This is a genomic window from Microbacterium sp. lyk4-40-TSB-66, from assembly GCF_030209475.1.
Lineage (GTDB): Bacteria > Actinomycetota > Actinomycetes > Actinomycetales > Microbacteriaceae > Microbacterium.
On sequence record NZ_JARVRW010000008.1, the window covers coordinates 1 to 56,797 of the forward strand.

52 protein-coding genes and 4 tRNA genes (1 of these 56 cut by a window edge) are annotated in these 56,797 nt (G+C 68.4%); 33 read left to right on the forward strand and 23 right to left on the reverse strand.

Features of this window, described 5'->3' with window-relative positions; all coding sequences use genetic code 11:
* Positions 1-444 precede the first annotated feature (444 nt).
* The 6 genes from QRO03_RS11745 to QRO03_RS11770 form a co-directional block, all read right to left on the reverse strand.
* On the reverse strand, positions 445-2,193 hold the full coding sequence (locus QRO03_RS11745) for a cation:proton antiporter (RefSeq protein WP_285137688.1): 1,749 nt from the start codon (positions 2,191-2,193) through the stop codon (positions 445-447).
* A gap of 274 nt (positions 2,194-2,467) precedes the next feature.
* Complete coding sequence (locus tag QRO03_RS11750; protein WP_285137797.1) at positions 2,468-3,712, reverse strand: kynureninase; 1,245 nt, start codon at positions 3,710-3,712, stop codon at positions 2,468-2,470.
* Positions 3,713-3,743: 31 nt separating this feature from the next.
* A complete protein-coding gene (locus tag QRO03_RS11755; RefSeq protein ID WP_285137689.1) occupies positions 3,744-4,682 on the reverse strand; it encodes an amidohydrolase family protein in 939 nt (312 codons plus the stop codon).
* Positions 4,683-4,692: 10 nt separating this feature from the next.
* Entirely contained in the window at positions 4,693-4,950 is a 258-nt protein-coding gene (locus tag QRO03_RS11760; RefSeq protein WP_055959528.1) for a glutaredoxin family protein, read from the reverse strand.
* Positions 4,951-5,113: 163 nt separating this feature from the next.
* Entirely contained in the window at positions 5,114-6,241 is a 1,128-nt protein-coding gene (locus tag QRO03_RS11765) for a glycosyltransferase (RefSeq protein ID WP_285137690.1), read from the reverse strand.
* Positions 6,242-6,397: 156 nt separating this feature from the next.
* Positions 6,398-7,549 carry a polysaccharide deacetylase family protein gene (locus QRO03_RS11770; protein ID WP_285137691.1) on the reverse strand — a complete coding sequence of 384 codons (1,152 nt, stop codon included), beginning with the start codon at positions 7,547-7,549 and terminating at the stop codon, positions 6,398-6,400.
* A gap of 103 nt (positions 7,550-7,652) precedes the next feature.
* On the opposite strand from QRO03_RS11770, the gene QRO03_RS11775 reads away from it, so the two are divergent.
* The 3 genes from QRO03_RS11775 to QRO03_RS11785 all read left to right on the forward strand — a co-directional run bounded on the left by QRO03_RS11775 (position 7,653) and on the right by QRO03_RS11785 (position 11,553).
* The gene (locus tag QRO03_RS11775; protein ID WP_285137692.1) at positions 7,653-8,609 is read left to right on the forward strand and encodes a Gfo/Idh/MocA family protein; all 957 of its coding nucleotides are present in this window, start codon (positions 7,653-7,655) and stop codon (positions 8,607-8,609) included.
* Positions 8,610-8,649: 40 nt separating this feature from the next.
* A complete protein-coding gene (chrA, locus tag QRO03_RS11780) occupies positions 8,650-9,843 on the forward strand; it encodes a chromate efflux transporter (RefSeq protein WP_285137693.1) in 1,194 nt (397 codons plus the stop codon).
* 126 nt (positions 9,844-9,969) lie between these two features.
* On the forward strand, positions 9,970-11,553 hold the full coding sequence (locus QRO03_RS11785; protein WP_285137694.1) for an AMP-binding protein: 1,584 nt from the start codon (positions 9,970-9,972) through the stop codon (positions 11,551-11,553).
* A gap of 303 nt (positions 11,554-11,856) precedes the next feature.
* Here QRO03_RS11785 and QRO03_RS11790 read toward each other — a convergent pair whose 3' ends face one another.
* A complete protein-coding gene (locus QRO03_RS11790) occupies positions 11,857-13,917 on the reverse strand; it encodes an MDR family MFS transporter (RefSeq protein WP_285137695.1) in 2,061 nt (686 codons plus the stop codon).
* An 804-nt stretch (positions 13,918-14,721) separates the two neighbouring features.
* Here QRO03_RS11790 and QRO03_RS11795 point away from each other — a divergent pair.
* Together QRO03_RS11795 and QRO03_RS11800 are read left to right on the forward strand one after the other, a co-directional pair.
* Positions 14,722-15,774, forward strand: a complete 1,053-nt coding sequence (locus QRO03_RS11795) for a protein kinase domain-containing protein (RefSeq protein ID WP_285137798.1) — start codon at positions 14,722-14,724, stop codon at positions 15,772-15,774.
* A gap of 809 nt (positions 15,775-16,583) precedes the next feature.
* The gene (locus tag QRO03_RS11800) at positions 16,584-17,261 is read left to right on the forward strand and encodes a hypothetical protein (RefSeq protein ID WP_285137696.1); all 678 of its coding nucleotides are present in this window, start codon (positions 16,584-16,586) and stop codon (positions 17,259-17,261) included.
* A gap of 585 nt (positions 17,262-17,846) precedes the next feature.
* On the opposite strand, the gene QRO03_RS11805 is transcribed toward QRO03_RS11800, so the two are convergent.
* From QRO03_RS11805 to QRO03_RS11820, 4 genes are read right to left on the reverse strand one after another with little or no spacing between them, the layout of a single operon-like run.
* The gene (locus tag QRO03_RS11805; protein ID WP_285137697.1) at positions 17,847-19,310 is read right to left on the reverse strand and encodes an ATP-dependent nuclease; all 1,464 of its coding nucleotides are present in this window, start codon (positions 19,308-19,310) and stop codon (positions 17,847-17,849) included.
* A gap of 48 nt (positions 19,311-19,358) precedes the next feature.
* Entirely contained in the window at positions 19,359-20,207 is an 849-nt protein-coding gene (locus tag QRO03_RS11810; protein WP_285137698.1) for a hypothetical protein, read from the reverse strand.
* 10 nt (positions 20,208-20,217) lie between these two features.
* Positions 20,218-20,661, reverse strand: a complete 444-nt coding sequence (locus QRO03_RS11815) for a very short patch repair endonuclease (RefSeq protein WP_285137699.1) — start codon at positions 20,659-20,661, stop codon at positions 20,218-20,220.
* 15 nt (positions 20,662-20,676) lie between these two features.
* Entirely contained in the window at positions 20,677-21,891 is a 1,215-nt protein-coding gene (locus tag QRO03_RS11820; RefSeq protein WP_285137700.1) for a DNA cytosine methyltransferase, read from the reverse strand.
* A gap of 470 nt (positions 21,892-22,361) precedes the next feature.
* Between QRO03_RS11820 and QRO03_RS11825 the strand changes: the two genes are divergently transcribed.
* From QRO03_RS11825 to QRO03_RS11840, 4 genes are all read left to right on the forward strand, one after another.
* The gene (locus QRO03_RS11825; RefSeq protein ID WP_285137701.1) at positions 22,362-22,604 is read left to right on the forward strand and encodes a helix-turn-helix transcriptional regulator; all 243 of its coding nucleotides are present in this window, start codon (positions 22,362-22,364) and stop codon (positions 22,602-22,604) included.
* On the forward strand, positions 22,594-23,706 hold the full coding sequence (locus QRO03_RS11830; RefSeq protein WP_285137702.1) for a tyrosine-type recombinase/integrase: 1,113 nt from the start codon (positions 22,594-22,596) through the stop codon (positions 23,704-23,706). Before QRO03_RS11825 ends, QRO03_RS11830 begins: the two co-directional genes overlap by 11 nt.
* A 187-nt stretch (positions 23,707-23,893) precedes the next feature.
* On the forward strand, positions 23,894-24,589 hold the full coding sequence (locus QRO03_RS11835) for a hypothetical protein (protein WP_285137703.1): 696 nt from the start codon (positions 23,894-23,896) through the stop codon (positions 24,587-24,589).
* A gap of 17 nt (positions 24,590-24,606) precedes the next feature.
* Positions 24,607-24,855, forward strand: coding sequence for a hypothetical protein (locus QRO03_RS11840; protein WP_285137704.1), 249 nt, complete (start codon positions 24,607-24,609; stop codon positions 24,853-24,855).
* A 35-nt stretch (positions 24,856-24,890) separates the two neighbouring features.
* Here QRO03_RS11840 and QRO03_RS11845 read toward each other — a convergent pair whose 3' ends face one another.
* Positions 24,891-25,331, reverse strand: a complete 441-nt coding sequence (locus tag QRO03_RS11845; protein WP_285137705.1) for a zinc ABC transporter ATPase — start codon at positions 25,329-25,331, stop codon at positions 24,891-24,893.
* Positions 25,332-25,515: 184 nt separating this feature from the next.
* Between QRO03_RS11845 and QRO03_RS11850 the strand changes: the two genes are divergently transcribed.
* Both QRO03_RS11850 and QRO03_RS11855 read left to right on the forward strand, forming a co-directional pair.
* Entirely contained in the window at positions 25,516-26,325 is an 810-nt protein-coding gene (locus QRO03_RS11850; RefSeq protein WP_285137706.1) for a TIGR02391 family protein, read from the forward strand.
* A gap of 95 nt (positions 26,326-26,420) precedes the next feature.
* On the forward strand, positions 26,421-27,416 hold the full coding sequence (locus QRO03_RS11855; protein WP_285137707.1) for a DUF4365 domain-containing protein: 996 nt from the start codon (positions 26,421-26,423) through the stop codon (positions 27,414-27,416).
* Positions 27,417-27,881: 465 nt separating this feature from the next.
* On the opposite strand, the gene QRO03_RS11860 is transcribed toward QRO03_RS11855, so the two are convergent.
* The 3 genes from QRO03_RS11860 to QRO03_RS11870 form a co-directional block, all read right to left on the reverse strand.
* Positions 27,882-27,954, reverse strand: a tRNA-Phe gene (locus tag QRO03_RS11860).
* Between the two features lie 64 nt (positions 27,955-28,018).
* Positions 28,019-28,092 (reverse strand) — tRNA-Asp (locus QRO03_RS11865).
* Positions 28,093-28,120: 28 nt separating this feature from the next.
* Positions 28,121-28,193 (reverse strand) — tRNA-Glu (locus QRO03_RS11870).
* Between the two features lie 213 nt (positions 28,194-28,406).
* Between QRO03_RS11870 and QRO03_RS11875 the strand changes: the two genes are divergently transcribed.
* Complete coding sequence (locus tag QRO03_RS11875; protein WP_285137708.1) at positions 28,407-29,870, forward strand: peptidoglycan DD-metalloendopeptidase family protein; 1,464 nt, start codon at positions 28,407-28,409, stop codon at positions 29,868-29,870.
* A gap of 59 nt (positions 29,871-29,929) precedes the next feature.
* On the opposite strand, the gene QRO03_RS11880 is transcribed toward QRO03_RS11875, so the two are convergent.
* Entirely contained in the window at positions 29,930-30,463 is a 534-nt protein-coding gene (locus QRO03_RS11880; protein ID WP_285137709.1) for an inorganic diphosphatase, read from the reverse strand.
* Positions 30,464-30,662: 199 nt separating this feature from the next.
* Here QRO03_RS11880 and tilS point away from each other — a divergent pair, with 199 nt between their 5' ends.
* From tilS to lysS, 13 genes are all read left to right on the forward strand, one after another.
* Positions 30,663-31,661 (forward strand): tRNA lysidine(34) synthetase TilS, encoded by a 999-nt coding sequence (tilS, locus tag QRO03_RS11885; RefSeq protein ID WP_285137710.1) that lies wholly within the window; start codon positions 30,663-30,665, stop codon positions 31,659-31,661.
* A 131-nt stretch (positions 31,662-31,792) separates the two neighbouring features.
* On the forward strand, positions 31,793-32,344 hold the full coding sequence (gene hpt / locus QRO03_RS11890) for a hypoxanthine phosphoribosyltransferase (RefSeq protein ID WP_055959510.1): 552 nt from the start codon (positions 31,793-31,795) through the stop codon (positions 32,342-32,344).
* A gap of 144 nt (positions 32,345-32,488) precedes the next feature.
* Positions 32,489-34,495, forward strand: a complete 2,007-nt coding sequence (ftsH, locus tag QRO03_RS11895; protein ID WP_285137711.1) for an ATP-dependent zinc metalloprotease FtsH — start codon at positions 32,489-32,491, stop codon at positions 34,493-34,495.
* Between the two features lie 6 nt (positions 34,496-34,501).
* Positions 34,502-35,089: a GTP cyclohydrolase I gene (gene folE / locus QRO03_RS11900; protein ID WP_285137712.1), complete on the forward strand. Its 588-nt coding sequence runs from the start codon at positions 34,502-34,504 to the stop codon at positions 35,087-35,089.
* Positions 35,086-35,877 carry a dihydropteroate synthase gene (gene folP, locus QRO03_RS11905; RefSeq protein ID WP_285137713.1) on the forward strand — a complete coding sequence of 264 codons (792 nt, stop codon included), beginning with the start codon at positions 35,086-35,088 and terminating at the stop codon, positions 35,875-35,877. Before folE ends, folP begins: the two co-directional genes overlap by 4 nt.
* Positions 35,877-36,245, forward strand: coding sequence for a dihydroneopterin aldolase (gene folB, locus QRO03_RS11910; protein WP_285137714.1), 369 nt, complete (start codon positions 35,877-35,879; stop codon positions 36,243-36,245). The genes folP and folB overlap by 1 nt, the downstream gene beginning before the upstream one ends.
* On the forward strand, positions 36,242-36,760 hold the full coding sequence (gene folK, locus QRO03_RS11915; protein ID WP_285137715.1) for a 2-amino-4-hydroxy-6-hydroxymethyldihydropteridine diphosphokinase: 519 nt from the start codon (positions 36,242-36,244) through the stop codon (positions 36,758-36,760). The genes folB and folK overlap by 4 nt, the downstream gene beginning before the upstream one ends.
* Positions 36,757-37,242 carry a DUF3180 domain-containing protein gene (locus QRO03_RS11920; protein ID WP_285137716.1) on the forward strand — a complete coding sequence of 162 codons (486 nt, stop codon included), beginning with the start codon at positions 36,757-36,759 and terminating at the stop codon, positions 37,240-37,242. The genes folK and QRO03_RS11920 overlap by 4 nt, the downstream gene beginning before the upstream one ends.
* Before the next feature lie 283 nt (positions 37,243-37,525).
* Entirely contained in the window at positions 37,526-38,089 is a 564-nt protein-coding gene (locus QRO03_RS11925; protein ID WP_285137717.1) for a PH domain-containing protein, read from the forward strand.
* Between the two features lie 212 nt (positions 38,090-38,301).
* The gene (locus QRO03_RS11930) at positions 38,302-39,825 is read left to right on the forward strand and encodes a PH domain-containing protein (RefSeq protein WP_285137718.1); all 1,524 of its coding nucleotides are present in this window, start codon (positions 38,302-38,304) and stop codon (positions 39,823-39,825) included.
* Positions 39,822-40,541 carry a DUF2520 domain-containing protein gene (locus tag QRO03_RS11935; RefSeq protein ID WP_285137719.1) on the forward strand — a complete coding sequence of 240 codons (720 nt, stop codon included), beginning with the start codon at positions 39,822-39,824 and terminating at the stop codon, positions 40,539-40,541. Before QRO03_RS11930 ends, QRO03_RS11935 begins: the two co-directional genes overlap by 4 nt.
* Positions 40,538-41,392, forward strand: coding sequence for a pantoate--beta-alanine ligase (gene panC, locus QRO03_RS11940; RefSeq protein ID WP_285137720.1), 855 nt, complete (start codon positions 40,538-40,540; stop codon positions 41,390-41,392). The genes QRO03_RS11935 and panC overlap by 4 nt, the downstream gene beginning before the upstream one ends.
* Positions 41,393-41,611: 219 nt before the next feature.
* Entirely contained in the window at positions 41,612-43,132 is a 1,521-nt protein-coding gene (gene lysS, locus QRO03_RS11945) for a lysine--tRNA ligase (RefSeq protein WP_285137721.1), read from the forward strand.
* Here lysS and QRO03_RS11950 read toward each other — a convergent pair.
* Complete coding sequence (locus QRO03_RS11950) at positions 43,083-44,240, reverse strand: DUF4192 family protein (RefSeq protein WP_285137722.1); 1,158 nt, start codon at positions 44,238-44,240, stop codon at positions 43,083-43,085. The two genes, lysS and QRO03_RS11950, sit on opposite strands and share 50 nt — an antisense overlap.
* A 133-nt stretch (positions 44,241-44,373) precedes the next feature.
* Between QRO03_RS11950 and QRO03_RS11955 the strand changes: the two genes are divergently transcribed.
* The 3 genes from QRO03_RS11955 to QRO03_RS11965 all read left to right on the forward strand — a co-directional run bounded on the left by QRO03_RS11955 (position 44,374) and on the right by QRO03_RS11965 (position 46,899).
* Positions 44,374-44,571: a hypothetical protein gene (locus QRO03_RS11955; protein ID WP_285137723.1), complete on the forward strand. Its 198-nt coding sequence runs from the start codon at positions 44,374-44,376 to the stop codon at positions 44,569-44,571.
* Positions 44,572-44,635: 64 nt separating this feature from the next.
* A complete protein-coding gene (gene cls / locus QRO03_RS11960; protein ID WP_285137724.1) occupies positions 44,636-46,102 on the forward strand; it encodes a cardiolipin synthase in 1,467 nt (488 codons plus the stop codon).
* 74 nt (positions 46,103-46,176) lie between these two features.
* A complete protein-coding gene (locus tag QRO03_RS11965) occupies positions 46,177-46,899 on the forward strand; it encodes a hypothetical protein (RefSeq protein WP_285137725.1) in 723 nt (240 codons plus the stop codon).
* Positions 46,900-46,954: 55 nt separating this feature from the next.
* On the opposite strand, the gene QRO03_RS11970 is transcribed toward QRO03_RS11965, so the two are convergent.
* The gene (locus tag QRO03_RS11970; RefSeq protein WP_285137726.1) at positions 46,955-47,188 is read right to left on the reverse strand and encodes a helix-turn-helix domain-containing protein; all 234 of its coding nucleotides are present in this window, start codon (positions 47,186-47,188) and stop codon (positions 46,955-46,957) included.
* Positions 47,185-47,811, reverse strand: coding sequence for a hypothetical protein (locus tag QRO03_RS11975; protein ID WP_285137727.1), 627 nt, complete (start codon positions 47,809-47,811; stop codon positions 47,185-47,187). The genes QRO03_RS11970 and QRO03_RS11975 overlap by 4 nt, the downstream gene beginning before the upstream one ends.
* A gap of 188 nt (positions 47,812-47,999) precedes the next feature.
* Between QRO03_RS11975 and QRO03_RS11980 the strand changes: the two genes are divergently transcribed.
* The 4 genes from QRO03_RS11980 (at position 48,000) to QRO03_RS11995 (ending at position 52,570) form a co-directional block, all read left to right on the forward strand.
* Positions 48,000-50,525 (forward strand): ATP-dependent Clp protease ATP-binding subunit, encoded by a 2,526-nt coding sequence (locus QRO03_RS11980; protein ID WP_285137728.1) that lies wholly within the window; start codon positions 48,000-48,002, stop codon positions 50,523-50,525.
* A gap of 71 nt (positions 50,526-50,596) precedes the next feature.
* Positions 50,597-51,106 carry an amino-acid N-acetyltransferase gene (locus QRO03_RS11985; RefSeq protein ID WP_285137729.1) on the forward strand — a complete coding sequence of 170 codons (510 nt, stop codon included), beginning with the start codon at positions 50,597-50,599 and terminating at the stop codon, positions 51,104-51,106.
* Positions 51,107-51,197: 91 nt separating this feature from the next.
* The gene (locus tag QRO03_RS11990; protein WP_285137730.1) at positions 51,198-51,878 is read left to right on the forward strand and encodes a hypothetical protein; all 681 of its coding nucleotides are present in this window, start codon (positions 51,198-51,200) and stop codon (positions 51,876-51,878) included.
* A 281-nt stretch (positions 51,879-52,159) separates the two neighbouring features.
* Positions 52,160-52,570, forward strand: a complete 411-nt coding sequence (locus QRO03_RS11995; protein ID WP_285137731.1) for a dehydrogenase — start codon at positions 52,160-52,162, stop codon at positions 52,568-52,570.
* A 501-nt stretch (positions 52,571-53,071) separates the two neighbouring features.
* On the opposite strand, the gene radA is transcribed toward QRO03_RS11995, so the two are convergent.
* Both radA and QRO03_RS12005 read right to left on the reverse strand, forming a co-directional pair.
* Positions 53,072-54,439 (reverse strand): DNA repair protein RadA, encoded by a 1,368-nt coding sequence (gene radA, locus QRO03_RS12000; RefSeq protein WP_285137732.1) that lies wholly within the window; start codon positions 54,437-54,439, stop codon positions 53,072-53,074.
* Between the two features lie 256 nt (positions 54,440-54,695).
* The gene (locus tag QRO03_RS12005) at positions 54,696-55,649 is read right to left on the reverse strand and encodes an L-lactate dehydrogenase (RefSeq protein ID WP_285137733.1); all 954 of its coding nucleotides are present in this window, start codon (positions 55,647-55,649) and stop codon (positions 54,696-54,698) included.
* 241 nt (positions 55,650-55,890) lie between these two features.
* Here QRO03_RS12005 and QRO03_RS12010 point away from each other — a divergent pair.
* Positions 55,891-55,980: transfer RNA gene (locus QRO03_RS12010), tRNA-Ser, on the forward strand.
* 54 nt (positions 55,981-56,034) lie between these two features.
* Here QRO03_RS12010 and QRO03_RS12015 read toward each other — a convergent pair.
* Both QRO03_RS12015 and QRO03_RS12020 read right to left on the reverse strand, forming a co-directional pair.
* On the reverse strand, positions 56,035-56,412 hold the full coding sequence (locus QRO03_RS12015) for a PH domain-containing protein (RefSeq protein ID WP_285137734.1): 378 nt from the start codon (positions 56,410-56,412) through the stop codon (positions 56,035-56,037).
* Positions 56,413-56,507: 95 nt separating this feature from the next.
* Positions 56,508-56,797, reverse strand: the final stretch of a protein-coding gene (locus QRO03_RS12020) for a hypothetical protein (RefSeq protein ID WP_285137735.1). The gene runs 328 nt beyond the window's last position; 290 of the gene's 618 nt are visible here — the last part of the coding sequence; its start codon lies off the right edge, out of view — the gene reads right to left on this strand; it ends in the stop codon at positions 56,508-56,510.

The window sequence follows — 56,797 nt, forward strand, 5'->3', positions numbered from 1 at the left end:
CCCCGTGAGGCTCGCGCTGGCGCCGTTCGCGGGTGAGCGCCGTGCCGGGGCACCCCGCGTGCACTGGGGCGGGCGGGGGACGCTCCGCAGCCCATTCGGCGCCCCGTGAGGCTCGCGGCCGTGCCTACGACCGCCGCCGCAGCGGTCGAGCGCCGTGCTGGGGCGCTCCATGTGCACGGGGGCGGGCGGGGGACGCCCCGCTGCACATTCGGCGCCCCCGTGAGGCTCGCGCTGGCGCCGTTCGCGGGTGAGCGCCGTGCCGGGGCACCCTATGTGCACAGGGGCGGGCGGGGGACGCCCCGCTGCACATTCGACGCCCCGGCCCACACCGCCCCGTCACGCCCCGGCCCACACCGCCCCGTCACGCCCCCGCCCGCACCGCCCCGTCACGCACGCGCCCGCACCGCCCCGTCACGCACGCGCCCGCATCGGGCCCGCGCCTCGCTACTCATCCTCGCCGTCGTCGATGCGCAGTTCCAGGCTCAGCTGGTCGGCGTCGAGCTCGGCGAGGGCGTGACGAAGGGCGGCGGTGCTGTAGCGGCCGTCACGTCCCGCGTCGTGCAGGCGTCGGCGCATGGCCTCGATCGAGGCGAGGCGGAGCTCGAGGAAGTCGCGGACGCGGGTCGAGGCGTCTTCGTCGGGCGGCTGGACGATCCGCGCGCCCGCGCGCTCGAGGAGCTCAGGGGGGAATGCCGCCCCGTCGCGCCGCCGGAGCGTCCCCGCGCCGAGCGCGTCGCTGGCGGCCTCACGGAGCTCCGCGTCGAGGGCGCGCTGCTCCTCCCGCGTCGGTCCTTCTCCGCCCGCGCCGGCGAGACCGACCGACCGCACGACGGCCGGCAGCGTCAGCCCCTGCAGCACGAGGCTGAACAGCGCCACCAGGAAGGCGACGAAGATGAGCAGAGGTCGCTGGGGGGTGTCCGCCGGCAGGGTCTGCGCGGCCGCGAGGGTGACCACTCCGCGCATGCCCGCCCACACGATGACGGTGCCGTGGCGCGCGCCGAGCGGGGTGTCGCGGTAGTAGTCGAGGTCTGCCATCGTGCGGGCGATGCGGGTGCGCATCCACCCGATGCGCCGCTCCGTGCGCACCGGATCCGCGCCGCGGACACCGAACTGCTCAGGCGTCTCGCGGTAAGCCGCTTCGAACCTGTCGAGGCGATCCTGCGCGCCCTCGATGCGACCCTGATCCCGCTCGTGGCGGTGGCTGCGGCGCCCCTGCACCCAGATCAACCCGGCCACCCACAGGCCGCGCACGACGAGCACGATCCCGAGGGCGCTGAGCGCCAACCATGTGCCGTGCCAGAGGCCCTCGTGCTCGCGGAGGTTCGCACCCACGATGTCCTTCAGCTCGAGGCCGAAGACGAGGAACACGCCGCCCTCGAGCACGAGTTCGATGGTGCGCCAATTGAGACGGTCGCTGATGCGCTGCTCGGGGGTGAAGCGACGTGCGGCGCCTTGGCCGGTGACGATCCCCGCGACCACGGCGGCGACCAGGCCCGATCCGCCGAGGTGCTCGGTGGGCAGGTACGCGACGAAGGGGATCGTGAAGCTCAGCGCCGTGTTGGCTGCGGGATTCGCCAATCGCTCGCGCACGCGCAGGTTCACCCACCCGATGACCGCGCCGAGGACGAGCGCGACCGCGACAGCCCACGCGAAGTCGGCCACGGCGTCACCGAACGCGAATCCGGATGCCACGGCGGCCACCGCCGTGCGCAGCAGCACGAGCGCGGTGGCGTCGTTCAGCAGGCTCTCGCCCTCCAGCATCGTGACCACGCGCGGCGAGATCCCCAAGCGCTTGGCGATGGAGGTGGCCACGGCATCCGTGGGGCTCAGGATCGCCCCCAGCGCGATCGCGAGTGCGAGGCCGAGACCGGGGATCACGGCCCAGAAGAACAGGCCCAGCAGCACGGAGCTGAGGACGACCAGCACGACCGAGAGGCCCGCGATGGGTGCGAAGTCGCGGCGGAACTCGATGGCCGGCAATTGCACGGCCGCGGAGTACAGCAACGGCGGCAGCACGCCGACGAGGATGATCTCGGGGTCGACGGCGACCGGCGGCACGAACGGCAGCAGGCTCACGCCCGCGCCCACGGCGAGCAGCACGAGGGGCCCCGCGACGTTGAAGCGCGGCCCGATGACGGTGGCGAGGGCGACCACCACGACGCCGGCGAGGACGACGAGGAGGGGATCGATCATGCTCCGAGGCTAGTCCGGCATCGCGGTCGCCCCGTGGGGTCTCGTCTCCGCGCCGTCCGAGCCTCCGCAGGATCGTGCCGACCGAGCCTGCCGCAGGATCACGTCGACCGAGCCGGCTCCAGGATCGCGCCGACCGGGCCGGCCGCAGGATCGTCCCGACCGAGCCGGCTCCAGGATCGCGCCGACCGAGCCCGCCGCAGGATCGTCCCGACCGAGCCCGCCGCCGACCGGGCGACCGAGACCGCCGCCGCCCTCACGCGCACGGCGGAGCGGTTCAGCTCTCGGCGCGCACCGCGTCGGCGACCGCGCGCAGACCGGTGAGCGTCTCGGCGAAGCTCGTCGACAGCGGCGAAAGGCCGATGCGGAGGCCGTGCGGGTCGCGGTAGTCGGGGATGACGTCGCCCTGCCACAGGCGGGCGGTCACGGCCCGCATGGCGGGGTGCGAGAGCGTCACGTGGCCGCCGCGTTCGGCGGCGTCGCGCGGCGAGGCGAACGTCACGCCGAGGGGGCTCAGGATGCCGTCGGCCACCCGCACCGCGAACTCGGTCAGTGCCACGGACTTCGCCCGGACCGCGTCGATCCCGGCTTCCTCCAGCAGGTCGAGGGTGTCCTGCATCGCGATCATCGCCAGTACCGGCGGAGTGCCGGAGAGGAAGCGGCGCATCCCGTCGGCGGGGCGGTAGACCGGCCCCATCGAGAAGACGTCGGCGGCCCCCATCCAGCCCTGCACGGGCTGGGTCAGTGCGTGCTGGTGGCGCGCGGCGACGTAGGCGAAAGCGGGAGAGCCCGGGCCGCCGTTGAGGTACTTGTAGGTGCAGCCCACGGCCAGGTCGGCGCCCCACGCGTCGAGTTCGATCGGCACGGATCCGGCGGAGTGGCAGAGGTCCCACAGCACGAGCGCCCCGGCGTCGTGGGCGATGCGCGTCAGACCGGCGCCGTCGGCGAGGTACCCCGAGCGGTACGACACGTGGCTCAGCAGCACCACCGCGGTGCGATCGCCGACAGCGGCGCGGAGCAGGTCGGCATCCACCCCGCGGGAGGTGTCGACGTCGACCCACACCACGCGGGCGCCGCGCTCGGCCGCGATGCCCTCGACGAGGTAGCGGTCGGTGGGGAAGTCGTCGCGGCCCACGACGATCTCCACGCGCTGCGGGTCGAGGTTCATCTGCGCGTCGAGCGCCGCGCGCAGCAGCTTGTAGAGCAGGACGGTCGTGGAGTCGCCGATGACGGTCTGGCCGGATGCCGCGCCGAGCGTGAGAGCTGCGATCCGGTCACCGATGGCGAAGGGGAGCTGCATCCACTGCTCGTCCCATCCGCGGATGAGGCGGCCGCCCCACTCCTCGGTGACGAAGCGGGCGAGGCGATCGGCCGTCGCACGAGGTGGGCGCCCGAGGGAGTTGCCGTCGAAGTAGACCAGCGCCGTCTCGGCGCCGACGAAGGCGGAGCGGTGGTGGGCGAGTGGGTCGTCGGCGTCGAGGGCCGACGCCTGCGCCTCGAAGGAGGCGCGCGGCACCTGCAGTGCGTCGACGGATCCGAAATCGGGGGTGGGGTCAGTCGACACGCGTCAACTCCTCGGTGCTGGCGACGGTGCCGCGGCTGAGCCAGGTCGGCAGGTCGTCGGGATCGGTGGGCGAAGGCCCCGGCACGAAGGTCGAAACCGCGCTCGTCGTCTCGACGTGCGGCCAGGGGTCGGTCAGTGCGGCCACGAGCGCGTCGCCGCGCACGCCGGCGTCGTGCAGTCCCAGGAGTTCGCGGCGGTTAAGCCCGACCGGGAGGGCGCCGTTGCCGAGATCGGTTCCGTAGAGCACCCGCCCACCGCGCACGGCGAAGGCGCGCAGATTCGCCATCGCCTGGTCGCGGGCGGCTCCGCGGTGGATGTCGAGCGTCGAGATCCACGCCTGGCCCGCCGCGACCGCGCGCGAGAGCGTGCGCCGGGAGAGAGGTGCGTCGAAGGGCGTGTGCGCCAGTGCGGCGACGCCCGCCTCGATCGCGCGCTCCACCTGCCCTGTGCCCTGGGCATGGGCGACGACCGGCAGCCCCCGTTCTCCGGCGGCCGCGACGATCGCCGCGAGCACCTCGTCGGACACCACGGGTCCGGCGTCGGCGTGCAGCGCGACTTTGATGACCGAGGCCCCGGCATCCGCCTGCGCGTCGACGGCGGTTCGCGCGCCCCCCGTGACCCCCGGATGCCGCGACGCATCGGTGACGAGGCGCACGGTGGCCTCCGGGGCCCACGACCGCCCCTGCGGGTACCCACCGGGTGCGGTCAGGAACGCCCCCGCGTACGAGACGCGGGGGAGTCCCTGCGCGCGCCGGGCGAGGCTGACGGGATCGCCACCCAGATCGACCACCGCCGCGATGCCGCGCGCGGCCAGCGTGGAGGGGTCGACCAGGTGCAGATGCACGTGGTGGTCGACGAACGCCGGCAGCGCTGTGCCGTGTTCGGCGGTGAGTGCGCGCCGGACGGGCCAGGCGGCGGAGAGGGTCACGCCGACCCGATCAGATCAGCGACAGCTCGCGGAGCTTGGCCTCGACGTCGGCGTTCGAGGGCTCGACGTGGTGGCTGGAGTCGGGGTAGACGACCACGGGGATGCTGGTGCGACCCGAGATCTCCTTCGCGACGTCGGCCGCGGCGGGATCGGCGACCAGGTCGACGTACTCGTAGTCGATACCCAGCTCGTCGAGCTGCTTCTTCGTGCGGATGCAATCGCGGCACCAGTCGGCGCCGAACATACGGATGGATGCGTCGGAGGACATGACTCCAGCGTACGCCGGTGCGCCGACACCGGTCGCGGTCGAGGCCCGGCGGCGGGGCGCTGCGACAGCGCTCGCGGGCGTGTACCCACCCGGTCGGACCCCGTGGAACGTAATCGCAGGGCGTACGGGCGGAGGATCGCCCGACCCCGCCGCGAGGGAAGCGTCAGGCGGTGACTTCGTCTTCGAGGGGCTCGATGGCGCGCGCGGCCTTGCCGATGCGGCTCTTCTTGGGCGCGTACACGACGAGGGCGTGGAAGACGAAACGCACGACGAAGGCGGCGATGAGGGTGAGTCCCGCGGCGACGACGCTCTGGATGTGCGCCTGACTCACGAGCACCCAGATCACCGGGATGCGCACGATCGCCTCGACGCCGTTGAAGGTGAACGACTTGATGAAGCGGTGGCGCATGAGGCCGGACTCGGCGCGCATGTCGGCGAAGACCAGGTATTCGAGCGCCAGGAAGTTGGCGACGATCGTGACGACGCTCGCGATCACCGCGGCGATGATGTACTGCACGCCGACGGTCTGCAGCCCCCACATGATCGCCAGGTTGGCGACGGCACCGAGCCCACCGACGAGCGCGAAGGCCGACATGCGGCCGAACCGCAGCATCGTCAGCTGCAGCAGGAACCGCATGCCCTGGCTGAACGACGCCTTCGACTCGCCCGCGAAGCGCGGTGCGAACGAGAACGGCACCTCGGCGATGCGCATCTGCTTGCGCGCGAGGATCTCGAGCAGGATCTTGAATCCCCGCGGCTGCAGCGTCTCGACCTCGAGGGCGCTGCGGTCGACGAGGAAGAAGCCGGTCATCGGGTCGGAGCAGTTGTGGAGCTTCTTCGGGAACATCGACTTGGTGAGGAGGGTCGATGCGCGAGACACCATGGTGCGCACCGCGTTGGCGAGGCCGTCGGAGGTGCCGCCGGCGACGTAGCGGGATGCCACGACCACGTCGACGTCGCCCAGCTCGGCGCGCGCGAGCAGGTCGGCGATGACCTCGGGCGGGTGCTGAAGGTCGCCGTCCATGACGACGCATCGATCGGATGCCGCAGCCTTGATGCCCTCGACTACGGCACCGCCGAGACCGCCCACGGGATCGTCGCGGTGGATCAGGCGCACGGGGATGCGTGCGCCCGCCGCGACCGCCCGGATGATGTCAGGGGTGTCGTCGGTGGAGTCGTCGACGAAGATCACTTCGACCGCGCGGTCCGCCAGGGCATCCGTCGTGCGGCGCACGAGTTCGGCGACGTTCGGACCCTCGTTGAAGGTCGGAACGATGACGGAAAGATCCATGGGTACTCGCGTTTTCGTGATGAGTCAGGGGATGCACAGCGTAGTGAGACCGACGCGTGCCTCCACAGGATTGTGGCGGACGTTCCTGTGAGCTAGCGGTTGCCCACCCCAGCATCGGATGCGCAACGGAAGCGCGGGATGTCGATGGGGGCGGGATCAACCGATCTTGGCCTGGAGGTCTTCGACGGTCATGCCGTAGTCGATACGGACGACGGGCAGCGCCAGCTTATCGGTCCCGATGCGCACGTACCCGGGTTCGATCCCGCGGCCGAGGTCGAAGCCCGCTCGGCGCACTCCCTCTTTGGTCGTGTCGTTGTAGTGGCCGAAGGGATACGCGACGACCTCTTTGACTCCCAGGATCTGGGCCGAGGTCTCGAGGTCGGCCGCGATCGTGTCGGCGTCGTCGTTGACCATGCGGCCCTTGCCGTTGGCGCCGGCGCGGTGCATGTCGTGCGTGTGCGATCGCTGCATCACGAAGCGGTTCGGGGTGGGTTCGGTGCGCGCGGAGGTGATGACGAACGACGTGGTCAGCAGGTGGCGCGCGTCGACGATCGGTGCGGCCATCTCGAGCCAGGTGCTGTCGGCGTCGTCGTCGGTGATGACGACGGAGCGCTTCGGCAGGTAGAGGGCGCCGTCGATGAAGGCGCTGACCTCGTCCCAGGTGGGCAGATAGAACGCGCCGTTCTGGATGTGGGCCATCTGCGCGTCGAAGTCGCCGATGTAGGCGTAGTTGCCGCGGAGCCAGTTGTCCTCGCCCTCGGGGTTCCGCGTGAACTGGTGGTACATGAGGATCGGCAGCTCGGTGCCCTCGGCGCTGTTGGCCTCGGGCGTCGTCCAGGCCGCGTAAAGGGTGCGCTCGCGGTCGGTGCAGGCGACGAGGTCGGCGCCGTTCACCCGCTCGGCGGCGTTGAGCGACGTCGCGTCCGCAGCCGTGGGATACCACCCGGCGAAGACGCGCCCGTCGGCGCGCGGGATCGGGAGCTCGTCGTAGCGGACGTCTTCGGACTGCAGTTGCGGATCGAGGGCGATTCCGTCGCCGCTGAACGAGACCGCGCACGACTTCGGGTCGGTCGAGCCCGCCAGGAGCTGCTGGGCGGCGCTCAGCGGAGGGGGCGTCGGAGTCGGGGTCGACGTCGGTTCGCTCGAGGGCACCGTTTCGGCGACGGGCGCGGTGGCCGGCCCGCGCGTCAGCGCGAACACGGTGACACCGCCGGCGATCAGGGCGACGGCGGCGGTGGCGACGAGGGTGCGGCGCAGGCGCACGCGTCGAGAGGTGCGGCGACGGTGCTCGGCTCGGGTGACGGTCATGATGCCTCGGGTCGGCGGTCAGGTCGCCGCGATCATATCGGGACCGCGAACGCCGTCCGGGGACACTCCGCGACACGCCGAGGCGACAGGGCAGGATGAAGGGATGATCCGTATCGGCATCGTCGGCACCAGCTCCATCTCCGAGCGCTTCGCGGAAGCGGTCGCCATCGTCGAGGGGATCGGGGTGTCGCGCATCGCCTCGCGCGACGCGGAACGGGCGCGGTCGTTCGCCGATCGCGTGGGAGCGCCCGGGGTCGCCGTCGGGCTCGACGATCTGCTCGCCGCGCCCGACGTCGACGCCGTCTACCTGGCCAGCCCGAACGCCGTGCACGCCGCACAGATCGCGTCGGCGGTGGATGCCGGCATCCCGGTGCTCGTGGAGAAGCCCGCGGTGCTGACCGCGGGGGAGTGGGATGCGGCTGTGGCGCACGCACGCCGTCGCGGTGTCGTGCTGCTGGAGGCCATGCGCACGGCGTACGACCCGGGTCTGGCCGCCGTTCAGGCGGCTCTGCCCGACCTCGGAACCGTCCGGCGCGTCTCGCTGCGCTACGAGAAGCGATCGGCGCGCTACGACGAGGTGCTCGCCGGTCGGCAGACGAACATCTTCGACCCCGAATTGGGCGGGAGCGCGCTCCGCGATCTGGGCGTGTATCCGCTGCACGCCCTCGTGCGTCTCTTCGGTGAGCCTCGAGCCGTGCAGGGCGTCCGGGTCGGGATCGCGTCGGGGACGGACGGGGTGGGCAGTGCCCTCGCCGCCTACGACGGCTTCGTCGCCGACGTGGCGTGGTCGAAGATCACTGATACGAGCCTCCAGAGCGAGATCCAGGGGGAGGACGCGTCGTTGCTCATCGATGCGATCGACGCGCCGCGACGGCTCGTCCTCACTCCGCGCGGCGGCGTTCCGAGCGTGATCACGGTGCCGGCCGACGACAACCCGATGGTCGGGGAGGTGCGGCGCTTCGCCGACGCCGTCGCGGGAGCCGACATCGCGGACGATCAAGAGTGCACCGCGACCACGCTGCGACTGGTCGACGGTCTGCTCGCGCGGCCCCTCGTCTGAGGTTCACCCGTTGTTTCCCCCGCGGAGGGAGGATGCCCGGATGCAGACAGCGGCCCGCGCGGGAGAGGTGTTCCTCGCGTTCCTCCGACTGGGGCTGACCTCGTTCGGCGGGCCCATCGCGCACCTCGGGTACTTCCGGGACGACCTCGTCGTGCGTCGGCGGTGGATGGACGACCGCGCGTACGCCGATCTGGTGGCGCTGTGCCAATTCCTGCCCGGGCCGGCGTCGAGTCAGGTCGGCTTCGCGATGGGGCTCCAGCGAGCAGGGGTGCTCGGTGCGCTCGCCGCCTTCGCGGCCTTCACCCTTCCCTCGGCGGTTCTGCTCGTGGCTTTCGCGAGCGGTGCGGCCGCGATCGGCGGCACCGTGGGCGAGGGCGTGCTCACCGGGCTGAAGGTCGTGGCCGTCGCGATCGTCGCGCACGCCGTGTGGGGCATGGCGAAGACGCTCACTCCCGATGCGCCGCGCGCGGGCATCGCGGTCGCGGCCCTCGCCCTCGCGCTGCTCCTGCCCGCAGCCCCGGGCCAGCTTGCCGCCCTCGCGGTCGGGGCGGTGGCGGGGCTCGCCCTGCGGGGTGGCGCCGACCCCACCGCCGCGGCCACGCTGCCGTCGTTCGGCGTGCGCCGGGGTGCCGCGATCGCCTGCCTCGTGTTGTTCGCGGGGGGACTGGTCGCGCTGCCGCTGCTCGCGGCACTCACGGGGTCGGGAGCGGTGTCTCTGGTCGACGCGTTCTACCGCGCCGGGGCGCTGGTCTTCGGCGGCGGGCACGTCGCCCTCCCCCTGCTGCAGGCCGGTGTCGTGGACACCGGGTGGGTCTCGCCCGAGTCGTTCCTGGCGGGCTACGGCGCCGCCCAGGCGGTCCCCGGACCGCTCTTCACCTTCGCGGCGTACCTCGGGACCGTCTCGACGGTCGGGCCGGGCGGCATCTTGGGCGCGGCCCTCGCTCTCGGGGCGATCTTCCTCCCCGGCTTCCTCCTCCTCGTCGGCGTGCTGCCGTTCTGGGATGCCGTGCGCACACGTCCGCGCGTGCGGTCGGCGATGCGCGGGGCGAACGCCGCCGTCGTCGGCATCCTCGCCGGGGCGCTGTACTCGCCCGTCTTCACCACGGCGATCACGGGACCCGGTCCTCTCGTGCTCGCGGCGGTGGGCTTCGTGCTGCTGACCGCATTCAAGGTCCCGGCGTGGGCGGTCGTGCTCGTGGGCGCCGCGGGCGGGGTCGTCCTGGCGTTCGTGTGACCGCCGCCCGCGCGCAGCACCTTCCGGCATCCTGAGACTCGTCTCCACGACGCGTGACACCGGGTACCGGCGGTGCCAGGATGAGCGAACGGCGACGACGCCGCCGGTGTTTCGAGGGAGAGAACCGTGTTCCATAGCCCCCACCCGTCCGTCGAGGTCCCCGACCAGAGCATCTACGACTACCTGTTCGGCTCACTCGACGACGGCGACCTCGATCGCGTGGCACTGGTGGACCCGGCCAGTGGCGCCGAGACCACCTATCGCGCCCTGCGCGCCCAGGTCGACGCCTTCGCGGGCGCGCTCGCCGCGCGTGGCGTCGGCACCGACACCGTCGTGGCGATGCTCTGCCCGAACGTGCCCGCCTTCGCAACGGTGTTCCACGGCATCCTGAGGCTCGGGGCCCCCATCACCACCATCAACTCCCTCTACACCGCGCACGAGATCGAGAACCAGCTGCGCGATGCCGAGGCGACCTGGCTCGTGACCGTGTCGCCGCTGCTGCCGCCGGCGTTGGAGGCGGCGCGCGCGGTCGGCATCCCCCATGACCGGATCATCGTGCTCGACGGCGCCGAGGGCCACCCCGATCTGCGTGCGCTACTGAGCGAGCAGCGGACGCCGCCCGAGGTCACCATCGACCCCGCCACGCACGTCGCGGTGCTTCCCTATTCGTCGGGCACGACCGGAGTGCCCAAGGGCGTGATGCTCTCGCACCGTAATCTCGTCGCGAACGTCCACCAGTGCCGTCCGGTCATCGAGATCGACGCCGACGACCGGGTGCTGGCCGTGCTGCCGTTCTTCCACATCTACGGAATGACGGTGCTGCTGAACCTGGCGCTGCGCCAACGCGCGACCCTCGTCACGATGCCGCGGTTCGACCTCATGGAGTTCCTCCGCGTCATCCAGGACCACCGCTGCACGTTCCTCTTCATCGCCCCGCCCATCGCCGTGGCCCTCGCGAAGCACCCGGCCGTCGAGCAGTTCGACCTCTCGAGCGTGCACAGCGTCTTCTCGGGCGCGGCTCCCCTCGACGGCGAAACGGCCGAGACCGCGGGGCGGCGCATCGGCGCGCGTTTCTTCCAGGGCTACGGCATGAGCGAGCTCAGCCCGGTGTCGCACGCCATCCCGCCGGAGGGAGGGATGCCGGTCAGCTCGGTCGGCGTGCTCATCCCGAACTGCGACGCCAAGCTCGTAGACCCCGACACCGGTGCCGAGATCGAGGAGCACGGCGACGACGGCCTGACCGCACCGGGCGAGATCTGGGTGCGCGGACCGAATGTCATGCTCGGCTACCTGAACCGGCCCGACGCGACCGCCGAGACCCTCGACGCCGACGGGTTCCTGCACACCGGCGACATCGGCGTGCACCACGTCGACGGGTACTTCACCATCGTCGACCGGCTCAAAGAACTGATCAAGTACCACGGCTACCAGATCGCCCCGGCTGAGCTGGAGGCCCTGTTGCTCTCGCATCCGAAGATCCAGGATGCCGCCGTCATCGGCGTCCACGGCGACGACGGCGAGGAGATCCCGAAGGCATTCGTCGTGACCGCACCGGATGCCGGCCTGTCGGCCGAGGAAGTCATGACGTTCGTGTCGGGGCAGGTGGCGCCGCACAAGAAGGTGCGCCGCGTGGAGTTCATCGACATGATTCCCAAGTCCACCTCGGGCAAGATCCTGCGGAAGGACCTGCGCGCCCGCGAGGCCGCCTGACGACGGGGCGGCGCCCGCGGCGGGGTGGACGCCCGCGGCGGGGCGACGCAGCGCGGGTGCGGCGCCGTGTCAGCATCCCTCCGTCCTCCTCGTCCCACTTATAGCGGTGCATGTCCCACTTGTGGCGGGTGGCGGCGGCGCTGACCCACCAGAAGTGGGACATGGATGCCGGGTCAGGGGCGTCTCGTGCGAGCGCGGTGACTTCGAGGTTGCTGCGGGAGCCGGTGCGAGCCGCGACCACGTCCAGAAGACGCCGAAGGGCGGGGGCGTCTCGCGACACCCCCGCCCTTCGTTCGCATCGCGTCAGGGGGTCAGCAGTGCGCCCGTGTGCGTCGCGGCCTCGGCGGCGCGCTTCTCCTCGTCCTCCTTGCCGCGGCGCTCGTCGGCGGCTTCCTGCAGCGCGGACTTGGCCCGCAGCGGCGGGGTGCGGAAGAACAGCGACAGCACGAAGGCGAGCAGCACGACACCCATCGCCACCCAGTAGACGCTCGTCGCGGAGGAGTTGAAGCCCACGAGGAAGGGCTTGGTCAGTCGCGCGTCGGCGCCCACCAGGAACGACGTGTCATCCAGCGTCGATCCGCCGATCGAGGTGTCCTGGTCTCCCGAGGTGAACTGGTCGGTCAGGGTGGTGGCCACGTTGTCGACGAACGCCGTCCGGTCTGCGGCGTCGGAGAAGTCGAGGCTGACCGAGCCGTCGGAGCCGATGCGCGCGACCGGCACCTGCTGCTGGATCTGCACCGTCGCGGCCGAGATCGCCTGCGCGACCGCGGCCTGCGTCGCCTGCGCCTGAGCCGCGGCGGGGATCTGACCCGCCGCCACCTGCTGCGCCACGGCCTGGGTCGCCGCCTGCGTCGCCTGCTGCACGCCCTGCTGCACCTGCTGGGTCACGGCATCCGTCGTCTGGGTCACGATCGGGGTGTAGATCGACGACATGATCTTCTCGTTCGCGGGCGCGGAGGCCGTCGCGGGGTCGAAGGCGGCGTCGAGAGCGTCGGTCAGGGTCGCGCGGTCGCCGAACGAACCGATGATGTTCGAGGGCATCAGCGTGAACAGCAGCGACAGCAGCACGGCGGTACCGAGGGTTCCACCGATCTGACGGAAGAAGGTCGAGCCGCTGGTGGCCACACCCATGTCGCGCACGCCGACGGAGTTCTGGCTGGCGATCGTCAGCGTCTGCATGAGCTGGCCGAGGCCGAGACCGATGACGAGCATCGCGATCGCGACGTGCCAGTACGGGCTGTCGTACTTCAGGAACGTCAGCAGGAAGAAGCCGAGCGACATCAACGCCGTGCCCAGGATCGGGAACATGCGGTACCGCCCGGTGCGCGCGATGATCTGACCGCTCGCGATGGAGGCGATCATGAGTCCGAGGATCATCGGCAGCATCTCGAAGCCGCTCTGGGTGGGCGTCGATCCGAGCACGAGCTGCAGGTAGAGCGGCAGCGTCAGCATCGCGCCGAACATGCCGAAGCCGACCAGCACGCCGATGACGGTGGCCATCGAGAACGTCGGCGAGCGGAAGAGCTTCAGCGGGATGAGCGCGTCGTCCTTCATCTTGGTTTCGGCGATGACGAAGGCCAGGATGCCGAGGGCTCCCACGACGTAGCAGGCGAGGGCGATGGGCGATCCCCAGCCCCACTCGCGGCCCTGCTCGGCGACGAGGAGCAGCGGGACGAGCGCGACGATGACCGTCGTGGCGCCCCACCAGTCGATGCGCACCGAGTGACGGGGCTGCTTGGGGATGTGCAGGAACCGCCATACGATGGCCAGCGCCACGATGCCGATCGGCACGTTGATGAGGAAGACCCAGCGCCATCCGGTGATGAAGAGGATCTCGTTGGCGCCCGCGAACAGGCCGCCGACGAGCGGGCCGATCACGCTGGAGATGCCGAAGACGGCGAGGAAGTAGCCCTGGTACTTCGCGCGTTCGCGCGGGGCGAGGATGTCGCCCATGATCGCGAGCGGCATCGACATGAGGCCACCGGCGCCCAGGCCCTGAATGGCGCGGAACGCGGCGAGCTCGACCATCGAGGTGGAGAAGCTGGCGAGCACCGAGCCGATGATGAAGATGAGGATGGCGATGAGGAACAGCGGGCGCCGACCGAAGATGTCGGAGAGCTTGCCGTAGATCGGCGTCGAGATGGTCGACACGATGAGGTACGCCGTGGTGACCCACGCCTGCAAGCTCAGGCCCTGCAGGTCATCGCCGATCGTGCGGATCGAGGTGCCCACCACGGTCTGGTCGAGGGCGGACAAGAACATGCCGGCCATGAGGCCGAAGATCACGAACATGATCATGCGGTGGGTCATGACCGTGTCGGTGGCGGCGGTGTGCGCGCGCCTGCTGGTGGTGATGTCTGACATCGGGTCCTCTTCACGAGAAGGCCTGGCGGACGGCAGGAAGGCTCGGTCGGGCGCCAGGTGTTTGCTAAAAGTCAAGCAAATAGTAGCGCGGTCCGGCGTCGGCGGAAACCATCGGTCCTGTGCGCGGGCGATGAACCCGCACAGCGGCCAGTGCGATGCGGGCCGCCGGGGAGTGGGCGGACGGTCAGCGAAGTGCGCCGACTCCGCTGAACTGCCTCGATCGCGGCTGACGTTGTGCACATCGCTGAGGTCGTGAGCCGAGCCGGCTCCGACAGGCGCCGGGAAGTGGGGTGCGGGGCGTGCGGCGTGGTGCCGGGGGAGCGGGGCCGGGGGAGTGCACGGTGCCGGGCTGACCCATCCTCAGTGATGTGCGCAAAGTACGCCGGATGGCGTCAATCGCAGCTGAACTTGTGCACGTTGCTGAGGTTGTGAGCGAGGCAGGCGCGGGAGGGCGGCCGTTCAGCGGCATCCGGAAGCAAAAGTCCCCAATGAAGAGAAGCCTCACGAGGGACCGTGGGCCCCGACGGGCTTCGATCCCGCGACCTCGCGATCTTCAGTTGGATGCGGTGGGGCAGCGGGTGCTCTTTGGTCGCCGTCTGCCGCGTAAGTCTGCGGCAGTTGCCTTGGTTGGTCGCGGCCGGTTGAGGGTGTCGTCAGGGGACGTGTCGGCACCGAACCGCCGCCGCCCCCAGCGGTCACTCGGATCCGTGCTGAGAGCGGATACGATCCTACGGAATCCGCGTCTTCGCGCGGCGGCATCAATCGTTCGCACGCGAACTTTCGAGGATGGACCACGGCGTGACTATGAACGCGGCGCTTGCCCTGGAAGGGCGTATTCTGCCAAACGGATGGCTGGTAGGTCCAGTGCGAGTTCCGGCGAGTGACGCCACGGGGGGAGTCTTCAGCGTCTCATATCCCGTTTCGAAGGACGACGGCACGCAGGGGTTCTTGAAAGTACTCAACCTCGGGTTGGCGATGCAACAGCAAGACGTCGTGGGCACGCTGCTGTGGATGACATCCCAGTTCTCTGCTGAACGTGACCTCTGCGTCATGTGCGGGGAACGCCGTCTGTCCAAGATCGTGACGGCGATCGATCACGGCTCATTACAGCTCGCGGAGTACGCGCCCCTTTCATCGGTGTCATACATCGTCTTTGAGATGGCGACCCACGATGTGCGACGGGCGATGTCGCTGCACGCGGAACTTGACGAGGTAATCAGGCTTGAGTACCTGCACAGTATTGCGATGGGCTTGCGTCAGCTACACGGGATCAAGGTCGCGCATCAGGACCTAAAGCCTTCGAACTTCCTGGTCTTTCCCCCGGGAACGGACGGTCGCGCCACCGGGAAGATCGCGGACCTGGGGAGGGCTTATCGTGCGGACCAACCGAACTCTCTCGACTCCGAGACAATCCCGGGCGATCGGAACTACGCTCCGCCTGAGCAGCTTTACCGATATTCGGTTCCTGACGAGCGGGGCCGCCGCTACGGCGCTGATCTTTTCCAGTTGGGCAACATGGTCTGCTTTTTGTTCACGGGCCGCACCATGAACGCGATGCTCGGTCGTGTGCTCGATCCACAGTTGCACTGGCGCAAGTACGGGGACAGCTATCAGACCGTGCTTCCCTATCTGGAAGAGGCGTACTCCCGTATCGTCGCAAAACTGGAGGAGAAGCTGACGTCTAGTGCAGGTCGTGACGTCGTGCGAATAGTAGCTTACTTGTGTGAACCTGACTATGAAAAGCGGGGGCATCCAGGCGCGCGTAAGCAGGCGTATGGATCGCCGTATGGCCTGGAGCGCGTTATATCTGACTTCGATCTGGCAGCACGCCGTGCGGCCGCACGAGTCAATAGATGAGCCTGCAACCCGCGGACCCGGAGCGGCAGCTCGTACCGAGATGGCGGTCGTTTCGGCGCTCCACCAGAGCCGCTGAGCTTGACTCGATCTCGGCAGCAGAGGCACAGGCGAATGAGGGGCTCGATCGTCTGCGTGACGAAGTAAAGGCAGACCCCGAAGATGTTTGGATTCGTGCTGACTTGCTCAGCGCGCTCTTGGCTGAACAAGAACCTCGTGCAGAAGTTCTCGAGGTCGCTGAGAGCCTCCTGGACCGGGCGGAGGAATCATCACTCCGAGAATTTGCCGAGTCAGTACTTGCGACGCCGCGGGATGACCAGGCTGAGCTAAATTCCGGTCTGGTCGAGGACGCACGAGCGCGCGCCATCCGAACAGTGCGTCGTTCGCGAACACTATTGATGCTTCGTCCACGCGACGGGGTCACACGCGTTGATCTCGCGCTCGCACATACCGTTCTCGGCAATCGAGCCACAGCTAGGCGGGAAATGCTGATTGCCCTATCCGTCAGCCCCGATAGCCGATTTGTGCTTCGCAGCGCTGCCGCGTTCTTTGCATCGACTGATGAGCCTGAAATTGCGTATGCGGCACTGATTAGGAGTGCTGGGAGGCGACACGACCCCTGGTTGGCGTCCGCCGCGCTTGCCGTCGGTGATCTCGCAGACGTTCGAGTTGATGTGAGGAGTGCGCGAGAACTACTTGAGCCCGGCCGTTTCCACGAGAGAGCAGTCTCGGAGTTAGCAGGACAACTTGGCACCCTCGAAGCCGCAGCGGGACGTCTTCGACCCAGTCGTTTGTTGTTCGAGCGTTCAGTGGTGGATCCAAACGAGAACGCGCTTGCTCAGGCTGAATGGGCAGTTGAGGCGGTAAATCTCCGGCTGGAGCCAGTGGCGCTGAATGGAGCTGACGAGGCGCGCTTCCGGGAGGCGTCGAGAGATGGTTCGTGGGATGCTGCTCTCACCGCGAGCATTGCTTGGCAACAGGATCAGCCGTTCTCGAAGGACGCTGCGCTCGCTGCGTCCTACGTCGCGGAGATGGGCGTGGGAGACCATGGGGCGGCACTCAGTTCCGCGAAGTTGGGGCTGATGTCCAATCCGGGTGACGCGATGTTGAGCAACAATGCTGCTTACGCTGCGATCGCGCTCGGAATGTTCGATGATGCAGAGCATTTCCTACGCGTAGATACTGGGGGTCTCGACGTCGAGGAATTCAACGTTCTTGTCGCCACGCGGGGATTCCTCGCTTTCCGTCGCGACCACGCCGAGGAAGGCCGAAGGCTCTACTCGGATGCTATTGAGGGCTTTGTCTCCGAACGCCTCGCTCAGCACACCGCATTGGCTGTGTGTCTGTGGGGGATTGAGGAGGCTCGGATCGGTTCAGTAGTCGCAGCTCAGCTGCTGAGTGTCGCGCAGAAGGCTGTAGAGCGGGCTCCATCACCCGACACCGCGGAACAACTTGCACGATTCGAACGCGTAATGCTCGGCAAAGGATAGTTGTCGCCGGTTCGGTTTGCCGCGAGCGAGGACCGGAGACACCGCAGCTGGCGGCAAGATATCGGTCGCCGTCAATGAGATGTCCAGCTGGCGCGCTGAGCCTGGTGACTCGCGCGAAGCTGCGGCCAGCGCACGTGCAGATCACCACGCAGGTTCGGTGGATAGTTGCCGCGCGGCAAGTCGAACCGGGCGCGAAGTTGCCTGTCGAGTCTGAACTTGTCGAGAGATTCGGCGTCTAGCGGATGACCGTGGACGAGGGTCTACGGGTGCTAGGTCGGAGCGCTCATACGATTGCGGAGCCGGAGCATCCGATTCGCGTGCAGAAACTGCCCCTCAACAGGGCAAAGCAAAACCCCCGCGGATAAAAGCTCCGCGAGGGTTTCTGGGGTGACGTAATGATCACCCGTGTGGCTCCGACGGGCGTCGATCCCGTGACCTCACGATTTTCAGTTGTATGCGCCGGGTTTGTGGGCGCTCGCGAGTGCTCGTTTGCCGCGTGATTCCGGGGAAGCTGTGATCGTTGGTGGTGGCTGGTTCTGGGTAGTTTCAGCCGAGCTCCCGGCCCGGGACCGGCCCGGTTGATGGCTAGTTCGCAAGTGAGGCCAGGACTGGCTCGCTCCATTCCTTCGCGGCCTGCTCGCCGAGGATATCCCGCGTCCAGACGTCCACTACAGCCTCCCAAACCTTGGACGGTCGCATAGTCCCTCCGATTCGGCGGGCGATTTCTCCCGCCCAGGCGTGATGGTTTTCAATCTGGAGGGCTGCGTCCTTCGCATCGAGGAGCTCACCGACGGGCTGCCCGAGGCGCTCGGCCACCGCTTGCCAATGCGAATCGTCTAGTGACTGAAACACGACACGCTCGGGCCGCTCCCCGCCAGGTAGCCGAAGATATGTCTCCCCCGCGGGCTGCTCGCCATCGACAATGCACAGACTCGCACGAGGGAGTTTTGCCTTAGTTGCGACTGTAGAGAGAGCGACCACGGTGCTCGCCGGTCCGACGCTTGTGATGCGCGCGCGCTTCAGCACCTCGGGGGCTCCGAGTGCAATGATGCGCTCGATGAGATAGACGGCTTGGTCGTCCTCGCAATAGATGTCGAGCTCGTAGTGCCGTTCGTCGTCCATCAAGTTGAGGGCGAAGTCAGCAGTCACGCCGTACAACACCTGGCGCTCCGAGTCGCGATCCACGGAGATAAAGATCCGCGCGACATCGGGCAACTGTTCGAGGATGAACTGCGAGTGCGTCGACAGGATTACTTGCAACTTCTTGTCGAAGGGGAGTCGGAGAATCTCCGTCATCAGTCCTCGCTGCGCCTGAGGATGCAGGGAAGCCTCTACCTCGTCGATAATCACGAGTGAATGGTTGGGCACCTCGTTCAGGAGAGCGATCAAGTCCAGGACTGAGTCTTCACCGGCGCCTTGGTGGAAGTTGGAGTAGCGAACGCCCCCTTGAGTTAGGACTCCGACTTGCTTGCCCTGATTCTCATCAATCCTCGCGTAATCATAGGTGCGCCCGAGAGTGCGGTTCAGCTGGGCGACCTCTGCATCTGTTAAGGGCTTCTCAGTTCCCTGACTGATTACCTCTTGTGCTGTACGGCCGTAACCGATCAGTGTGTTCGCGGGCTGTATTCTTGAGATGTCAAGGAAGTACACGGGTCGACGCTTACGCTCTGGCGCACCGCGCCAACGCGACGTCGGCTTTCTGACCGTGTAAGAACTGGTCTCATCGCCCTGTCGAACGGCGTAGGCGAGCACGACTCCACTTACCTGTTCCCAGGGCGTGCTTGGGAAGAAGTCGTCGGCGTAGTACGTCATGGTAGGAGAGTTTGTCTGCGCCTGATATGCAGCGGCAGCAGCCTTCAGCACCGTGCTCTTCCCGGCGCCGTTCATCCCGGCCACCGCAACCACGGGATATCGGAACTCAACGGCTTGACCCGCCCACCCGCGCAATCCATCAATCTTGAGGGAGGTCAGGAACAGCGGCCAGCCGGACTGCGCGTGACGCGCCGTGTCCCAGGCGCTGCTCAATTTGGATGCAGTCGGCGCGACCATTCATGCTCCTGACGTGTGGTGGCTAGCTGCGCAACTTCAAAATCTTACTCAGATCCCCACAAATCGCGTGTCGTACTCAGTTGCCATCCGTTCGATCATGCGGGCGTAATTGTCGGAATCGCTTGCGCCTGGCGCGGGTGGGCCATTCACAATCGATACCGGACCTCCGTCGTTAGCGAAGTCGAGCACTGTGATACCGATGCCATCGAAGCCGTTCTCTGACTGACGTGTACGGCGAGGCAGCTCACGGATCTTCGAGACGACCCGAGCGGTGTCCCCCGGCTGCTTGTGCTTGCTGTAGCGGGCCGGGAACTCTGTGAGCGCGTAATTGTTGGTGACCGAGGACATGAATTCCTCGGCGGCATTCACCTGGACGTACGCGATGGCGAGCGCCTGGGCTGACGCGCCGTGTACGCAGACGTGCGATGAGTTGAGTTCGTCGTACAGCCGCGGGAGCGCTTTGATGTGCGCGGTCATTGCGGCCTTGGCCTCCAGTGCAACCAGGACCGCTCCGACGGGAGAAACGGGGAACTCGGGGAGGCCATTCAGAGTTTCAAGTTCGGCGGGCGTTAGTGGCACACCGTAATCGAGGGCGAGGCTATGGAGACTCCGATGCGGGGTGGGCACGGCTCCCGCCGGTCGGGCGATGACGAGGTCCAGATCCTTCTTGCGTCCCGTTGCAAAGTCGCGCATCTCATGATTCACGCCCAGTACGACCTTGCCATCCTCTACATGGCGCCGAAGCAAGCTCGATGTGAGGAGCAGGTCGAACGCGACGCCCCAACACCCGACCTTGGAGTGACGATCCGAGCGAGAGTTGTACTGCCAGACGTTGCCGTGGCTATCGGGCGGTCCCGGGGTCGACAAGAATCGCGCCAGTAGCTCGGGTCCATGCATGTTGCCGAGGCTATCGGCTCGATGCGGCTCCGATGTCATTGACGCGGCGCGCGACGATCCGCTCAATCTCTGCTGCTGCCTCGACTGGGCTCTGATGTTCCCAGATTCTGATCACGAGCCAGCTCCCCTCGGTCAGGGCGCGATTGGTATCTGCGTCGCGCTGACGGTTCGCCTCGATCTTCGATCGCCACCAGTCCGCGTTCGTCTTGGACTGTGTCGCGTGAAGGGGACAGCCGTGCCAGTAGCACCCGTCGACGAACACGGCAACGCGAAGTCTGGTGAACGCCACATCGATCGTTCTCCGTGGGCGTCCAGGCACAGGAAACTGGACGCGGTAACGAAGCCCCGCGGCGTGAAGAAGTCTCCTTATCGCCATCTCGGCGGCGGTATCGCGTCGGCCTATGCGGGCCATTCGGCGCGACGTCTCATTGGAGGCCGCTTGGAGCTCAGTCATGCTGTTCCTGCGGCCTCAACGAAAGAGCGGCTCGCTCCCAGACTGGGTGCGCTCAAGCGCATCGATATGCTCCTGTACATCGGCGCGAAAGCCTGGGTAGCGGCCGAGATTGCCTTGTTGCAGGCGGTTCCAGAAGCCTTTGGCGCCTCGGAGACTCAGTGCTTCTGCAGCGGATACGTCGATCATCTGCGCAAGGTGGCTGTACCCCACGTGCGTGGGGAACTCGGAAAGGTCGACGGGAATTTGGATGCGTCCTGCCGATCCGGCAGCGGCGGCGGGCCATGCGCCTCGGCCGGGCTCCCAATCCCGAAGCTCGACGATGGGGTCGCCTGGGGCGAGGAGTCGGCTTCCTACCCATCGGGAGACTCCGACGGTCACAGCATTGCCGACGAGTTTCCATCGGGGGCCGTTCCGCTTCGATGACAGATGTTCGACGTTGGTCCACCCTCGGTCGAAGCCCTGCATGGCCTCGGCGTCCTCGACGGACGGCTTCACGAGCCGTCGACCGAGCTGGGCTCCTCGTACCCACACGGCAGGCGGTGACGGGATTCCGATCGTCGACCCACCCTTGAGTGTAGGCACTGCGTCCTGTGCCCAACCGAGGCCGCCGCGCCCCTCGGTCCAGTAGAAGCCGAACATGTCGTCATGAAAGTCGTCGGATCGATCGCCCGCGTCGTCTGCGAAGAGGATCGACTTGGGATCAAAATCGACCGACGCGATCAGGATCACGCGTCGACGTCGCTGCGGAACGCCCGTGAAGCGTGAGTCGACGACGCGGTAGGCCCACGTGTACCCCAGCCGCTCGATCTCGGAGATGAGATAACTCATCGCCTTGCCACGATCGAGGGCAAGCATGTTCGGGACGTTCTCAATCAGAAGCGTCGGCAGATGCCCGGTGCGATCTTGCGCATCCTCAAGCAGCCGGAAGACGTTCACGACGAGACCGGAGCTCTCGCCTGCGATGCCAGCGGTCCTGCCTGCTTGCGACAGGTCAGTGCACGGAAAACCCGCAGTGACGAGGTTCGTCTCATCGGGGAGTCTTCTCATGTTGCGAACGTCTGTGTCGATCGGCACGCCTTCGAATCGCGCTCGGAGGACTGCTTGAGCAGGTTCCCACCATTCGCAGAACGTCAGCGTCTCGATCTGGTTGCCGAGAGCGCGTTCCAGCCCGAGCTCGACGCCGCCGATACCAGCGAAGAGCCCGGCCACCTTCCATGATGCGTTAGACATGTTTGCGCTCCTAGGTCACGTCAAACCGTACTCGAGATTCCGTCAGAACTCGAGTCGACGGGCTGACCGCGAAGATACGTGGGACCTCTGACATCAAGAGCTCCGCGTGAAGTGACGGTGCTAAGCCGAGGCGCGCCCGGACCGCAGCGGAGCGAGGACCGGACTCACCGCAGTGCGTGGCACCGCCACCTGCCGGCCGGAGGCCGGCCTTGAACGAGTAAAGAAAGTTCTCACAGCTCGTCGTTGCCGAGGTCCTCGTGGCGTCTGCGGCACCTTCTTGCGAAGACGAAGCCGTCTGATGACATCAATCCCACCGAAGTGCTGGTCATCGGCTCTTGGGCATACGCGGGCATGGGCTGGCTCACCGACGGTGACAAAGCGCTCGCGAGAGAGGCTGCCGACGCCGCCCGCCAATGGCGCCAGGACCGCGCGCGAGATCGCAACAACCCACCCGCCGAAAGGAGCACGTCATGACCACTCACGCCATTGCCGACGACCCGGAGATCGATGTCCTCGATCGTGTCGATCCCAACGGATACCTGACTCAACGGGAGGCCGCTGCTCTCTGCAGGGTTCCCCTTTCGACCTTCGACTCGCTGCGGCGGCAGAACCGTTTCCCGTTCCCGGACGCGCACATGGGCAAGCACATGCTGTGGCGCGCGTCGACGGTCGCCGCATTCCTCAAGGCTGGCGGTACCCGCGGTGTCGGCTGAACGGGGCGAACGGATCGACCCGAAGACGCGGCGTCAGCTGCCGGAGGGCATCCGCTTTCGCAAGGACCGCGGCAAGTACCAGGTGCGCGTCTGGGCGATCGGCCTGAATGGTGAGCAGCGTGAACGATCCTTCTATGTGGAGACACTCGCGGAGGCGAAGAAGCTGCGCGCCGAGACGCTCACTCGCCGATACCCCGATGGCGGCATGACGCTTGCGCAGTGGCATTCGCGTCACTGGCCGGTCATCGCGGGGAGTGTGCGCGCGTCGACTGCACGGGCCTACGAACGCGGCTGGCGACTGCGAGTGAAGCCCTGGCTCGGCCACATGAAGCTTGAGAAGCTTACGGCGGGCGTCATCGAAGAGGCGATTGCAAGCTGGGAGGGGAGCACCTCGACGCGGATCGATGCCCTCGCCGTGCTGAGCCGACTGCTTGACGGTGCCGTGCGTGCGCACCTCGTGCCGCTGAACCAGGCACGCCTTGCTCGTCGCCCGAGGTCCGAGTCGACGACAAGCCTGCGTTCGCGCGCGCTGACGGCTGCTGAGGTGCCAATACTTCTCGCGGCGATCGCTGATGCGCACTATCGGCGCTACATCGCCGCTCTCGTCTACACCGGTATGCGGGCCAATGAAGCGACCGCATTGCGCATCGAGGACGTCGATGTTGCGCAGCGGACGATCCACGTGCGCCGAGCGTTCAGCATTGGGGCGGACGGTCGCGGAGTCGAGCTGACTCCGAAAAGCCACAAGGAGCGCGATGTGCCGATCCCCACGCCGCTCGTCGCTCCGCTGACCGACGCGATGGCCGGCAAGCACCGCGGCGACCTCGTGTTCACGGGCCCTCGCGGTGGACGAATCAATCCCTCGAACCTACGTCGCGCGATCGACTGGAAGACGCTCCGCGCGACCTTGCACCGCGAGGACCTCCGCATCCACGACCTGCGTCACACGCTCGCGACGATGCTGTTCGACGCCGGCGCTTCGGCAAACGACGTGCAGGCGGTGCTAGGCCACTCGAGCATGCAGATGACCGAGCGCTACAGCCGCGCTCGCTCTGACGTCGCCCGCCGCGCTGCGACCGCCATCGACTCGCTTTTTGAATGAAAGTCCGATCCCGTGTCGGCGAACACCGCGACTGGCGGCCTATATGAGTAACGCCGCAGCCCGTGGTTCGAAGGAGCAAAAAATGAAATGAAATCTAGGCAAGACGTGGAGCCTGCCGGGCTGGACGCCTGCGATCGAGCACGAGAACAAGCTGCAGTACTCCTTTGGGCGCTTGTCCTCTCCCTTCATGGGGTCCGAGGTGTACCGCGGGCTCGCGGAGCCCCACATCATTTACATCATCCACTTCGAGGAGACTCGGACCTTCAAAGTAGGCGTCACTCGGCACGACGGGTCGCGCTTGACGCAGCACGTGCGTCGGCAGGGCGCGAAGCAGGTGGCTGGCGTCGACGCTCCGAACAAGTACGCGGCCCAGATCGTTGAGGGATTGGTGCTCCGCGAGGTGCGCGTTGCCCAGGTCTTCGTAGAAGACCCGCTCAACGGTGGCACGGAGCATTGGGATGACCGCCTTAATCCGCCTTCTCTTGATCTATTGCTCGCGTCCCAGGCGGGGGAACACCGCGACTCCGAATGGTCGCGGACAGTTTGGCGATTGGAGTCTGGCCCGGGAGAGAAGTTTCGCGCGTTGCAGACGATCGCGCAGCGGGTCGAGGCCAGTAGCGACGCCGCCGTCAGGGAGCGCATCCAGAGAATAGAAGGCGCCACCAACTCATGGGAGTACGCGGTAGCTAGTGCCATCGACGACAGTCGTGAGATGGCGGGCCGTGCTCTGGTCCGGCTCGCCGACGAGGGGGCCACAGGGCCCGGCAGCGAAGCCGAGACTCTGGCTGAGCAGGTCGGCCAACACTCTGCCATCGCCAAGGGGCTAGAGCGGTACCGTCGCGACTCGCGTCGAACAGGGCGGGACCGGAGGGCAAACAGATGACCGAACCAACGACCGCCATGGACCTTGTGCGTCAGGCTCAACACGGAGAGATCTCGGTCGATGAGCTGATCGTCGCGTTGCTGGAGTGGGAGTTCGAGCCGAGCTACAAGACGACTGATCTCGCCGACGACTGGGAACTCCGCGACAACAGCTTCGAGGTGGTCACATACGCGTTCATCGTCGATCTGATTGACGAGGAGCAGTACAGCCGCATCTTCAGTTACGTCGAGGCAAGAGGCCGTGGCGACGGCGCCGCGGGAGGGTAGCCTGATGTGCTCAAATGACCATGTCGATGGTCGTTCTACAGGCCTTCGAGATCGACACCGAAGCGTTCGGCGAGGTTGCCGAGGGGTTCGGTTGGCATATCCCTCCGCTCCCGCGCGACCCCCCGAGCATCCCGCCCGTCAATCGCATCGACCAAATCATCGGGGACGGCGTGGACGTCGGTATTCCGGCGCTCTGCAAGCCTCAAGATCTCCTTCGCGGCATCCTCGAGGGTGTAGAGCCGTTGCCACGGGTGCTCGCCGTGACGTGCGATCGCGACCGTCTCGCGAGTGTAGGAGCGAGCGTCGCCGGCGACGAGCCACCGCTCCTGACCCTCAGCATTGAGGAAGAAGTCGACGATGCACTCTCCGCAGGGCATCTTGTACACGCCGGGTTCGGTCGGCGCCGATTCGGTGGCCCCCGTGATCATCTCCCGAATGACCCGCTCCCAGTCTTGGTCACGTTTCTTGTCGTCCATGCGCACCTCCCGATAGCGAACCGACAATCCTCCCACCTTCTATCCCGAGCCGTCTACTGCTGGGCCATGTCCCGGCCTGGGTAGCACCTGGTACTCGCGAGAGCATGCTCCGAACTCATGCCAACGCCCCGCGCGACGGTAGACTTCGGCACCCGTAAGCCAGGGAGTAGGGAATGGGACGAGCGTGGGCGATTCGACGGACGAAGCGATGCGGGTGACCCTGGCCGGAGTTACGTCGGTGGCCGTCGACGCTCTGAACAAGATGTCACCATCGGAACTTGGGCTGCTGGTAGCAAAGTCGATGCTGGACTCGGACAAAGACGAGTGGTCAGTTCCGAACTTTCGCGCCTACGCAGAGGCCAGCATCCGAGAACAAGTTCCGCGCATCGGGGGACGTCGGGCGATGCCTCGCGAGTACGAAGAGCTCAACCTCTCGCAGGTACTCGCAGACGCGTTCGGCTGGTTGCTGTCGCGAGGTTTGCTTGGCCCGGCCGCAGAGAACAGTGGTGCAACAGGCGAGTATCGACTGACTTCAGCTGGACGCGCGGCGGCGGAATCGGGCGACGCCGGACCCGCCGAAGCGGCATATCGGCTGCATGCAGATCTGCACCCTGCGCTGCTTGAGGCCCGACTGCTCTTTGAGCGGGGAAGCTACCAAACCGCAGTCTTTGCGGCTACCCATCAGGTCGAAGTTCGAGTCAGGGATCTCGCTAACTACGGCCCGGACAGCTATGGCATTGTAATGATGAGGAACGCCTTCGCTCCCGAAACAGGGCCCCTCGCCAGCGCCGGCGTTCTAGCTGAGCGTCAGGCGATTCAGTCCTTATACGCGGGCACCATCGGCGCGTTCAAGAACCCCGCAAGCCACCGGGTTGTTCACTTCGACAATCCGACGGAGGTGGCGGACATCATTCATCTGGCCGACCTGCTACTCCGTATCGCCGAGCGGTCTGCATCGGGACTGGTCTCCGGTGAGGGGACTGCCGCGGAATAGGCGGGATGTGGGCCCGCTCGCGAGCGGTGGCGTATGGAGGGGCCGCGCGGATAGTGGGACTGCTCGGCGTAAGCACATTCATGCCACGATGGGCCGTGGCCAAGATTCGAGATGTTCAAGCGGTACACGACCGCGAGGGAGTCGCCGGTGTTCAGTCGATCGTGACCCGGCGGATGAAGAGGTGGATTTTTCGCGAGCAGCCCACCGACGACTACGGCATTGACGCGCAGCTGGAGATCGTCGACGGCGAAGTGGTCACCGGAAAGCTGATCGGCCTCCAGATCAAGTCTGGTGTCAGTTACTTCAGAAAGCAGGCCGAAGGTGGATGGTGGTTCTACCTCGACCCGGACGACCTTGACTACTGGCTGAAGCACTCGCTCCCGGTTCTTGTGATCCTTTACGACGAGTCGCGCGACGAAGCCTTCTGGCAGTACGTCGATGAGAAGGTACTCGTTGCGACCAAGCAACGGAAGGGCAAACCGGCAGGGCGAAAATTGCTCATCCCTGAGGCGCAGATCCTTGGGCAGGACTCAATGCTCAAGCTGGCCGAGGTTGCAGCGGGGGACGCCTACGAGCTGCGAATTCGTCGACTCCGACTTGCACTGCCGTGGATAAATCTTCTGCGAACTGGACGGCGAATTCTGCTGGAAGCCGACGAGTGGGTAAACAAGACGTCGGGGCGCGGGGACTTGTCCGTGGTCTCGGTGGACGATGCAAACGAGGATCGACAAGCACTCGGCAAATGGACTGTGCTCGCCGGGTATCGGCGTTATGAGGAGGTGTTGCCGCAGTTGGTGCCTTGGGCGTACGTCACCGTGCACGAGGAAACCTATGATGAGGCAGATCATGAAGCATACGAGGCGGAGGAAGGGCGCTACGACAAGGAAGACGACACCGTGTACTACGCACAGTCCTTCGAAGATTGGCATGAGTTTCGCCGACAAGATGAGTTGCGGCCATACGGTAACTCGGCTGGCGAAGTGGATCATTGGCGGCTCGAGCTCAAGCTGAACCAGCTGGGCGAGGCGTTCCTGCTCGTGGACGAGTTCGCCGAAGGAGACACACCGCTACTCGCCCCGGAGGTCAGCTAAGGCTGTCGAGCCCTCTCTGAACTCGCATCGACCGATGTGGCTCAGGATCGCGCAGCGTTTTCCATTTGCCTCTATGCATTTCGCTCGAAGCTGACCGGCTGGATCTATCCGGCTGCCTGCTCGGCCGGGGCGACGAGTGGCCGTAAGGACTCCTTCTCGCTCGCCGCGGAGTGCGTGGATACGACCGAAGACGCCAGATCCACGAAGCAGACAGCTGGGTCGCCGAAGGAGTGGCGTACGCCGTCGCTAGGCTTAGTCCCAACCGGCCCTAGACCGGCCCAAATGACGCCGACGCGTGATCACGGCATCCGATCGGAGGGTTTCGTCTGGCTTCGCTCGCTCAACGATCAGGGACTTCGCCCGCTTGCGTACACCGCAGAAAATGGCTCCCACCAGGGCAAAGCGAAACCCCCGCCATGTAGAAGCTAGGCGAGGGTTTCTGGGATGACGTAATGATCATCCGTGTGGCTCCGACGGGCGTCGATCCCGTGACCTCACGATTTTCAGTCGTGCGCTCTACCAACTGAGCTACAGAGCCGAGCGACATGTCTGCCGCTTCCTAGACGAAGGGCCTTCCCGAAAGAAGGCCCGTCGCTATGGAGCGACCCTGACGGGACTTGAACCCGCGACCTCCGCCGTGACAGGGCGGCACGCTAACCAACTGCGCTACAGGGCCATGCGTATTTAGTTGTTCCACCGGAAAGTGACCCCAACGGGATTCGAACCCGTGCTGCCGCCGTGAAAGGGCGGTGTCCTAGGCCGCTAAACGATGGGGCCGGATGAGGTCGAATCCTTGCGTTTTCAACCTCGCTTGCCGACGACCGAGCCTACTTCACATCTTTCGAGATTGCCAATCGGGGGCGTGGCGTCCGACGCTCGCGCGTGTCGGGGGCAGAGAATCAGTAGTCGGCAAGGGGATTCGCCCTGTTGTGTCTGTGACTCGTGTTGCTACTGTGGGCCGAGTTGCGACCGGTGAGATGAGGTAATCCCGTGACGCTCGAGCGCCCCGAACCCCCCGAAGACTGCGGCTGCGCGCCCACGGCGAGTGAGCAGCGGCGCCTGTGGCCGTCGTTCGACCGCCGCAGCGCCCTGAAGATCGGGGCTTTCGGTGCCGTCGCGCTCGGAGCGTTCGGCTCCGTGGCATCCGGGTTCGGCTCTCCCGCGATGGCCGCCGACTACCCCTCGTGGGCCGACGTCGAAGCCGCGCGCGCGAACGAATCGGCGAAGGCCGCCGAGATTACGCGTATCCAGGGCCTCATCCAGGGGCTGCAGTCCGAGGTCGAGCGCACGCAGGCCGAGGTGCGCGCGCGCTCCGACGAGTACTTCGCCGCGCAGCAGGCCTACCAGGACGCCGACTACCGCGCGCAGCTGCTGCGCCAGCAGGCCGACGCCGAAGCGAACCGCGCCACCGACGCGGCGAACAAGGCCGGCAAGGTCGCCGCCCAGCTCTACCGCTCCGGCGGCGATGACACCTCGCTCGACCTCTTCTTCTCGGGCTCGGCCGCATCGGCCGACGACCTGCTCGCCAAGCTCGGCACGATGGACAAGCTGCTCGAGCGCAACCGCTCGGTCTACGCCGCGGCGGTGGCGGCGCGCGACAACGCCAAGAACCTCAGCAGCCAGGCCGATGACGCGACCGCCGAGCGCGAGCGCCTGCGTGTCATCGCCGAAGAGAAGATGGCGGCGGCCCAGCAGGCCGCCCAGGCGGCACAGGAGGCCCTCGCGGCCCAGCAGGCCAACCAGTCCGTGCTCGAGGCGCAGCTCGCCGCCCTGCAGGACACCACGGCCAAGACGGTCGCCGACTATCAGGCCGGCGTCGAGGCCGAGCGCAAGGCCCGTGAAGAGCGTGAGCGTCGTGCGCGCGAGGAAGCCGCCGCACGCGACGCGGAAGAGCGTGCACGCCGTCAGCGCGAAGCGGAGGCCCGCGCCGCCGGCAACAGCGGTGGCGGCGGCGGAAGCAGCGGCGGTGGTGGGAGCAGCGGCGGCGGTGGCGGGAGCAGCGGCGGCGGTGGCGGTGGCGGCAGCGTCAGCGGCGGCGGCTGGGCACGACCCTCCTCGGCGTACACGTCGTCGGGCTACGGTCCCCGCTCGAGCCAGTGCAACGGCAGCTACTGCGCCAGCTCGTGGCACCTCGGACTCGACTTCGGCGCGAGCTGCTGGTCGCCCATCTACGCGGCATCCGCGGGTCGGGTGACCTACGCCGGCTACAACGGCGGGTTCGGCAACTACATCCGCATCGCCCACGACGACGGCTCGGGCACCGGCTACGGCCACATCGTCGACGGCGGCATCTACGTCTCGTACGGTCAGCGCGTCGAGGCCGGTCAGCAGATCGCCGCGACCGGGCAGACGGGCAACTCCTTCGGCTGCCACCTGCACTTCGAGGTCTACCCGCCGTGGGGCGGCACCACGGATCCCGCGCCCTGGCTGCGCGATCGCGGCGTCAACGTCTGAGTCGGCGCACGAGAGAACCCCCGGTCGATCGACCGGGGGTTCTCGTCGTACGGGCCGCGTCAGAGCGTGTTGGGTGCCTCGCCGGAACCCTGCGTCTTGGTCTGGGCGTCGTGCTCGTCGAAGCGCGTGAAGGCCTCGCTGACGAGACGCTCGGCCTCGGTGGCATCCGCCCAGTCGTCGACCTTGACCCACTTGTTGGGCTCGAGGTCTTTGTAGTGCTCGAAGAAGTGCGTGATCTCCTTCTTGGTCCACTCGTCGATGTCGCCGACGTCCTGGATGTGGTCCCAGCGCGGGTCCTTCGCGAGCACGGCCACGACCTTGTCGTCGCCGCCGGCTTCGTCGCTCATCTTCAGCACGCCGACGGGGCGGACCTTGGCCAGGATGCCGGGGTGCAGTTCGCGGTCGAGCAGCACGAGCACGTCGAGCGGGTCGCCGTCTTCGCCGAGGGTGTTCTCGAAGAAGCCGTAGTTGGCCGGGTAGCCGAACACCGTGTACAGGATGCGGTCGAGGTAGACGCGGCCGGTGCCGTGGTCGACCTCGTACTTCACGCGGCTGCCGCGCGGGATCTCGATGACGGCGTCGTACGCGCCCATACTCGTGCTCCTTAAGTCTGTGGATTTTCCGCGCTCAGCCTATCCGGGAGGCCGCCACGGCCATGCACGCCGACACGATGCACGAGTCGGGGCGGTGACCCCGAGTTGCCGCTGCGGATCACGCCGGTCGCGTCGCAGATCTCCTGCGTCGTGTCGGGGGCGGGGGAGCGCCGCCGCCGATGACGAATACCGTGGGGGGATGGATCACCGTCCCGGACTCGACCCGTCCGTCGCCGAGGTGCGCCGCGCCGTGCGGGCGACGCTCGACACGGAGGACGGCCCCGTCGTCGTCGCACTCTCGGGCGGGGCGGATTCCCTCGCGCTCGCGGCGGCGACCGCTTTCGAGTCGTCGCGTCGCGGCATCCCCGCCGAAGCGGTGGTCGTCGACCATGGACTCCAGGAGGGATCGGATGCCGTCGCTGCCGAGGCGGCGGCCGCGGCGGCGTCGCTCGGGCTCACGGCCCGGGTCGTGCGGGTCGAGGTGGACGCCCAGGACGGCCCCGAAGCGGCGGCGCGTCGCGCCCGCTACGAGGCGCTGGCCCGCGCGGCGGCCGACATCGGCGCCGACCTCGTGCTGCTCGGTCACACCCTCGACGACCAGGCCGAGACGGTGCTGCTGGGCCTCGCGCGCGGCTCGGGCGGGCTGAGCTTGGCCGGCATGCCCGCGGAGCGGCGGGATGCCACCGGGCCGCGGTGGGCGCGACCGATGCTCGGCATCCGTCGGCGCACGACCGTCGCCGCGTGCCACGCGCAGGGGCTCGCGCCGTGGTCTGACCCCCACAACGCCGATCCGGCCTTCGCCCGGGTGCGCGTGCGCGAGCGCGTCCTGCCCGTGCTCGAGGCCGAGCTCGGCCCCGGGGTCGCCGAGGCGCTCGCGCGGACGGCCGAGCAGTTGCGCGAGGATGCGGCGGCGTTTCAGGACATGATCGACGAGACCATCGAGGACATCGTCGAGCACGCCGAGGCCGGCATCTCGATCTCGGCCCCCGCGCTGGCGGCCAATCCCGCGGCGCTGCGCAACCGCATCATCCGCTTCGTCGTCGAGAGCGAGTTCGGCGTCTCGCTGACGCGATCGCAGACACTCGAGGTCGGCCGCCTCGCCGTCGAGTGGCGCGGTCAGGGGCCGATCGACCTGCCCTCGTGCCTCGCCCGCCGGGTGGGGAACCGGATCGAGATCGTCGCGCGCGCGGCATCCTGATCATCCGCGTCGGAGGGGTGCCCGCACACGGGCGCCGCCGCACGCGGAGGACAGCGGCGACCTCGGTGCCCCGCGCTTCGCGGCATCCCGGATCAGGCGGCATCCGGAAGCGTGCGACGTAGACTCGACGGATGCGCGCGGCCGACATCTCCGACGACATCAGCGAAGTCCTCCTCACCGAGGAGCAGATCCACGAAAAGCTCGCCGAGCTGGCGACCCAGGTGGTGACCGATTACGAGGGCCGCGAGGTGGTCCTCGTGGGTGTGCTCAAGGGCGCCGTCATGGTCATGGCGGATTTCGCGCGGCACCTGCCCGTGCACATCACGATGGACTGGATGGCGGTGTCGTCGTACGGCGCGAGCACCCGTTCCAGCGGTGTGGTGCAGATTCGCAAAGACCTCGACACCGACATCACCGGCAAGCACGTGCTGATCGTCGAGGACATCATCGACTCGGGCCTGACCCTGAGCTGGCTGCTCGAGAACTTCGCCTCGCGCGGCGCGGAGTCGGTCGAGGTGCTGGCGCTCCTTCGCAAGCCGGATGCCATGAAGGTCGAGGTCGACTGCCGATACGTGGGGTTCGACATCCCCAACGACTTCGTGATCGGGTACGGCCTCGACTATGCCGAGCGCTACCGCAACCTCCGCGACGTCGCGGTGCTCGCGCCCCACGTCTATTCCTGAGACGGTGCTCCGCGGGTGCGGAGGTCACGGCATCCGCGTTCTGTACGCCCAAAACGAACGCACAGGCCCGCCATAGTCGGCACACGTTAGCCTGATGCGACCGCATTTCTGCGGAGGATCACGAAAGGGCTGGGCTCGCCCACCATGAATTTCAAGAAGATCACGCGCAACCCGATCATCTACGTTCTGTTGGTCGTTCTGCTTCTGATCATCGGTTTCTCCCTCATCTCCAACCTCACCGGCGCCCGTCAGGTGTCGACGAAGGAGGGTCTGGAGCTGCTCAAGGGCAGCACCGTGACCAAAGTGGTGACGAACGATCCCGATCAGCGCGTCGATCTGACGCTGTCCGAGCCCTTCGAGGGAGCCGACAGCGTGCAGTTCTACTTCGGCCAGGCCCGCGCGACCGAGGTGGCGAACGCCATCGACGCCGCAGCCCCCTCCGACGGCTTCAACGACGTGGTGCCCCGGCCCAGCTGGTTCGACGGTTTCCTCGGGCTGATGCTCCCGCTCGTACTCCTCGGCCTGCTGTTCTGGTGGCTGCTCTCCAGCGCCCAGGGCGGTGGCAGCAAGGTCATGCAGTTCGGCAAGTCCCGCGCCAAGCTCGTGACGAAAGAGACTCCGACCGTCACCTTCCAGGACGTCGCCGGTTCCGACGAGGCCATCGAAGAGCTCGACGAGATCAAAGAGTTCTTGAAGGACCCGAAGAAGTTCGAAGAGGTCGGCGCCCGCATCCCGAAGGGCGTGCTGCTGTACGGCCCTCCCGGAACCGGTAAGACCCTGCTGGCCCGCGCCGTCGCGGGCGAGGCGGGCGTGCCGTTCTACTCGATCTCGGGTTCGGACTTCGTCGAGATGTTCGTCGGTGTCGGTGCGAGCCGCGTGCGCGACCTGTTCAACCAGGCGAAAGAGAGCTCGCCGGCCATCATCTTCATCGACGAGATCGACGCCGTCGGTCGTCACCGCGGCGCCGGCATGGGCGGCGGCCACGACGAGCGCGAGCAGACCCTGAACCAGATGCTCGTCGAGATGGACGGCTTCGACCCGAAGGTCAACGTCATCGTGATCGCGGCGACCAACCGCCCCGACATCCTCGACCCCGCGCTGCTGCGCCCGGGCCGCTTCGACCGCCAGATCGGCGTGGACGCACCCGACCTCAAGGGGCGCCAGCGCATCCTCGAGGTGCACGGTCGCGGCAAGCCGCTGTCGGACTCCGTCGACCTCGAGGTCGTCGCGCGAAAGACCCCCGGGTTCACCGGCGCCGACCTGGCCAACGTGCTCAACGAGGCGGCCCTGCTCACCGCGCGATCGAACGCGCAGTTGATCGACAACCGCGCCCTCGACGAGGCCATCGACCGTGTCATCGCCGGACCCCAGCGCCGCACCCGCGTGATGAAGGACAAAGAGAAGCTGATCACCGCGTACCACGAGGGCGGCCACGCGCTCGCGGCGGCCGCGATGAACCACACCGACCCCGTCACGAAGGTCACGATCCTTCCGCGCGGCAAGGCGCTGGGCTACACGATGGTGCTGCCGCTCGACGACAAGTACTCCATCACCCGCAACGAGCTGCAGGACCAGCTGACCTACGCCATGGGTGGCCGCGTCGCCGAAGAGATCGTGTTCCACGACCCCACCACCGGCGCCTCGAACGACATCGAGAAGGCCACGAGCATCGCGCGCAAGATGGTCACCGAGTACGGCATGACGAACGAGGTGGGCCCGGTGAAGCTCGGCTCCTCCTCGGGCGAGGTCTTCATGGGCCGCGATATGGGTCACGGCCGCGATTTCTCGGAGCGCATCGCAGAACGCGTCGACGCCCAGGTGCGCGCGCTCATCGAGCAGGCGCACAACGAGGCGTACCAGGTCATCAACGACAACCGCGAGGTGCTCGACCGGCTCGCCCTGGCGCTGCTCGAGAAAGAGACGCTCGACCACAACGAGCTCGCCGAGATCTTCACCGACGTCAAGCGCCTCACCCCCCGCCCGCAGTGGCTGTCGTCGGGCGATCGTCCGGTGTCGTCGCAGCCGCCGGTGAACGTTCCGCGTCGGGAGCCCGCCGGCATCGCCGCCTCCGCCGAGGCCGAGGCCGAGGCGCAGACGCAGACGCAGGTGCAGCCCCGTCCGAGCGGACAGACGCGCCCGGCCACCGCCTGAGGCGCCGTGGCCGTCGATCGAGAACGGGTGGCAGCGCTCGTCCGCGAGCTGCTGGAGGCGATCGGGGAGAACCCCGATCGCCCCGGCCTCCGACAGACCCCGACCCGCGTGGCCGACTCGTGGGCGGAGTTCTTCGGGGGCGTGGGCCAGGATGCCGGATCGCCGCTCCAGCACACCATCTCGGTGTCGCGGGGACCGGCGCCCGACACCCTGCCCTCCGGTGCCGTGATGGTGCGTGACATCGCGTTCCGCTCGATGTGCGAGCACCACCTCCTGCCGTTCCGCGGCCGTGCGCACGTCGCCTACCTGCCCGGTGAAGAAGTGGTCGGGCTCGGTGCCCTGCCGCGCGTCATCGACATCCTCGCCGCCCGGCCCCAGGTGCAGGAGCGCCTCGGCGAGCAGATCGCCGACGCGATCGATGCAGCCCTCGACGCCCGCGGCGTGCTCGTCGTGCTCGACGCCGTGCACGAGTGCGTCACCATGCGCGGCGGTCGTCAGCCCGACGCCTCGACGGTGACGATCGCGGCGCGCGGTGCCTACACCGAGCCCGCCGCGCGCGCCGAGCTCGTCGCGCTCATCGGGGCACGCGCGTGACCCTGGTCATGGGGATCGTCAACGTCACGCCCGACTCCTTCAGCGACGGCGGCCGCTACCTCGACCCCGATGTCGCGATCGCTCACGCGCGCCTCCTCCGCGAGCAGGGCGCCGACCTGCTCGACGTCGGCGGGGAGTCGACGCGGCCCGGAGCCGACCGGGTGGCACCCCGCGTCGAGCAGCAGCGGGTGCTGCCTGTCGTCGAGGCTCTGGCATCCGAGGGGGTGTCGGTCAGCATCGACACGATGAACGCGTCGACCGCCGTCGCCGCGGTGCGCGCCGGTGCGCGGCTGGTCAACGACGTCTCCGGCGGGCTCGCCGACCCCGACATGCTCGCCGCCGTCGCCGAGAGTGGTGCCGACATCGCCCTGGGCCACTGGCGTGGACCGTCGAGCGAGATGTACGCGCGCGCCGAGTACTCCGATGTGGGGCGCGAGGTCACGGCGGAGCTCCAGGAGCGCGTCGCCGCCGCCATCGCCGCGGGGATCGACCCCTCTCGCATCGTCGTCGACCCCGGCATCGGGTTCGGAAAACGCGGCGAGCAGAACTGGCGGACGCTACGCGCACTGCCCGAACTCGGCGGGCTGGGGTACCGCGTACTCGTGGGGACGAGTCGCAAGCGGTTCCTCGCCGACGCGCTGGGCGACGATGCCGACCTCGCTCGCCGCGACCTCGCCACCGCCGTCACCAGCGCCCTCGCGGCGCGGTCGGGTGCGTGGGCGGTGCGCGTGCACGATGTTCCGACCACCCGCGACGCCCTCGCCGTCGCCCGCGCCTGGGAGGCCTGATGGATGCCGTCGACCACATCACGCTGACGGGGGTGCGCGCCTTCGGCCACCACGGGGTGTACGCCGACGAGAAGCGCGATGGCCAGGAGTTCGTGGTCGACGCCGTGCTCGCCCTGTCGCTCCGGCGTGCGGCCGAGACCGACGACGTGGTCGACACCGTGCACTACGGCGAACTCGCGGAACGGCTCGTCGCCGTCGTCGCGGGCGAGCCCGTCGACCTGCTGGAGACCCTCGCCCAGCGCCTCGCCGACGACGTGCTGAGCGATGACCGCGTCGATGCGGTGACCATCACCGTCCACAAGCCGCAGGCGCCGATCCCCGTGCCGTTCGGCGATGTCGCCGTGACCATCACGAGGAGTCGTCCGTGAGCGTGCGACTGGCCCACGGGATGGGCGAGGCGCCGCGGACGACACCCGTCGCGGCGGTCGTCGCCCTGGGGGCCAACCTCGGTCGGCGGGCGGAGACGCTGGCAGCGGCGGTCGAGGAGCTGAGCCGTCTGGCGCTGACGAGCGACGTGCGCGTGTCGGAGCCGATCGAGACCGTCGCGGTGACCCTCGACGGCGAAGATGAGGACGCGCCCCGCTACCTGAACGCCGTCGCGCTGCTGCAGACGCGACTGGCGCCCGCCGAGCTGCTCGCGTCGCTGCATCGCATAGAGGCGCGACACGGGCGAGTGAGACGCGAACGGTGGGATGACCGCACCCTCGACCTCGACCTCATCGTCTACGGTGACGAGAGGATCGACCGCGACGACCTCGTCGTGCCGCACCCCCGGGCCCATGAACGCGAGTTCGTGCTCGCGCCGTGGGCGCAGGTGGATCCGGATGCCGAGATCCCCGGGCGCGGACGCGTCACCGACCTGCTGAGAGGGCTCCGACGATGAGGCGCACCGGAGTCGGCATCCTCACCATCGCCGTCGTCATCGGCGGAGCGGTCGGCTTCATCCTCGACACCATGCTGACCGCGATGGGACGCGCGACGTTCTCGCCCGCTGCGAGCCTGCCGACGATCCTCGCGTTGCTCGGTGCGGTGATCGTCGCCCTCGCTGTGCCGGTGTGGCGGGCGACCCGCAGCCGCGGCACCCGGCGCATCAACCCCTTCCAGGCTCTGCGCATCGCGATGCTGGCGAAGGCGTCGTCGCTGTTGGGGGCGGTGTCTCTCGGCTTCTCGCTGGGTCTGATCGTGTTCCTGACGACCCGACCCGTGACGCCGTCGCTAGGCTCGATGGGAACGATCGTCGCGACGCTCGTGTGCGCCGTCGTCCTCGTCGTCGCGGGACTCGTTGCCGAGCAGCTGTGCACCATCCGGAAGGACGACGATGACGACACCCCCGGAAACACCCCGACCGGACCCGTCCAGGCCTGACGACACGTCCCGGCTCCCACTCGACGGTGAGTCGCCCGACGCTTCCCGCTGCGCCCCGTCGCCCGTTGGTGGCAGTGAGTCGCCCGACGCTTCCGGTCGGCTCGCCCCGCCGCGTGTGGGTGCCGGTGAGTCGCCCGACGCTGCCGGCTGGAGCGCCCCGTCGCCCGTTGGTGGCAGTGAGTCGCCCGACGCTTCCGACTGGAGTGCCCCGTCGCGGGTTGGTGACGGTGAGTCGCCCGACGCTTCCGGTCGGCTTGCTCCACCGCGTGGGGGTGCCGACGAAGTGGTCAGCGAACGGGAGGCCCACGACGACGGCGCCGTGCTGAGCGAACGCACGTACGACCGCATCCTGGAGCCGCGCTCGCAGCGCCGGCTGCCCCTCGGCGACGGCACGTGGTACCAACTGGCTCGCGCCTACGTGCGGGTCCAGCTGATCTCCCAGGGCGTCTTCTTCCTGCTCGTGGTCGCCGTCGCCGTCGCGGTGCAGGTGATCACCGGCGTGATGTGGCAGTGGATCCCCGCGGGGATCGTCCTGGCCGTGACCCTGTTCGGCCTCGTCATCACGCCGCGGCAGGCGCGGTCGTTCGGATACCAACTGCGGCACGACGACCTCGTGTTCCGCCGCGGCATCCTCTGGCAGCGGGTCGTGGCGGTGCCCTACGGGCGCATGCAGCTCGTCGACATCACGCACGGCCCCCTCGACCGCGGCTTCGGCATCGCGCAGCTCAAACTCGTGACCGCGGCCGCGTCGACCGGGGTCACGATCCCGGGGCTCACCCAGGAGGCGGCGGAGCACCTGCGCGACACCCTCGTCGCGGTCGCCGAGACGCGGCGGACGGGTCTGTGAGCGACGCGGACGCGTCCGGTGGCGCGCGGGCGGCGAACCCGACGGACGGTGCGCCGGGGCGTGGGGAATCGGGAGTCTCATCCGACGGTGACGCGGCACGTGACGGAGCTCGCGTTCCGTCCGGGGGTGCGCCGGCGGCGGACGGCGCTCCGGAGCAGGACGGAGCTCGGGCTCCCGACGCACGCCGTGCGGTGCGGAGCGTCCGACCGGCGGTGCGGTCGCCGTACAGCGACGGAGAATGGCATCGGCTGCATCCGCTCACCCCTCTGCTTCGCGGCGGCCTGACCCTCCTCGTCATCATCGGCGTCATCGTGGCGAATCTGCGCGAGCGACTGGTCGAGTTCCTGTTCCCCGTCTTCACCGATCTGCCGCCCGGAGAGCTGCCGCCCGACCCGATCGACTACCTCTTCGCGAACAACCTCCTCCTCATCGCCGGTGGTGCGACGGTGGCCGTGCTGATCGTGCTGCTGGTGCTGTTCCGACTGTCGTGGCGATTCCACACGTTGCGGATCGGCGACGACGACGTCGAGGTGCGCTCGGGGGTGCTGTTCCGCACTCACCGCCGTGCGCCCCTCGACCGCGTCCAGGGCGTCAACCTGACGCGCCCCATGATCGCCCGGCTCCTTGGTCTGGCGAAGCTGGAGGTCGTCGGGGCGGGCCTGGATGCCAACGTCAAGCTCGAGTACTTGTCGGGGAAGGATGCCGACGCGATCCGCGGGGACATCCTCCGCCTCGCGTCCGGACGCCGGCTCGCCGCCGGGCAGATGGCCGGGGGCGAGCGGTCCTCGCTCGCGCGCCAGGCCGCGGCGGCGGTGGGCTCGGGCCTGCAGGGTCTCGTCGACGGTGAGGACTTCTCCGACGCCGAACCCGAGAGCATCGTGCGCATCCCGATCGGCCGGCTCGTGGCATCCCGTGTGCTGAGCGGTTCGACGGTGTTCCTCATCGCCCTCGTGGCCGGCATCGTCGTGGCGGCGTCTCTGTCGACGCTCTGGCTGCTCTTCACCGTCGTACCCATGTTCCTCGCGTTCGGCGCCTATTACGTGAGATCCGTCGCGCGCGGTCTGCGGTACTCGATCGCGCCGACGCCCGACGGCGTCCGAGTGACGTTCGGGCTGTTCACCACCGTCTCCGAGATCGTGCCTCCCGGCCGCGTGCACGCCATCGAGGTGCGGCAACCCCTGCTCTGGCGACCCTTCGGGTGGTGGACGGTCTCGGTGAACCGCCTCTCGGGCCGGTCGTCGACCGACAGCAGCACCGACCAGCTGGCCGCCGTGCTGCCCATCGGCACGCGTGACGATGTCGAGCGTGTGCTGGAGATCCTCGCACCGGCCCTGACCGGCGGTGAGTGGACGAGCGTGTTCCGCGACGGCATCCTGGGTCCCGTGGACGACGATCCCTACGTGACCACCCCGGCACGCGCCCGCTGGCTCCGACCGCTGTCGTGGCGGCGGAACGGTGTGCTGCTGTCCGACGACGCCCTGCTCCTGCGGCGGGGCTGGGTGTGGCGGTCGCTGAGCATCCTGCCGCTGGCGCGCCTGCAGTCGGTCGGCCTGGAACAAGGGCCGCTGGCTCGGGCGTTCGGCGCGGCGACGCTCACGGGCCACGTGATCGCCGGCACGGTGCAGACCTCGGTCGGCGCCCTCGACCGCGACGAAGCGGTGCGCATGTTCGAGCGCACGGCGCGCGCGAGCGTCGCGGCGGCCGCGAGCGACCGTAGTCACCGGTGGGCGGGATGAGCGGCCGTGACGGACGCCTCGGCGTGGGGGTCATCGGCGCCGGGCGCGTGGGTCCCGTCCTGGCCGCCGCGCTCGCCGGGGCCGGACACGCCCTCACCGGCATCACCTCCGGCTCCGACGACGACCGGGTCGAGGCGATCCTCCCCGGCCTTCCGGTGCTCACCGCGGACGAGGTCGTGCGCCGCAGCGAGCTGGTGGTCATCGCGGTGCCGCACGACCAGCTGTCGGCGCTCGTCACGGGCCTCGCGGAGCTGGGCGCCTGGCAACCGGGACAGCTCGTGCTGCACACCGACGCCGCATTCGGCGCCCGCATCCTCGACCCGGCCTCGCGGCTCGGCGCCATTCCTCTCGCGATCCACCCCGCCATCGTGTTCACCGGGACGTCGTCGATCGACCTCCGGCAATTGGCGCAGGCGTACGCCGCCGTGACGGCGCCCGCGCCCGTACTGCCCATCGCGCAGGCCCTCGCCGTCGAACTCGGTTGCGAGCCGGTGGTGGTGGCCGAGGACGATCGCGCGGCGTACGCGGAGGCGATCGCCACGGCGACGGAATTCTCACGATCGATCGTGCGCCAGTCGTCCGAGATGCTGTCGCGCGTGGGGGTCGAGAACCCCGGCGGATACCTCTCCGCGCTCGTGCGGTCGAGTGTCGACCAGGCGCTCGTCGAAGGTGCCGGACGTCGTACCCTCGACGACGACGCTACGATCGACGGATGATCCGCACCCTCGAGGATCTGCGCATCCGACTCGGCGAGATCCGAGGCGCAGATCGGTCGTCCGGCGGCCCCCGTGTCGCACTCGTCTCGACCCTGGGAGCCCTGCACGACGGCCACGTCGACCTCATCCATGAAGCCCGGCAGCGCGCCGACGTCGTGGTGGTGTCGACCTTCGTCAACCCGCTGCGTTTCCGCACCGCGGATGAGACGGCCTCCTACCCGCGTTCGCCCGAGGCCGACGAGCTCGTCCTCGGGGGTCTGGGCGTCGATGTCGTGTTCGCGCCCTCCGCGGCGGAGTTCCTGCCCGCGGGCACCGCGACGACCCGCGTCTCGGCGGGAGACGTCGGGTTGCGCTACGAGGGTCGGGTGCGTCCGTTCTACTTCGACGGCGTGCTGACCGTCGAGGCGAAACTGTTCAACCTGGTCCGCCCCGACGTCGCCGTCTACGGCGAGCGCGACCTTCAGCGCGCGTTCCTCGTGCGGCGCATGGTGCGCGACCTCGACTTCGGCCTCGAGATCGCCACGGTGCCCACCGTCCGCACCGACGACGGGCTGCCGGTGTCGAGCCGTATCGCTCTGCTGGAGCCTGCTGATCGTCGTGCTGCGGCGAAGCTGCCGCGGGCGCTGGAGGCTGCGGCATCCAACTCCGATCTGGGGGTCGACGCCTGCATCGCGGCCGCCCAGTCTTCGCTGATGGGCGAGCAGCGCATCGCCCTCGAGTACCTCAGCGTGGTCGATCCGGCGACCTTCCTGCCCGTCGACGAGGGCCACCGCGGTCGCGCCCTGGCCCTCATCGCCGCGACGGTGGGTGGTCACCGCTTCATCGACAACGCCGAGATCTCGCTGCGCTGAGACGGCCCCGCGGAGCTTCCGCGCGCGGGGCGGTCGTCCCTGGGGCGCTGACACGGCCGCGCGGGGCTGTCGCCCGTGAGGCGGTCGCTCTCTGGGAGCGGCGCCGGGCGACTCGGCCGTCTTCCGCTCGCGGATCGCTCCGCGCGTGCGGTGCCCGCCGTCGATCTGAGGCTCTCGGCCGCGGCGAATAGACTGGAGACGACCCCGAGGAGCCTCCCGATGACCGACGCGCCCGCGAACGACGCCGCCGAACCCACCGAAGACGAGGTCTTCGAGCAGAAGGCGGTGCGCCTGGCCAAGCGCGAGCGCCTGCTCGCCGAGCGCGCCGACGCTGCGGGCGGGCCGTACCCGGTCGCCGTGCCCGTCACCACGACGATCCCGGTACTGCGCGCGCGGTTCGGCGATCTCGAGGCCGGCGCCGAGACCGGCGAGACCGCCGGTGTCGCGGGTCGCGTGGTGTTCAGCCGCAATACGGGCAAGCTGTGCTTCGCCTCGCTGCAGGCCGGCGATGGGAGCCGCATCCAGGCCATGGTCTCGCTCGCGAGCGTGGGCGACGATTCCCTGCAGGCGTGGAAGGACCTCGTCGACCTGGGCGACCACGTCTTCGTCTCGGGAGAAGTGATCTCGAGCCGCCGCGGCGAGCTGTCGATCATGGTGTCCGAGTGGACCATCGCGGCGAAGGCCGTGCTCCCCCTTCCCAACCTCCACGGCGAGCTCAGCGAAGAGAGCCGGGTCCGCAGCCGCTTCCTCGACCTCATCGTGCGCGACCGCGCCCGCGAGACCGTCCTGGCGCGGGCGAAGGTCAACCAGAGCCTGCGCCGCACGTTCACCGAGCGCGAGTTCGTCGAGGTCGAGACGCCCATGCTGCAGGTGCAGCACGGCGGCGCGAGCGCGCGCCCCTTCACCACCCACTCCAATGCCTTCGACACCGAGCTGTACCTGCGCATCGCGCCTGAGCTGTTCCTGAAGCGCGCGGTCGTGGGCGGCATCGACCGTGTCTACGAGATCAACCGCAACTTCCGCAACGAGGGCGCCGACTCCACGCACAGCCCCGAGTTCGCGATGCTCGAGGCCTACCAGGCCTACAGCGACTACAACGGCATCGCCGACCTCACCCAGACCCTGATCCAGGATGCCGCGATCGCCGTCGCCGGCTCCACCACGGTCACATGGGCGGACGGTACCGAGTACGACCTCGGCGGCGAGTGGGACCGCATCTCGATGTACGACTCGCTGTCGGCGGCCGCCGGTCGCGAAATCACTCCCGACACGACGCTCGAGGCGCTGCGCGCGCTGGGCGCCGAGCACGAGGTGGACGCCCCGCCGCACGAGACCCACGGCAAATGGGTCGAAGAGCTGTGGGAGCACTTCGTCAAGCCGGGCCTGACGCGGCCGACGTTCGTCATGGACTTCCCCGTCGACACCAGCCCGCTCGTGCGCGAGCACCGCTCGATCGCCGGCGTCGTGGAGAAGTGGGATCTCTACGTGCGCGGGTTCGAGTTGGCCACGGGCTACTCCGAGCTCGTCGACCCGGTGATCCAGCGTCACCGTTTCACCGAGCAGGCGAAGCTGGCGGCGCGCGGCGACGACGAAGCCATGCCGATCGACGAGGAGTTCCTGCGGGCCCTCGAGCACGGAATGCCCCCCACCGGAGGCATGGGGATGGGTATCGACCGGCTGCTGATGGCGATCACCGGACTCGGGATCCGCGAGACGATCCTGTTCCCGCTGGTGAAGTAGGCCGCTCGAACACCCACTCGGGCAACCGCCCGGCATCGAGCATGGTGCGCATGATCTCGCTCAGCCCGTGCGTCCCGTCGATCGCGAGGGCCGAGTCCGCGTAGAACGCGGCGTGCGTGGATCGGCCGGAGGCCCACGCCAGCCACGCGCACGCAGCGAGCGCTCCGGGCCGGCGTTCGGGGGCGATGAGCGAGGCGACGCGTCGGCACAGTTCGAGCCCCGCGCGCAGCCGGGCCGGATCGGGCTGCGCCCCCTCGCCCCACATCGGACGCGCAAGGTCTTCGGGCACTGACTCGCCGCCCCGGAAGGCGGTCTGCGCGCGGAACACCGCGTCGCCCGTCGCCAGGTCTCCGGTCCACTGCATCAGGGCGACATCGCGAAGGGCGGGGCGCTCGAGGCAGAACGCGAGGGCCGCGATCCGTGTCATGTCGACCTGATCGATCGGTTGCATGATCGTGCGCTCGAACAACTCGGGCGGATCGGCGATCTCCGCGGCCACGGCGTCGGCCGCGGTGCGCCGGGCGGGCGAGAGGCGGCGGCGATCGCGCGAACGGCGCAGCGCATGTTCCACGTCGCCGAGGAGTTGTGCGAGCAGCCGCGAATCGTCTTCGGATCCGGAGGGCAGGCGGGCGGCGGCGAGGTGGTCGCCGCTGACGTCGTGGTCGAGCCCTTCGAACGCGGCATCTTGGATCTCGCTGAGCGGGTGCGCCGCAGCCGCCGGCTCGAGATAGCTCGTCCAGCCGTCGGAGCCCACGACGAGCGCGTCGATGACACGCAGGCCGCAGATGTCGGCGCGGGCGCGCACGGCATCCACGAGCCCGGCGTGCGGTGCGCCGGCACCGTCCGTCACGGAACCGTCGGTATACACCGCGATCGCCACGGCGTCGGTGCGTGTCACCTTGCAGGCCATGCCCACGACGGTCGAGGCGACGCCTTCTTCGGTGGCCTGATCGCCCTGCGGGGGAAGGTCGACGCGCATCGCGCCGAGCGAACGGCCCTCGCGGAAGGGGACGACGACGAGGCTGCGGTGCGGCGTGCACTCGAGCAGGTGCGGGACGAGGGAGAGGAACGCGGGAGACGAGGTTGCCCGCAGGACGGTGGTGGTCATGCGTCGAGAGTGGCCGTCGACGGTCGTTCCGTTCCGGGCGGATTCGCTCGATCGTGGATCATTCCCCGCATCCGCCGGGTGGGGAGGAGGCGCGAGCGGGCGTTCGCCCAGCCGTCGCGGGTATTCTCGGAGCATGGACGAGACGTGGACCGCTGTGCTGTGGGCGATCCTGCCGACGATCGTCGTGTCGTTCGTCTTCTTCTTCATCCTCCGAGGCGCCATCCGCATGGACCGCACCGAGCGCAAGGCCTACACGCGCATCGAGGCGCAGGAGCGGGCCAAGCGCGGACTTCCGCCGGTGGCGTCGACGGGCGACGGCCCCGCGAACTGAGGTCCGCGAGACCGCTGTCGGTGGTCGTCGCTACGCTGGGTCCACAACCCGTCCAGGAGGACCCGTGATCAACGCCACGTTCGACGCGAGCTGGCTCGTCATCACGCTGTTCGTCGTCGATCTGGTCGTGCGCATCGCGGCGATCATCGTCGTGCCCCGTAACCGTCGCCCCACCGCGGCGATGGCGTGGCTCCTGGCGATCTACTTCATCCCGTTCGTCGGGGTGTTCCTGTTCCTGCTCATCGGCAATCCGCGTCTGCCGCGCAAGCGCCGGCGCAAACAGGCCGCCATCAACGAGTACATCCACGACACGAGTGCGTCGCTCGAGTTCGGAACCCTCCGCCCGAACGCGCCGCACTGGTTCCGCGCCCTCGTGCAGCTCAACCGCAATCTTGGCGCCATGCCGATCGCGGGCGACAACGCCGCCACGCTCATCGCCGATTACCAGCAGAGCCTGGATGCCATGGCCGACGCGATCCGCGGCGCGTCGCGGTACGTGCACGTGGAGTTCTACATCCTGCAGTCCGATGACTCCACCGACAACTTCTTCCGCGCGCTCGAAGAGGTCGCGCAGCGCGGTGTCGTGGTGCGCGTGCTCCTGGATCACTGGGCGAACCGCGGCAAACCGCGTTACAAAGAGACGGTGCGCCGCCTCGACGCGATGGGCGCCCATTGGCACCTGATGCTGCCCGTCCAGCCGCTGCGCGGCCGCTACCAGCGTCCCGACCTGCGCAACCACCGCAAGCTCCTCGTCATCGACGGCGATGTCGCCTACATGGGCTCGCAGAACGTCACCGACTCCTCCTACAACCTGCGCAAGAACATCCGCCGCGGGCTGCACTGGGTCGACCTCATGGTGCGCGTCGAAGGTCCGGTGGTCGCCAGCATCAACGCCGTCTTCCTCTCCGACTGGTACAGCGAGACCGACGAGACCCTGACCGACGAGATCGATCTGTTCAGCGTGACCACCGGCCCGGGTGACCTGGACTGCCAGATCGTGCCCTCGGGGCCGGGCTTCGACTTCCAGAACAACCTCAAGCTGTTCCTCGGCCTGCTCTTCGCCGCGCGGGAACGCATCATCATCGTCAGCCCGTACTTCGTCCCCGACGAGGCGCTGCTCCTCGCGATCACCACCGCCTGCCAGCGCGGGGTGCATGTGGAGTTGTTCGTGTCCGAAGAGGGCGATCAGGCGATGGTGTACCACGCCCAGCGCAGCTACTACGAGGCGCTCCTGCGGGCCGGCGTCGTCATCTGGATGTACCGCAAGCCGTTCATCCTGCACAGCAAGAGCGTGACGATCGACGATGAGGTCGCCGTCATCGGCTCGAGCAACATGGACATGCGCTCCTTCGGTCTGAACCTCGAGGTGTCGATGCTCGTGCGCGGGGAGGAGTTCGTCCGCGACATGCGGGCGGTCGAGGACCGCTACCGTCAGCTCAGCCGCCCCCTCACTATCGAGGAGTGGCGTCGGCAGCCGTTGCGTTCCACGATCCTCGACAACCTGGCCCGCCTTACCTCCGCGCTGCAGTGAGGAGCCGCGGCGTTCGCCGCCGGCATCCAGGAATCTCCGTCATCATGGGGCGGACCCACCCCCCGGAGGTTTTCATGTCTCGCTCACGTCTGACCCTCATCGGCCTGCTCGGAGCGGGCCTGCTCACCGCCGGCGCCCTGACCGGGTGCGCGTCGGGCGCCGCGTCATCGCCCGAGTCGTCGTCGCCCACCGAGACTGCGACATCCTCGCCCGCGGGCGAGGTCAGCGCCGCCTGGCTCGACGCGGGCCGCATGATCGCGGTCGTCACCTCCGGCAGCTCGTCGTGCGTGCCGGCCGTCGCCGGGGAGCCGCAGATGGCCGGCGGTGCGCTGACGGTGGACCTCGTCGAACCGACGCAGGAGCCGTGCACGCGCGACATGGCGCCGCGTGCGACGCTGGTGACCCTACCGGCGGGTACGGACGCCGGTGCCGCCCTCACCGTGAAGGTGACGGGGGCATCGGAGGGCGAGGCCACGCTCGCCGCCCTGGCCGAGGTTCCCGCTCCTCCCACCGATTTCGCACCGAGCGCCGGCTGGGCGAACTCGTCGCTAGTCGCGATCGTCACGTACGGCAGCTCCAGCTGCGTTCCCACCGTCGAATCGGTGAGCACCGACGGTGGCAACGTGGCCGTGACGTTCGCCACGCCCCCCGCCGATCAGGTGTGCACCATGGACTACGCCCCGCGCGTGACTCTGGCCGACGTGGGCGCCGAGGCCGGCGACGGTCCGGTCTCGCTGGTCCTCTCCGGCGGCAACGTCCAGGCGCCCGATCCGATCCCGGTGCTCGGCAGCCGCTGAACCGGCGACTGCGGAGCTCGCCCGATCCGGTCTCCGTGACCGACTCGTGGCGCCGTCAGCGCTCGACCACGAGCAGGTCGCCGACCTCGCACTCCAGCACGCGGCAGATCGCGGCGAGGGTGGAGTAGCGGATCGCACGTGCCCGGTCATTCTTCAGCACCGACAGGTTCACGACCGAGACCCCGACCAATTCGCTGAGGCGCGTGAGCGTCAGGCCGCGTTCTTCGAGGAGTTCGTCGAGACGGCAATGGATGCCGCTCGGCCCGTCGTCTGCGGTCGCCGGGGTCATACCAGGCCTTCGGTGTCGCGCTGCAGACGGTCGCCGACGGCGAAGACGGTGCTCGACAGACCGGCGACGAAGCCGATCGCGATGAGGACGGGCAGGTCGATCTGCTGCGTGAGTCCGCGGTCGTAGGTGCGGTCCGACAGCCACGCCAGTGCGCCGTTGGCCACCATGTTGTGGAAGAAGGGCACACCGAAGGCGCCGACGAGCGTGATGACGCCGACGGCGGTGACGATCACGGTGTGGCGGCGGCTGAAGATGTCGCCGCGCAGGATGCCGACGCACAGCACGAGCAGCAGGACGACCGCCGCGACCACCGTCGCGGCGAAGAGCCCCTCGCCCAGGAAAAGCGCCCAGAGCGAAGCGATCGGTAGCGAGGGAGCGGTGACGACGGCGCCGGTCAGCTCGACGGGCACCGCGGCGCCGTGGGGACCGATGGGGGCCTGTGCCACGGTGTCGAGGAATTCGATCGGCACGCGCACGTCACGGTTCCCGACGGCGGCGACGATGTTGCCGATGCTGCGGATGACCGCCCACGCGGCGATCGCAACGCCCGCGATGATGAAGAGCACGAAGTTCCAGGTGTCACCACGGGAGAGGGTGCGAGGGGTGGATCGGGGGGATGCCATGATCGCTCCTTATCGATGATCGTTGTTATCGGTGATCGATAATATAACGACTATCGATGGGTGTCGCAAGACCGGCCCGGTCGCGGTATGCCCACGGCGAACACGCGTCCCTGGCCTCCGGCCGCTGGTTACTCTCGATGTACGGCGCGCGGAGGCGTGCCTGTCAGCCCATTTCTGGAGGGACTGAGATGTTCGAGAGATTCACCGACCGTGCCCGTCGTGTGGTCGTCCTCGCCCAAGAAGAGGCGAAGATGCTCAACCACAACTACATCGGCACCGAGCACATCCTGCTGGGACTGATCCACGAGGGCGAAGGTGTCGCGGCCAAGGCGCTCGAGTCCCTCGGCATCTCCCTCGACGCCGTGCGCGAGCAGGTGCAGGACATCATCGGCCAGGGACAGCAGCAGCCGACGGGACACATCCCCTTCACGCCGCGTGCGAAGAAGGTCCTGGAGCTGTCTCTGCGCGAAGCGCTGCAGCTCGGCCACAACTACATCGGCACCGAGCACATCCTGCTCGGCCTCATCCGTGAGGGCGAGGGCGTGGCCGCCCAGGTGCTCGTCAAGCTCGGCGCCGACCTGAACAAGGTGCGCCAGCAGGTCATCCAGTTGCTCTCGGGCTACCAGGGCAAAGAGCCCGCCGGAGTCGCCACCGGCGCCGGCGAGCAGCAGTCCTCCGCCGCGCAGGGCGGCTCGGCCGTGCTCGACCAGTTCGGTCGCAACCTCACGCAGGCCGCGCGCGACAACAAGCTCGACCCCGTGATCGGACGCGAGAAAGAGATCGAGCGCGTCATGCAGATCCTGTCGCGCCGTTCCAAGAACAACCCCGTCCTCATCGGCGAGCCCGGTGTCGGAAAGACGGCGGTCGTCGAGGGTCTCGCGCAGGCCATCGTCAAGGGCGACGTGCCCGAGACGCTAAAGGACAAGCAGGTCTACTCTCTCGACCTCGGGTCGCTCATCGCCGGTTCCCGCTACCGCGGTGACTTCGAGGAGCGCCTGAAGAAGGTCACGAAAGAGATCCGCACGCGCGGCGACATCATCGTCTTCATCGACGAGATCCACACCCTCGTGGGTGCCGGTGCCGCCGAGGGAGCCATCGACGCGGCATCCATCCTCAAGCCGTTGCTCGCCCGCGGTGAGCTCCAGACCATCGGTGCCACCACGCTCGACGAGTACCGCAAGCACTTCGAGAAGGATGCCGCGCTCGAGCGCCGCTTCCAGCCGATCCAGGTGGCCGAGCCGAGCCTGCCCCACGCGATCAACATCCTGAAGGGGCTGCGCGACCGCTACGAGGCGCACCACAAGGTGCAGATCACCGACGGCGCGATCGTCGCCGCGGCGAATCTCGCCGACCGCTACATCAGCGACCGGTTCCTGCCCGACAAGGCCATCGACCTGATCGACGAGGCCGGCGCCCGCCTGCGTCTGTCGATCCTGTCGTCGCCGCCCGAGCTGCGCGAGTTCGACGAGAAGATCGCCAAGGTCCGCGAGCAGAAGGAGCAGGCCTCCGAGGAGCAGGACTTCGAGAAGGCCGCCTCCCTGCGCGATGAGGAGAAGTCGCTCCTCGCCGAGCGTCTGCGCCTCGAGAAGCAGTGGCGCTCCGGCGACGTCGCCTCCCACGCGGTGGTCGACGAGGGCCTGATCGCCGAGGTGCTCGCCCAGGCGACCGGCATCCCGGTGTTCAAGCTCACCGAGGAGGAGTCCAGCCGCCTCATGTTCATGGAGAAGGCCCTGCACCAGCGGGTCATCGGCCAGGAAGAGGCGATCGCGGCCCTCTCGCGCACCATCCGTCGCCAGCGTGCGGGTCTGAAGGACCCCAAGCGGCCCTCGGGCTCGTTCATCTTCGCCGGCCCCACGGGCGTCGGAAAGACCGAGCTCGCCAAGGCGCTCGCCGAGTTCCTCTTCGACGACGAGGGCGCGTTGATCTCCCTCGACATGTCGGAGTTCGGTGAGAAGCACACGGTCTCGCGCCTGTTCGGTGCCCCTCCCGGGTTCGTCGGCTTCGAAGAGGGCGGCCAGCTCACCGAGAAGGTGCGCCGCAAGCCGTTCTCGGTCGTGCTCTTCGACGAGATCGAGAAGGCCCACCCCGACATCTTCAACTCGCTGCTGCAGATCCTCGAAGAGGGTCGCCTGACCGACGGTCAGGGCCGCGTCATCGACTTCAAGAACACCGTGATCATCATGACGACGAACCTCGGTTCGTCGGCGATCGCCGGAGGCCCGGTGGGCTTCCAGGTCGAGGGCAGCGCGCAGACGTCCTACGAGCGGATGAAGGGCAAGGTCGACGAGGAGCTCAAGCGTCACTTCAAGCCCGAGTTCCTCAACCGCGTCGACGACGTCATCGTCTTCCCGCAGCTGAACAAGGACGAGCTCCGTCAGATCGTCGGACTGTTCGTGAAGCGACTGGCCGATCGCCTGCTCGACCGCGACATGACCGTCGAGCTGTCCGACGAGGCCAAGGACAAGCTCATCGACATCGGGTTCGACCCGACGCTCGGTGCGCGCCCCCTACGTCGCGCCATGCAGCGCGAGGTCGAGGACCGTCTCAGCGAGAAGATCCTCCACGGCGAGCTCGAGTCGGGCGACCACGTGAAGGTGGGAGTCGAGAACGGACAGTTCTCGTTCGAGACCACCCCGCGTGGTGAGAAGGTCGCGCTGGGCGTCGGGACGGCGGGCGAGATCGCCGCCACCCCCGACACACTGGCCGGCAGCTGACGCTGTAGCACGAAGGGGCCCGGATGCCATGGCATCCGGGCCCCTTCGTCGTCGCGGCGTACGCTGGGACGATGACTTCTCCCGCGCCGTTCGTCGTCCGCTCCGCCGGTACCGCCGACGTCCGACGCATCCACGAACTGCTCGAGCCGTTCGTTCAGAAGCGCATCCTGCTCGGCAAAGACCTGGTCGTGCTCTACGGCTCGGTCCAGCAGTTCGTCGTCGCCGAGGTCGACGGTGTCGTCGTAGGCTGCGGCGCGCTCCACATCATGTGGGAGGACCTCGGCGAGATCCGCACCCTCATCGTGCACGACGACTGGCTGCACCTCGGAGTCGGGCGAGCCCTCGTCGAGACGCTCGAACAGCGCGCGCGCGAGCTGGGGGTGTCGCGGCTGTTCTGCCTCACCTTCGAGGTCGATTTCTTCACCCGCCGCGGTTTCACCGAGATCGGCGAACAGGTGGTGCCGCCCGACGTGTACTCGCAGCTGGTGCGCAGCCCCGACGAGGGCGTCGCCGAGTTCCTCGACCTCGCACATGTGAAGCCCAACACCCTCGGCAACACGCGAATGCTGAAGAACCTTTGAGTCACTCGACATCTCGCGGGGCGGGTGAGGTGCCGGTGATGGCGAGCGTGCCGTGGAGTGGGCTCACGGCCAGGACGCCTACCCTGGAACCATGACCGATGCCCCCCGTAGGCGGAGGCAGTCCCCGGCGGTCTATCGCCGACGCCGTCTCGCGGCGGGGCTTCTCGCCCTGATCGTGATCGGCCTCGTCGTATGGCTCGTCGCGGCTCCGCCTTGGCGTGTCGCACCGACCGCCGCCCCCTCGTCCGATCCGTCCGTGAGCACCGCCCCGGCGTCGCCGTCGGCGACCGCTGCCGCGCCCTCGGCAGCCGTCACCCCGACGGCAGGTCCCACCGCGACACCGACGCCGAGCGTGCCGACGGGGCCCATCGAGTGCACCGCCGCGAACATCACGGTGGAGGCACTGTCGGACAAGGCGGAGTACGCCCAGGGTGAGAACCCGCAGCTGTCGATCCGGCTGTCGAACACATCGGACACCCCCTGCGTGTTGAACGTGGGAACGAGCGCCCAGTCGTTCACGGTGACGAGCGGCACCGACGTGTGGTGGCGCTCGACCGACTGCCAGTCGGAGCCGAGCGACATGGAGGTGACGCTCGCCGCGGGCCAGGTCGTCACGAGTTCCGCCCCCCTGACCTGGGATCGCACGCGCTCGTCCGTGAGCTCTTGCGACGGCGAACGCCCCTACGCGCCGGGCGGAGGCGCGACGTATCACCTGAGCGTCTCGATCGGCGGCATCCCCTCGGCGGGCACCGCGTCGTTCATCCTGCAGTGATCCCGCGCCCGTTCGCGATCCGCGCCCGTTAGGGACGGGGCTCGCATGACGCGGGCGGAGATTCACGGGCAATGCGCGGCGGTGTCGCGGCCCTGAGGTCGTACCCGGGGGAGGAGATTCGGCGAGCGGAGGACTCTTTCGCGTCGGCTGGTCCTCCCTTCGCCGAATCTCCTCCGTTGCTCACCGGTTCGCGCGCTGCGGCGCGGTGCCGTGCGTGCGCTCGGAGCCCACCGGATACCACGGGGCGCCGGGCGGAGCGGGGCCGCGGATAGGCTCGGAGGATGGCCGCAGGCAAGAAGCGCAAGGGGAAGAAGCTCGACGTGGACTTCAAGAACACCGCACTCTCCGACGCGCTGCAGACCCAGGACATGGCCGCCATCGCCTTCGCGCTGCGTCACGGGCCCACCGTCGTTCCCCTGATGACACCGGGCGACGCGGACAATCCCCTCAGCGTCGGCGAGGTGTGGACCTACCGCGATCCGAACAACGCTCAGGTGGCGTTGCTGCTGTTCAGCGACGCCGCCCACAAGCCCGAGACGCTGCCCCCGCACGTGGCACTGCAGTCGCCGCAGTGGCTGCGGGCCTTCCTCGGTGCGCATCAGGATGCCATCACCACGGTGTTCATCGACATCGCCGGGCCGCACCCGATCCAGGCGTCACCCGCCGATCTGATCGCCGCCCTCGACGCCTGACGGGCCGCCCAACCCGCCCGGTCGTCGCACCGGGATGCTTTCGGGTGGCGGTGCGTGGGTTCGACGCCGAGCTGTGGGACAGCGCTGCAATGCGCGCGGGCTGCCGTCCGGGCGAATCGGATGATCGCGCCGATAGCGCGCGGGCGGCCGGCAGCCGGCGCGCCGCGCGACCGTGCTGAATGGCGCGCGGGCTGCCGGTCGCCCCGGGGCGAATCCCCGTTGGTTGGTGAAGAATCCGAGTCGCGCGGGTGAGACCGGCGTGCAAGACTCGGGGCCATGGAGTTCCTGATCGCCGGTGCCGTGTGCGCCGCCGGACTTGTCATCCCCGCCGTCCTGGGCATGACGTCACCGCACCGCCGCCGCCGGTCCGCTCCTCCCGGGCGCTGATCCGACGCATCCGGCCGAGGGTGCGACGCGACGGTCGAACCACCGGCATCCGCTTCACGCGGCAGGCCGTGCTCTCAGGCGTCACGGTGGAATCGCGGCCTCACCCGGCAGAGGTCAGAATCCGGGCTCGCCTTCGTCACGCGGCATGCCCCGCGCCTGCAGTTCGTTGAGAGCCTGAGCCAGCTTGCGCGACGACGAGTCGAGCACCGTGTGGTACCCGAGCCGTTTCGCCTCGGAAGCCCGCTGCGCAGCCTGCGTGACATTTCGGATCTCGCCGGTGAGGGTGAGTTCGCCGATTGCGGCGAGACGTTTCGACACCTTGCGGTTCTTCACGGCATTCGCGACGGCGATGGCGATGGCGAGGTCGGCCGCGGGCTCGATGAGGCGTACGCCGCCGACGGTGGAGACGTAGACGTCGCGGTCGGAGAGCGTCAGGCCCATGCGGCTCTCGAGCACGGCGAGGACCATCGCCACGCGCGACGAATCGACGCCGTTCACGATGCGCCGCGGGTTGGGCGCGGTCTGCCGCACCGCGAGCGCCTGGATCTCGACGGGCAAGGCGCGCCGCCCCTCCATCGCGATGGTCACGCACGTGCCCGGCTCGGGTTCGCCGTGCCCCAGGAACAGCGCGCTCGGGTCGGCGACCTCGGCGATGCCGGTGCCGGTCATGTCGAAGCAGCCGACCTCGTCGGTGGGCCCGAAGCGGTTCTTGAGAGCGCGGACGAAACGCAGCGACGTCTGCCGGTCGCCCTCGAAGTGGCACACCACGTCGACGAGGTGCTCGAGGATCCGTGGCCCGGCGATCGAGCCGTCTTTGGTGACGTGGCCCACGAGGATGATGGGCAGGCCGCGTTCTTTCGCCACGCGGATCAGCGCCGAGGCGACCTCGCGCACCTGGGCCGGCTGGCCCGCGGCACCGTCGTTGTGCGCCGATGACACCGTCTGCACGGAGTCGACGATGAGCAGGCCGGGCTCGACCTGGTCGATGTGACCGAGGATCGTCGCGAGGTCGGTCTCGGCCGCGAGGAAGAGCTCGTCGTGCAGCGCGCCCGTGCGCTCGGCTCGGAGGCGCACCTGCGCGGCGGACTCCTCGCCGCTGGCGTACAACACCCGGCGCCCCGCGCGGGCGCTCTGCGCGGCGACCTCGAGCAGGAGCGTCGACTTGCCCACGCCCGGCTCGCCGCTGAGCAGGATGGCTGCGCCCGGAACGATGCCCCCGCCCAGGACGCGGTCGAACTCGCCGACCCCGCTGGTGCGTCGCGGCGCGTCTTGCGTGTCGATCTCGGTGATGCGACGGGCCGCGCGAGCGGCCCCGGGTGCGACCGGAACGATCGAGCGGACGATGCCCGTCTGCTCAGCGGCCTCGACGACGGTGCCCCACGACTGGCACTCGCCGCACCGACCGACCCACTTCACCGTCGTCCACCCGCACTCGGTGCAGCGGTAGGGAGCGGGTGCTGCAGCGGGACGTCGGGATGCCATGTGCTCAGGCTACGCGGGGCCTCCGACATCGCCCGTGCCGGGCCGCGGCATCCGGTGCCCGTCGTCCGTCGTCGGCCCACGCGTAAATGCGATCCGTGCGCAGAAACACGGTGACGGCGTGTTTATGCGCAGGAACATCGTTTATGCGTCGGAGCGCACAAGCGCGCGGGCTCGACCGTCCTCGTCGACCGGGCACCGGTGCACCACCCGTTCGGCGGCGAGCTCGCGGCGCCCCGCGCATGCGGACGGCGTCGCCTCAGCCGCGCAGCGAGTCGGCGACCTCGGTGAGGGCGTCGGCGGAGCGGCGCAGCAGCGCCACCTCGTCGTCGGAGAACGGCGTGCCGGCGACGGGCACAGCCCCGGCCGCGCTGACGATCGACGGCACCGACAAGGCCATGCCGTCGATGCCGTGGAAGCCCTGCAACACCGTGCTGACGGGGAGGATCGCGTGCTCGTCGCGCAGGACAGCCTCGACGATGCGCGCGCTCGACAGGCCGATCGCGTAGTTCGTCGCACCCTTGCCCTTGATCACCTTGTACGCGGCGTCGCGGACGTCGACGGCGATGGCATCCAATTCGTCCTTCTCGAAGCGACTGCCGTCGGGGAGCTCGAACTGCGTGATCGGCACGGATCCGATCGTGGCGGTGGACCAGAGCGGGAACTCCGTGTCGCCGTGCTCTCCGACGATCCAGGCGTGCACGCTCGTGGTGGCGACGCCCGCGCGCTGGGCGATCTTCCACCGCAGCCGCGAGGTGTCGAGCACCGTGCCCGAGGCGAAGATGCGGCGGGTGGGCAGGCCCGTCGCCTCCTGCGCGAGCACCGTCAGTACGTCGCACGGATTCGTCACGATGACGTACACCGCGTTCGGCGCGACCTCGAGCAGGTCCGGCATCATGTCGCGGATGATGCGCGCGTTCGTGGCGGCGAGTTCGGTGCGGGTCTGCCCCGGGTTCTGCTTCGCCCCCGCGGTGATAACCACGACGTGGGAGCCCTCGGCGACCGAGACGTCGCTGCCCCCGGTGATGTCACTGGAACCGGTGAACTGGGTGCCGTGCGCGAGGTCGAGCACCTCCGCCTCGACCTTGTCGGTCGCGATGTCGTAGAGCGCGACGTGCCGGGCCGAGCCGCGGATGAGAGCCGCGTACGCCACGCTCGCCCCCACGCTTCCCGCGCCCACGACCGTCAGCTTGGAGTTCTCGATCACGCTCATGGCTCGATCCTGGCAGCGGCCGTGAGCGCACTCCACCGTGGTCGTTCGACGGTGGACGAATGGATGCCGTACCTCGGCCGTGTCTCCGGGCGCGGACGCGCCGAACTCCGGACATGCGGTGTCGCAGGGGTCGATTGCTCAGGCAAAGGGGGCCGACGTTTCGCCGGAGTCCGGCGCGGGCCGGAGTGCCGCTTCGGGCCAGGATTCGCGGCATCGCCGCATCTGTCGTAAGCTTTCCGGCGGTGACGTGTCCGAGCGGCCGAAGGTGCAACACTCGAAATGTTGTGTAGGTTCACCCCTACCGTGGGTTCAAATCCCACCGTCACCGCCACCACGAAGGCCCCGATCCTCACGGATGCGGGGCCTTCGTCATGTCGAGCGGGTGTCAGTGCTTATGCAGCACGGCCCAGGCGATGAGGCTGTCGAGGCGGCGGATGTCGGCGCCTTTCGTGACCTTGATCTTGATGTGTCCGACCTTCGTCCACAGTTCGATCTCGGCATCGCGGTCGAGCAGACCCCCCGCGTTCTCGGACGACCACATCTCGATGGCGGAGTACGGAAGCGAGTAAATCTCCACCTTGCGACCGGTGATCCCTTGCGCGTCGCGGACGATGAGCCGCTTCGTCGTGAATGTGGCCGAATCGCGGAAGGTCTGGAACGACGCGACCGCCTGCTCGCCCTCGACGAGCAGCGGCGCGACGTCAGCCGGTGTCGGGATCTCCCGCTGCAGGGTCCACGAGAGGATCTGGCTGGTTTCGACCATGAGGTGTGCTCCTTCATCCGGCGCCCATGTCGGCGCGTCGTCCTCACCGTAGCGGCACGCGCCCGAGCGGCCGGCGACCTCGAGCGGTGCGCGACTCAGCCTCCCGGCCCAGACGGCTGTATCGGCGCGCCGTCGCCGTTCTCGGGGAGATCGCCGCGTTCGACGGGTGCGGGCGGCTCTGTCGGCGCGTCGGCGAACAACGCCTTCAGCTCGGCATCCGAGGGGACGTGCACCGCCTCGGCTGCCCGGCGCAGGTCGTCGAGCGGGGTTCCGTTGGGGCCGATCACCCAGATCGTCGCGCCGTCGCGCGCGACGAGGAACTCGTGCGCGCCGCCGCCCTCGCGGTGCCACAGCCCGGCCTCTTCGGTGCACGTCACCGCTGCGT

Coding starts and splice junctions, on each gene's coding strand:
- QRO03_RS11745 (WP_285137688.1), bottom strand. CDS start 2,193: ATGATCGATCCCCTCCTCGTCGTCCTCGCCGGCGTCGTGGTGGTCGCC.
- QRO03_RS11760 (WP_055959528.1), bottom strand. CDS start 4,950: ATGTCCTCCGACGCATCCATCCGTATGTTCGGCGCCGACTGGTGCCGC.
- QRO03_RS11765 (WP_285137690.1), bottom strand. CDS start 6,241: ATGGATCTTTCCGTCATCGTTCCGACCTTCAACGAGGGTCCGAACGTC.
- QRO03_RS11770 (WP_285137691.1), bottom strand. CDS start 7,549: ATGACCGTCACCCGAGCCGAGCACCGTCGCCGCACCTCTCGACGCGTG.
- QRO03_RS11775 (WP_285137692.1), top strand. CDS start 7,653: ATGATCCGTATCGGCATCGTCGGCACCAGCTCCATCTCCGAGCGCTTC.
- chrA (WP_285137693.1), top strand. CDS start 8,650: ATGCAGACAGCGGCCCGCGCGGGAGAGGTGTTCCTCGCGTTCCTCCGA.
- QRO03_RS11790 (WP_285137695.1), bottom strand. CDS start 13,917: ATGTCAGACATCACCACCAGCAGGCGCGCGCACACCGCCGCCACCGAC.
- QRO03_RS11795 (WP_285137798.1), top strand. CDS start 14,722: ATGAACGCGGCGCTTGCCCTGGAAGGGCGTATTCTGCCAAACGGATGG.
- QRO03_RS11805 (WP_285137697.1), bottom strand. CDS start 19,310: ATGGTCGCGCCGACTGCATCCAAATTGAGCAGCGCCTGGGACACGGCG.
- QRO03_RS11810 (WP_285137698.1), bottom strand. CDS start 20,207: ATGCATGGACCCGAGCTACTGGCGCGATTCTTGTCGACCCCGGGACCG.
- QRO03_RS11815 (WP_285137699.1), bottom strand. CDS start 20,661: ATGACTGAGCTCCAAGCGGCCTCCAATGAGACGTCGCGCCGAATGGCC.
- QRO03_RS11820 (WP_285137700.1), bottom strand. CDS start 21,891: ATGTCTAACGCATCATGGAAGGTGGCCGGGCTCTTCGCTGGTATCGGC.
- QRO03_RS11825 (WP_285137701.1), top strand. CDS start 22,362: ATGACCACTCACGCCATTGCCGACGACCCGGAGATCGATGTCCTCGAT.
- QRO03_RS11835 (WP_285137703.1), top strand. CDS start 23,894: ATGGGGTCCGAGGTGTACCGCGGGCTCGCGGAGCCCCACATCATTTAC.
- QRO03_RS11840 (WP_285137704.1), top strand. CDS start 24,607: ATGGACCTTGTGCGTCAGGCTCAACACGGAGAGATCTCGGTCGATGAG.
- QRO03_RS11845 (WP_285137705.1), bottom strand. CDS start 25,331: ATGGACGACAAGAAACGTGACCAAGACTGGGAGCGGGTCATTCGGGAG.
- QRO03_RS11880 (WP_285137709.1), bottom strand. CDS start 30,463: ATGGGCGCGTACGACGCCGTCATCGAGATCCCGCGCGGCAGCCGCGTG.
- tilS (WP_285137710.1), top strand. CDS start 30,663: ATGGATCACCGTCCCGGACTCGACCCGTCCGTCGCCGAGGTGCGCCGC.
- hpt (WP_055959510.1), top strand. CDS start 31,793: ATGCGCGCGGCCGACATCTCCGACGACATCAGCGAAGTCCTCCTCACC.
- ftsH (WP_285137711.1), top strand. CDS start 32,489: ATGAATTTCAAGAAGATCACGCGCAACCCGATCATCTACGTTCTGTTG.
- folB (WP_285137714.1), top strand. CDS start 35,877: ATGGATGCCGTCGACCACATCACGCTGACGGGGGTGCGCGCCTTCGGC.
- QRO03_RS11920 (WP_285137716.1), top strand. CDS start 36,757: ATGAGGCGCACCGGAGTCGGCATCCTCACCATCGCCGTCGTCATCGGC.
- QRO03_RS11935 (WP_285137719.1), top strand. CDS start 39,822: ATGAGCGGCCGTGACGGACGCCTCGGCGTGGGGGTCATCGGCGCCGGG.
- panC (WP_285137720.1), top strand. CDS start 40,538: ATGATCCGCACCCTCGAGGATCTGCGCATCCGACTCGGCGAGATCCGA.
- lysS (WP_285137721.1), top strand. CDS start 41,612: ATGACCGACGCGCCCGCGAACGACGCCGCCGAACCCACCGAAGACGAG.
- QRO03_RS11950 (WP_285137722.1), bottom strand. CDS start 44,240: ATGACCACCACCGTCCTGCGGGCAACCTCGTCTCCCGCGTTCCTCTCC.
- QRO03_RS11955 (WP_285137723.1), top strand. CDS start 44,374: ATGGACGAGACGTGGACCGCTGTGCTGTGGGCGATCCTGCCGACGATC.
- QRO03_RS11965 (WP_285137725.1), top strand. CDS start 46,177: ATGTCTCGCTCACGTCTGACCCTCATCGGCCTGCTCGGAGCGGGCCTG.
- QRO03_RS11970 (WP_285137726.1), bottom strand. CDS start 47,188: ATGACCCCGGCGACCGCAGACGACGGGCCGAGCGGCATCCATTGCCGT.
- QRO03_RS11975 (WP_285137727.1), bottom strand. CDS start 47,811: ATGGCATCCCCCCGATCCACCCCTCGCACCCTCTCCCGTGGTGACACC.
- QRO03_RS11980 (WP_285137728.1), top strand. CDS start 48,000: ATGTTCGAGAGATTCACCGACCGTGCCCGTCGTGTGGTCGTCCTCGCC.
- QRO03_RS11985 (WP_285137729.1), top strand. CDS start 50,597: ATGACTTCTCCCGCGCCGTTCGTCGTCCGCTCCGCCGGTACCGCCGAC.
- QRO03_RS11990 (WP_285137730.1), top strand. CDS start 51,198: ATGACCGATGCCCCCCGTAGGCGGAGGCAGTCCCCGGCGGTCTATCGC.
- QRO03_RS11995 (WP_285137731.1), top strand. CDS start 52,160: ATGGCCGCAGGCAAGAAGCGCAAGGGGAAGAAGCTCGACGTGGACTTC.
- radA (WP_285137732.1), bottom strand. CDS start 54,439: ATGGCATCCCGACGTCCCGCTGCAGCACCCGCTCCCTACCGCTGCACC.
- QRO03_RS12005 (WP_285137733.1), bottom strand. CDS start 55,649: ATGAGCGTGATCGAGAACTCCAAGCTGACGGTCGTGGGCGCGGGAAGC.
- QRO03_RS12015 (WP_285137734.1), bottom strand. CDS start 56,412: ATGGTCGAAACCAGCCAGATCCTCTCGTGGACCCTGCAGCGGGAGATC.